General features: G+C 68.7%; 44 protein-coding genes and 4 pseudogenes (1 of these 48 running past the window's edge). 22 read left to right on the top strand and 26 right to left on the bottom strand.

What is annotated here, in order from left to right:
- The 6 genes and pseudogenes from H305_RS0130670 to H305_RS0130645 all read left to right on the top strand — a co-directional run.
- A pseudogene (locus H305_RS0130670) lies at positions 1–398 on the top strand (GAF domain-containing protein); the annotation flags it as partial.
- Between the two features lie 180 nt (positions 399–578).
- Positions 579–1022 (top strand): universal stress protein, encoded by a 444-nt coding sequence (locus H305_RS0130665; protein WP_028803819.1) that lies wholly within the window; start codon positions 579–581, stop codon positions 1020–1022.
- A gap of 313 nt (positions 1023–1335) precedes the next feature.
- Positions 1336–1758, top strand: a complete 423-nt coding sequence (locus H305_RS0130660) for an Hsp20/alpha crystallin family protein (protein WP_028803818.1) — start codon at positions 1336–1338, stop codon at positions 1756–1758.
- Between the two features lie 217 nt (positions 1759–1975).
- Positions 1976–2839, top strand: coding sequence for a CBS domain-containing protein (locus tag H305_RS0130655; RefSeq protein WP_028803817.1), 864 nt, complete (start codon positions 1976–1978; stop codon positions 2837–2839).
- A gap of 174 nt (positions 2840–3013) precedes the next feature.
- A complete protein-coding gene (locus tag H305_RS47490; protein WP_051371115.1) occupies positions 3014–4774 on the top strand; it encodes a GAF domain-containing protein in 1761 nt (586 codons plus the stop codon).
- Between the two features lie 334 nt (positions 4775–5108).
- Positions 5109–5783 carry a helix-turn-helix domain-containing protein gene (locus H305_RS0130645; RefSeq protein WP_028803816.1) on the top strand — a complete coding sequence of 225 codons (675 nt, stop codon included), beginning with the start codon at positions 5109–5111 and terminating at the stop codon, positions 5781–5783.
- 103 nt (positions 5784–5886) lie between these two features.
- Here H305_RS0130645 and H305_RS0130640 read toward each other — a convergent pair whose 3' ends face one another.
- The 3 genes from H305_RS0130640 to H305_RS0130630 all read right to left on the bottom strand — a co-directional run bounded on the left by H305_RS0130640 (position 5887) and on the right by H305_RS0130630 (position 9546).
- On the bottom strand, positions 5887–6615 hold the full coding sequence (locus H305_RS0130640) for a CBS domain-containing protein (protein ID WP_028803815.1): 729 nt from the start codon (positions 6613–6615) through the stop codon (positions 5887–5889).
- Between the two features lie 666 nt (positions 6616–7281).
- Entirely contained in the window at positions 7282–7734 is a 453-nt protein-coding gene (locus H305_RS0130635) for an OsmC family protein (protein ID WP_078629313.1), read from the bottom strand.
- A gap of 309 nt (positions 7735–8043) precedes the next feature.
- Positions 8044–9546, bottom strand: a complete 1503-nt coding sequence (locus H305_RS0130630; RefSeq protein WP_051371112.1) for an AAA family ATPase — start codon at positions 9544–9546, stop codon at positions 8044–8046.
- 712 nt (positions 9547–10258) lie between these two features.
- On the opposite strand from H305_RS0130630, the gene H305_RS0130625 reads away from it, so the two are divergent.
- Both H305_RS0130625 and H305_RS0130620 read left to right on the top strand, forming a co-directional pair.
- Complete coding sequence (locus H305_RS0130625) at positions 10259–10873, top strand: hypothetical protein (protein WP_028803812.1); 615 nt, start codon at positions 10259–10261, stop codon at positions 10871–10873.
- A 153-nt stretch (positions 10874–11026) separates the two neighbouring features.
- Positions 11027–11338: a DUF1876 domain-containing protein gene (locus tag H305_RS0130620; RefSeq protein WP_028803811.1), complete on the top strand. Its 312-nt coding sequence runs from the start codon at positions 11027–11029 to the stop codon at positions 11336–11338.
- An 86-nt stretch (positions 11339–11424) separates the two neighbouring features.
- Here H305_RS0130620 and H305_RS0130615 read toward each other — a convergent pair whose 3' ends face one another.
- Positions 11425–12105 carry a CBS domain-containing protein gene (locus tag H305_RS0130615; RefSeq protein ID WP_028803810.1) on the bottom strand — a complete coding sequence of 227 codons (681 nt, stop codon included), beginning with the start codon at positions 12103–12105 and terminating at the stop codon, positions 11425–11427.
- A 27-nt stretch (positions 12106–12132) separates the two neighbouring features.
- Positions 12133–12561 (bottom strand): cyclic nucleotide-binding domain-containing protein, encoded by a 429-nt coding sequence (locus H305_RS0130610; protein WP_028803809.1) that lies wholly within the window; start codon positions 12559–12561, stop codon positions 12133–12135.
- A 755-nt stretch (positions 12562–13316) separates the two neighbouring features.
- Here H305_RS0130610 and H305_RS0130605 point away from each other — a divergent pair.
- Positions 13317–13736, top strand: coding sequence for a CBS domain-containing protein (locus tag H305_RS0130605; protein WP_028803808.1), 420 nt, complete (start codon positions 13317–13319; stop codon positions 13734–13736).
- Positions 13737–13894: 158 nt separating this feature from the next.
- Here H305_RS0130605 and H305_RS0130600 read toward each other — a convergent pair whose 3' ends face one another.
- The 8 genes from H305_RS0130600 to H305_RS0130565 form a co-directional block, all read right to left on the bottom strand.
- Positions 13895–15274 carry a Ni/Fe hydrogenase subunit alpha gene (locus H305_RS0130600; RefSeq protein ID WP_028803807.1) on the bottom strand — a complete coding sequence of 460 codons (1380 nt, stop codon included), beginning with the start codon at positions 15272–15274 and terminating at the stop codon, positions 13895–13897.
- Entirely contained in the window at positions 15271–16059 is a 789-nt protein-coding gene (locus tag H305_RS0130595) for an oxidoreductase (RefSeq protein WP_028803806.1), read from the bottom strand. The genes H305_RS0130600 and H305_RS0130595 overlap by 4 nt, the downstream gene beginning before the upstream one ends.
- 1 nt (position 16060) lies before the next feature.
- Positions 16061–16867 carry an FAD/NAD(P)-binding protein gene (locus tag H305_RS0130590; protein WP_028803805.1) on the bottom strand — a complete coding sequence of 269 codons (807 nt, stop codon included), beginning with the start codon at positions 16865–16867 and terminating at the stop codon, positions 16061–16063.
- The gene (locus tag H305_RS0130585) at positions 16864–17340 is read right to left on the bottom strand and encodes a cyclic nucleotide-binding domain-containing protein (RefSeq protein WP_028803804.1); all 477 of its coding nucleotides are present in this window, start codon (positions 17338–17340) and stop codon (positions 16864–16866) included. Before H305_RS0130585 ends, H305_RS0130590 begins: the two co-directional genes overlap by 4 nt.
- Entirely contained in the window at positions 17337–18482 is a 1146-nt protein-coding gene (locus tag H305_RS0130580; protein ID WP_028803803.1) for a 4Fe-4S dicluster domain-containing protein, read from the bottom strand. Before H305_RS0130580 ends, H305_RS0130585 begins: the two co-directional genes overlap by 4 nt.
- A gap of 77 nt (positions 18483–18559) precedes the next feature.
- Entirely contained in the window at positions 18560–19210 is a 651-nt protein-coding gene (locus H305_RS0130575; protein WP_078629312.1) for a hydrogenase maturation protease, read from the bottom strand.
- Positions 19188–19772 carry a GNAT family N-acetyltransferase gene (locus H305_RS0130570; RefSeq protein WP_028803801.1) on the bottom strand — a complete coding sequence of 195 codons (585 nt, stop codon included), beginning with the start codon at positions 19770–19772 and terminating at the stop codon, positions 19188–19190. Before H305_RS0130570 ends, H305_RS0130575 begins: the two co-directional genes overlap by 23 nt.
- Positions 19773–20091: 319 nt before the next feature.
- Positions 20092–21363: an APC family permease gene (locus tag H305_RS0130565; protein ID WP_028803800.1), complete on the bottom strand. Its 1272-nt coding sequence runs from the start codon at positions 21361–21363 to the stop codon at positions 20092–20094.
- Between the two features lie 80 nt (positions 21364–21443).
- On the opposite strand from H305_RS0130565, the gene H305_RS0130560 reads away from it, so the two are divergent.
- On the top strand, positions 21444–22223 hold the full coding sequence (locus tag H305_RS0130560) for an ArsR family transcriptional regulator (protein ID WP_028803799.1): 780 nt from the start codon (positions 21444–21446) through the stop codon (positions 22221–22223).
- Positions 22220–22597: a VOC family protein gene (locus H305_RS0130555; protein ID WP_028803798.1), complete on the top strand. Its 378-nt coding sequence runs from the start codon at positions 22220–22222 to the stop codon at positions 22595–22597. Before H305_RS0130560 ends, H305_RS0130555 begins: the two co-directional genes overlap by 4 nt.
- 355 nt (positions 22598–22952) lie before the next feature.
- Here the strand turns inward: H305_RS0130555 and H305_RS0130550 are convergent, their stop codons facing one another.
- Positions 22953–23684, bottom strand: coding sequence for a dienelactone hydrolase family protein (locus tag H305_RS0130550; protein WP_028803797.1), 732 nt, complete (start codon positions 23682–23684; stop codon positions 22953–22955).
- Positions 23685–24123: 439 nt separating this feature from the next.
- On the opposite strand from H305_RS0130550, the gene H305_RS47485 reads away from it, so the two are divergent.
- A complete protein-coding gene (locus H305_RS47485) occupies positions 24124–25338 on the top strand; it encodes a glycoside hydrolase family 3 N-terminal domain-containing protein (protein WP_078629311.1) in 1215 nt (404 codons plus the stop codon).
- An 83-nt stretch (positions 25339–25421) separates the two neighbouring features.
- Here H305_RS47485 and H305_RS0130540 read toward each other — a convergent pair whose 3' ends face one another.
- From H305_RS0130540 to H305_RS47480, 5 genes are all read right to left on the bottom strand, one after another.
- The gene (locus tag H305_RS0130540) at positions 25422–25613 is read right to left on the bottom strand and encodes a hypothetical protein (protein WP_199791472.1); all 192 of its coding nucleotides are present in this window, start codon (positions 25611–25613) and stop codon (positions 25422–25424) included.
- A 121-nt stretch (positions 25614–25734) separates the two neighbouring features.
- Positions 25735–26490 carry an SDR family NAD(P)-dependent oxidoreductase gene (locus H305_RS0130535; protein WP_028803795.1) on the bottom strand — a complete coding sequence of 252 codons (756 nt, stop codon included), beginning with the start codon at positions 26488–26490 and terminating at the stop codon, positions 25735–25737.
- Positions 26491–26693: 203 nt separating this feature from the next.
- Complete coding sequence (locus tag H305_RS0130530; RefSeq protein WP_051371108.1) at positions 26694–29171, bottom strand: SpoIIE family protein phosphatase; 2478 nt, start codon at positions 29169–29171, stop codon at positions 26694–26696.
- Positions 29172–29345: 174 nt separating this feature from the next.
- Positions 29346–30062, bottom strand: a complete 717-nt coding sequence (locus H305_RS0130525) for a response regulator (protein ID WP_028803793.1) — start codon at positions 30060–30062, stop codon at positions 29346–29348.
- Positions 30059–34288, bottom strand: a complete 4230-nt coding sequence (locus tag H305_RS47480; protein WP_078629310.1) for a HAMP domain-containing protein — start codon at positions 34286–34288, stop codon at positions 30059–30061. The genes H305_RS0130525 and H305_RS47480 overlap by 4 nt, the downstream gene beginning before the upstream one ends.
- A gap of 216 nt (positions 34289–34504) precedes the next feature.
- Here H305_RS47480 and H305_RS47475 point away from each other — a divergent pair, with 216 nt between their 5' ends.
- The 3 genes from H305_RS47475 to H305_RS0130505 all read left to right on the top strand — a co-directional run bounded on the left by H305_RS47475 (position 34505) and on the right by H305_RS0130505 (position 38063).
- Positions 34505–36310, top strand: a complete 1806-nt coding sequence (locus H305_RS47475) for a SpoIIE family protein phosphatase (protein WP_324608122.1) — start codon at positions 34505–34507, stop codon at positions 36308–36310.
- A 430-nt stretch (positions 36311–36740) separates the two neighbouring features.
- A complete protein-coding gene (locus H305_RS0130510) occupies positions 36741–37259 on the top strand; it encodes a DUF6328 family protein (protein ID WP_028803792.1) in 519 nt (172 codons plus the stop codon).
- A 162-nt stretch (positions 37260–37421) separates the two neighbouring features.
- On the top strand, positions 37422–38063 hold the full coding sequence (locus tag H305_RS0130505) for a hypothetical protein (RefSeq protein WP_199791471.1): 642 nt from the start codon (positions 37422–37424) through the stop codon (positions 38061–38063).
- Positions 38064–38219: 156 nt separating this feature from the next.
- Here H305_RS0130505 and H305_RS0130500 read toward each other — a convergent pair whose 3' ends face one another.
- Complete coding sequence (locus H305_RS0130500) at positions 38220–38537, bottom strand: MarR family transcriptional regulator (RefSeq protein ID WP_028803790.1); 318 nt, start codon at positions 38535–38537, stop codon at positions 38220–38222.
- 177 nt (positions 38538–38714) lie between these two features.
- Here H305_RS0130500 and H305_RS47470 point away from each other — a divergent pair, with 177 nt between their 5' ends.
- A complete protein-coding gene (locus H305_RS47470; RefSeq protein WP_234021134.1) occupies positions 38715–39434 on the top strand; it encodes an anti-sigma factor antagonist in 720 nt (239 codons plus the stop codon).
- 269 nt (positions 39435–39703) lie between these two features.
- On the opposite strand, the pseudogene H305_RS55140 reads toward H305_RS47470, so the two are convergent.
- Positions 39704–39841: pseudogene (locus H305_RS55140) on the bottom strand (hemerythrin domain-containing protein); the annotation flags it as partial.
- A 74-nt stretch (positions 39842–39915) separates the two neighbouring features.
- Between H305_RS55140 and H305_RS47465 the strand changes: the two are divergent.
- The 4 genes from H305_RS47465 (at position 39916) to H305_RS47460 (ending at position 43872) form a co-directional block, all read left to right on the top strand.
- Positions 39916–41019, top strand: coding sequence for a YihY/virulence factor BrkB family protein (locus H305_RS47465; RefSeq protein WP_078629308.1), 1104 nt, complete (start codon positions 39916–39918; stop codon positions 41017–41019).
- Between the two features lie 30 nt (positions 41020–41049).
- Positions 41050–41277, top strand: coding sequence for a hypothetical protein (locus H305_RS55835; protein ID WP_158690596.1), 228 nt, complete (start codon positions 41050–41052; stop codon positions 41275–41277).
- Positions 41278–41704: 427 nt separating this feature from the next.
- Positions 41705–42658, top strand: a complete 954-nt coding sequence (locus H305_RS0130480; protein ID WP_028803789.1) for an alpha/beta hydrolase — start codon at positions 41705–41707, stop codon at positions 42656–42658.
- Between the two features lie 371 nt (positions 42659–43029).
- Positions 43030–43872 (top strand): hypothetical protein, encoded by an 843-nt coding sequence (locus H305_RS47460; RefSeq protein ID WP_051371105.1) that lies wholly within the window; start codon positions 43030–43032, stop codon positions 43870–43872.
- A 307-nt stretch (positions 43873–44179) separates the two neighbouring features.
- Here H305_RS47460 and H305_RS47455 read toward each other — a convergent pair.
- The 5 genes and pseudogenes from H305_RS47455 to H305_RS47450 all read right to left on the bottom strand — a co-directional run.
- Positions 44180–44431: pseudogene (locus tag H305_RS47455) on the bottom strand (GNAT family N-acetyltransferase); the annotation flags it as partial.
- A gap of 72 nt (positions 44432–44503) precedes the next feature.
- Complete coding sequence (locus H305_RS0130465; RefSeq protein WP_028803788.1) at positions 44504–46372, bottom strand: SpoIIE family protein phosphatase; 1869 nt, start codon at positions 46370–46372, stop codon at positions 44504–44506.
- A gap of 184 nt (positions 46373–46556) precedes the next feature.
- The gene (locus H305_RS0130460) at positions 46557–47747 is read right to left on the bottom strand and encodes an alcohol dehydrogenase catalytic domain-containing protein (protein ID WP_028803787.1); all 1191 of its coding nucleotides are present in this window, start codon (positions 47745–47747) and stop codon (positions 46557–46559) included.
- A gap of 423 nt (positions 47748–48170) precedes the next feature.
- Positions 48171–48536 carry a PP2C family protein-serine/threonine phosphatase gene (locus H305_RS53560; protein WP_028803786.1) on the bottom strand — a complete coding sequence of 122 codons (366 nt, stop codon included), beginning with the start codon at positions 48534–48536 and terminating at the stop codon, positions 48171–48173.
- Positions 48537–48872: 336 nt separating this feature from the next.
- On the bottom strand, positions 48873–51164 hold the full coding sequence (locus H305_RS47450; protein ID WP_158690595.1) for a SpoIIE family protein phosphatase: 2292 nt from the start codon (positions 51162–51164) through the stop codon (positions 48873–48875).
- 170 nt (positions 51165–51334) lie between these two features.
- On the opposite strand from H305_RS47450, the pseudogene H305_RS55130 reads away from it, so the two are divergent.
- Together H305_RS55130 and H305_RS47445 are read left to right on the top strand one after the other, a co-directional pair.
- Positions 51335–51675 (top strand): annotated as a pseudogene (locus tag H305_RS55130) (IS481 family transposase); the annotation flags it as partial.
- 328 nt (positions 51676–52003) lie between these two features.
- A protein-coding gene (locus H305_RS47445) for an ABC transporter substrate-binding protein (protein ID WP_234021127.1) crosses the window boundary here: on the top strand, positions 52004–52372 show its 5' end (the start). 1044 nt of this gene lie beyond the right edge of the window; only the first 369 of its 1413 coding nucleotides appear in the window; its start codon is at positions 52004–52006; the stop codon falls past the right edge of the window.

The following is a 52372-nucleotide window of genomic DNA, read 5'->3' as shown; positions in this document are numbered from 1 at the left end:
CTGGGGGAGTTGCAGGCACGGCTGGACGCGGCCCGTGGGACGCGCGACCGGGTGCACAGTCTCCTGGAGGCGGTGCTCGCGGTGGGGCGGGAGCTGGATCTGGAGCAGGCGCTGCACAGCGTCGTCGAGGCCGCGGCGGCGCTCGTGGACGCCGAGTACGCGGCGCTCGGTGTCATCGGCCCCGACGGCAGGAGGCTGTCGGCCTTCCACACGGTCGGCGTCAGCGACGAGCAGATCGCCCGGATCGGCGCGTATCCGGAGGGGCACGGCATCCTGGGCGAGCTGATCCGCCGTCCCGAGCCGCTGCGCCTGGAGAAGATCTCCGAGCACCCCGCCTCCTACGGCTTCCCGCCCCATCATCCTCCGATGAAACCTTCCTCGGCGTCCCGATCCGGGTGCCCTTCGGGGCTGTGGTGAGCGGGCGTGTCGCCCCTGCTCGCGGCAGGTCGGGGAAGTCGGCCGCAGCGCCGTCCCTCACGTGCTCGGAGGTGCAGCTATGGCGGTGACGCCATGCATCGCGCAGCGTGGAGATGTGGGTGGCTGTTGAGCGGAGTGAGACCCCGGAAAAGGTGGGACCGATGAGCACGAATGTCTCTGAACCCAGGGTGGTGGTCGGTGTCGACGGGTCGTCGTCCTCGTTCGCCGCCCTGCGATGGGCTGTGCGTTATGCCGGTCTCGTCGGTGGCACCGTCGAGGCCGTCGCTGTGTGGGAGCTGCCGGGACTGTACGGCTGGTCGGCGCCCGCCGTGGACATCGACATCGACGAAGAAGAAGCCCGGGATCGGATGCTGCAGGAACTGACCGAGGTGCTCGGCGCGGAGGCGACCGGGTCGGTCCGGTCCCGCGTAGTGCACGGCAACGCCCCCGACGTCCTGTTGCGGGCCGCCGAGGGAGCCGACGTCTTGGTGGTCGGGAGCCGTGGCAGGGGTGGCTTCGCCCGTGCCTTGCTCGGCTCCGTCAGCCAACACGTGTCGCAGCACGCGGTCTGTCCGGTCGTGATCGTCCCTTCGGGGCAGCGGTGAGCGTCGCAGCGTGGAGAGGGAGCGGTCATGGACCGTCGGGTTGCCGCCGGGCGCCTGCTCGGATCCGGCAGAGGCTGTGCCGTCGGCCGCTCGGCGGAAGTCGGCCCACAACCTGTCCGCGCACCCGATGACGGCAGCGGGGGCGTGCGTGCACGGGCGTCGGAGCCCGCCCCTGCGCAGCGCGGATCGCTCCATGCCGCTCGAATGGGTACTACCGGACCCAGGCATGGGCTGTTCGGCCTCAGCGGCACGGGACTCGATCGTGATGGACTTGATGTGTCGGTTTCCGCGACCACATCGAGGAGGTACCGCGATGGTCACACCGACACGCAGGCAGAGGTTCCCCTTCCCGGACATTCCGGACTGGTTCGAGACGCTTCCGGCACGGTTCGCGATGCCCACTATGGGTGACCTGTACACGGTTCGCATCGAGGCCTACATGGAGGACGAACGCTACATCGTGCGGGCGGAGCTTCCCGGTATGTCGCCGGAGGACATCGACGTCTTCGTCAACGACGGGATCCTCACGGTCCAGGCCGAGCGCACCGAGCGGGATGTGGCGAAGAGCCACAGCGAGATCCGGTACGGCGTGATGAGCCGCAGCGTGACGCTGCCGCCGGGTGCGGACGAGAACGACGTCACTGCCGACTACACCGATGGAATGCTCACTATCCGCGTGGGCATGCGCTCCGAGAGGACGGAGGGCAAGCACGTCGAGATTCAGCGTGGCCACTGAAATCGTCGGGCGGGTCCGCCATGGGCCCGCCGTCGGTTTGCGTCGACATGCGCTCTCGCACCGACCGCATTCGCGTTCCTCGGATTCGCCGCTGTGGCACCGCCACGCTCGGGCTGGGAACGTGGAGTTGCCCCACTAGGGCCGTTCGGCTCTAGGCGCGGTCGAGGAGAGCGAAAGACTGGGGCACTAGGCAACTCGAGAAGGTCCGGAGGTCGCCGTGAATGAACATGAGCACTTCTCCACGGAGGCCGAGGCCAGGCGGGAACGGCCCTCCCAGCCCTGGAGCCCCGGCGAGGCCACACGGCAGGACATGCTGCTCCGCTATCTGGGCGCCGTCGCCACGGCGGCGGCCAGACATGCGGGTTCCGCGGGGCAGGCCCGTGCCACAGAGGCGGGTGAGACCGCCCGTACCGTTTCAACGTCGCCGAGGCCGGAGCCCCCGGAGGCGCTGCTGGTGAGAGATGTGATGGACGTGCCGGCCGCGTCCCTCCGAGAAGACATGCCGTACCGCGACATCGCTCGTCTCCTGGCGCGCGAGCAGGTGGGCGCGGTGCCGGTCGTCGACGACGAGGACAAAGTGGTGGGGGTCGTCTCCGAGTCCGATCTCCTGGCGAAGGTCGCCTTCGAAGTCGGCGGTCACCGCCCCGGTCGCATTGGCTGGCTGCGCGAGCGCCGGCTGCACGGCAAGGCTCGTGGTGAGACGGCGGCCGACCTGATGACGAGCCCGGCCGTCACGGTGATGGCGGGAGCGACCGTGGCCGAGGCTGCGTGGCTCGCGGCACTGGCACGCCTGAAGAGGCTCCCGGTCACCGACCACGAGGGTCGCCTGGTCGGCGTTGTGCCGCGCAACGCGTTGCTCCAGTCGCTGATCAGAGAGGACACAGGGATTCGCGCGGAAGTCGAGGCCAAGATCGATGCCTGCTGCCCACCTGGTGACCGGAAGAGCGTGGAGGTATCCGTCCATGACGGCATCGTGGAGCTGACGGGACGGGTGCCGTCGGCGACCATGGCTCGACTGGTGTCCGAAGTCGAGGACATCGCCGATGTCGTAGAGGTCAAGAACCTGCTCATCGCCGCCTGACCCTGCGGAGTTCATCGATATCAGGTGCCCGGGGTCTTCGCCTTGGCAGGTGGGGAAATCGTGTTTCAGGAGCCCCCGGCTCCGCCGCGCCAGCTCACGCCGGGGAGGGCTATCGTAGAAATCAATCTGTCCTGGGACCGGTGCAGGTGCTCTCGGGAGGTCAGGAGTGGTGGGATGGCCAGCCCCACGGAGCCCCGGATACAACTGCCACAGCTGAAGCTCGACGAGCTGTTGGAGGAGTTGCAGGCCCGACTCGACGTGGCACGTGGCACGCGCGACCGGGTGTACGGCCTGATGACGGCCGTGTTGTCCGTCGGTCGGGAGCTGGAGCTGGAGCACGTACTGCAATCCATAGTGGAGTCCGCCGCGGCACTCGTGAAGGCCGAGTTCGCGGCGCTCGGCGTTCTCGGCCCGGACGGCAGGACGCCTTGCGCTTACCACATCGTGGGTGTGAGGCAGGAGGATGTCGACGGGGCAGGCCGCTGCGGGGAGAAGCACGCCGGCGTCGGTGACCTGGACCGTCGCCCGGAGTCGCCCTGTCCGGAGAAGACTTCTCACCGGCCGGCCTCGTACGGCTTGCCGCCCGGCGAACGGCCCGTGAAGGACGTCCTGACCGTTCCCATCAGGGTGCGTGACGAGAACTTCGGCGATCTGTATCTGGCGGACAAGCACGGTGGGGTGCTTTTCGACGAGGAGGACGAGGCTCTGCTCTCCACGCTGGCGGTGGCGGCCGGCGTGGCCATTGACAACGCGCGCCTTTACGAGGACTCCCGTCTGCGAGAGCGCTGGCTGCTGGCGAACGCCGAGATAGCCCACAGTCTGATGTCCGGCAACGGCCGAACCGACGTCCTGAACCTGATTGCTGAACACGCGCGTGGGATCACCGGTTCGGCACTGGCGGCAGTGGCTACGCCCATGGAGGACACCCATTCCCTGACAGTGGAGATTGCGATGGGAGTGGACGCGGAGGCCCACCGGGGGCTGGTGTTGTCCGTGCAGGAAAGCCTGGTGGGTCTGGCGTTCACCGCCGTGGCCCCGGTCACCAGTGACGACGTTCAGCATGATGAACGGATTTCCCCCCAACCGCCGCGCTTCGGCGGGCTTGGACCCGCCGTAGCCGCCCCGATCGGCACCGGCGGCGCCGACGTGCGGGGCGTGGTGCTTCTGGCACGGAACTCAGGCCGGCCCGTGTTCTCGGGCAAGGAGACCGAGATGCTGCAGAATTTCGCCGCGCAGGCCGCCATCGCCTTGGAGTTGGCGGAGCGGCGGCGAGACACCGAGCAGATCGCGGTGCTCCAGGACCGGGAGCGCATCGCACGGGATCTGCACCACGTGGCCATCCAGCGGCTCTTTGAGGCTGGGATGACGTTGCAGAGCGTGGGCCGGCTTGTCGATCACCCCGAGGCCGCCGAGCGAATACTGCGAGCCGTGGACGAGCTGGACGAGACGATCAAGATCATCAGGTCGGCGATCTTCGGCCTTCGGGAGCGCGACGCCGCCGGGAGCGGCCTACGAGCTCGGGTCGTGGGCGTCGTGGACGAGATGGCCCCAGTGCTGAACTTCGGCCCCAGCCTGCGGATGGAGGGCCGGATCGACACCGACGTCTCGTGCGAGATCGCTGATCACGTCGTAGCCGTGCTCTCAGAGGCACTCACCAACGTCGCCCGCCACGCCCACGCCGATCGGGCCGACGTGGTGCTGGGCACCGATGACGACGAGGTGTTCTTGTCGATCTCGGACAACGGCGTGGGCATACCGCCGGACGGCCGGCGCAGCGGGCTGCGCAATCTGTCCGAGCGGGCGCAGGAGCTGGGCGGAGCTCTCGACATCTCCGACTTCGACGGTGCAGGGACCGAACTGCGCTGGCACGTGCCTCTCGGCTCCCCGCGGGGCAGGGAACGCTCCACACGCAGCACGGATCAGCGCGAGGTATAGGCCGTCCGTATCGGCAGCAGGCCCCTGCGCCGGGCCACTCGGCCCATGTCCGGTGAGGCTCGGCGGTGCAGTCTGTAGGTGTCGTACTGCGGCATCGAGCCTCTGGAGGACGTCATGCACGGTACTTCCGCCGTCGCGGGTCCGTCGGCCCCCCCGGTTTCGACTGTGATCCGGATCCTTCGGACGGTCGCGGACGCTCCCGGTCGGACGGCGGACGACGGCTGCCGACGTGTAAGTAGACGGAGACAGATGACATCGGGCAGGACCGCAGTCGGTGAGGAGCCGTCCGAAGAGGTCGCCGACCGGGCGACGTGACGAGAGGATGTGACGGGACATGGCTGAACAGGAAGGCACCACTGTGACGACCGAGCCGCCTCGTGGCGATCTGGGCCGGCGGCTTGCCGCGCGGCGTGTCGAATTGGATCTGACCCGAGGCGAGACAGCCGCCCGAGCGGGTGTGGACCCGAGCTACCTTGCCTACTTGGAGGGGCATCCCGGAGCCGCACCCAACCGGGGAACGCTGCTCAGCCTTGCGTCCGCACTCGAGACGACGGTCTCGGCGCTCGCGGGAGGTGACGTCGACCTGCCGCCTGGTCCTGGTCTGGCCGGGCACGATCCGAAGTTCACCGAGCTGAGCAGGACCGAGTGCGGCGATCTGCTCGCTACGCACGGTGTCGGACGGCTGGGCGTGTCGAGCCCGCGGGGTCCTGTGGTCATCCCTGTCAACTACAGCGTCGTCGACGGCACGATCGTCTTCCGGACCGCCCGCGGTACGACGCCGTCGTTGGCCGTCGGCTCTCCCGTCTCCTTCGAAGTCGATCGCATCGACGATGCGTTCAGCCAGGGCTGGAGCGTGCTCGTGCGTGGCCACGCACGGTTGGTGACGGACCTCGGCGAGGAGCGTCTGCTCGCGGCTCGGGTGTACAGCACGCCGTGGGCCGGCGGGCGGCGCAACTTGTGGGTGCGGATCGAACCCTATGACGTCACCGGACGCCGTATCACCGTCTGAGCGGTCAGCACGTCGCCGTTCGTACTTCGTACGTCGCCGTTCGTACGTCGGGAGGGCCGAGGCCGGAACCTCTCCGGCCGAGGCCCGCTCGTGCGGCGAGGTCTCAGAGCTTGCGCAGCCAGTCGTCGGTGATGCCGTGGACGGTCTGTTCGGCGGGCTGCAGGTGACTGTCGTCTATGCGGTAGGAGAGGTGGTCGACGACGTCCACGACGCCGTCGAGCCCGCGCGTCATGCGGACTGCGACGGGTATGTCACTGCGTCGTTCCAGTTGGCCCGTGAGAGTGACCACACCGTCCTGCACAGTCGCTTCGACGACGTGTGGGGGCAGCCAGAGCGTGTCGAGGAAGACCTCCTGCTGCACGGCTTGCCGGATGTCGTCGTCGGCCCGCAGGAAAACCTGGAGCAGGTCTCGGCGCGTGACGATGCCGACGAGCCTGTCCTCGTGGTCCACCACAGGCAGTCGTTCGATGCGCCGCTTTGCCATGAGACGGGCGGCCTCGGCGACCGTGGCGTCGTCGCGCACGGTGACGGCGGGCGTCGACATCACCCCGCCGGCAGTCCCGGCGCGGCTCTTGGCTGCGACGCGTCGAGCAGTTGAACCGAGCAGGCGCAGACGCCCCGTCCAGCTGTACGAGGTCTGGGGATCACGCGACTGACGCAGCATGAGGTCGGTCTCGGAGACCACGCCGAGGACCTTGCCGTCCACGTCGACCACCGGCAGTCCGCTGATGCGGTGCTCATCGAGCAGGCGCACGACTTCCTTGAACGGCGTCTCGTACCGCGCGGTGACGACGTCGTCGACCATGAGAGCACGTGTCTTCGTTGTCTTCACGGCCAATTCCCTTCCACAGTTGGGCGTTCGCCAACTCCTCGTCCGGGAGTCCGAGTTCAGCTTCCGGCGACGGTCGCGCGGTCCCCATGGGCCGAACGTCCTTGGGTGAGACCGAACTGCCCCTCCTCGCACGCCGCTTGCGGTGCGACGGTGGAATGAGCCCTCCGGCTGCCCGGGGGGACGGACTGACGCAGGACGGTGGGGACGATGACACTCGCCTCGGCCGTGGGTGTCGACGTCGGGTGGCGTTCGGTTCACGGCGGTGCGAGCTGCTCGCGACGTGATTCGGACGTCGGGCTCGGACGGCGAGCCCCACGCCAGACGTTCAAGGGCCCGGCCCCGGCCACGCTCGTGCACGCCTCGGCCGGAGCGAGCCTCGTCGTCATCGGCCACCGCCAGGCCGGGCGGCCCGCTGGGGCCTTGTACCGGACCCGTCACCCAGGCCGCGATCCGTCACGTCGGCCTGTGGCCCTCGTGCCCCACGCCTGAGAGCCGTGGACCGCGCCGAGCCGTTCGCCGTGCGACCGGTCGCGGCAGGGAGACCGCAGGTCTGGAGAAGGGGTCCGTTCCTCGCCCGATCCGGGCCAGCACGTTGGGGCGGTCCTTCGACACCGGCGGCGGGTCAGCCGATGCACCAGTTGGCGACGAGGTACGGAGGAGGGCAGGTCATGCCCCCAGTTCCATGCTGATCGCAGGAAGTTCATGGAGAGTGTTGTGGACGGTGCAATGTGAGGCGACCGCGAGCAGGGCTGCCCGGCGATCCGTGGGCAACGCGGGCGGAGGGACGATCACCAACCGTATCGACCCCACGCGCGCAGGCCGGTCGGCGGCCATGGTGAACTCGGTTCGCACCCGCAGCTCTGCGTGGGGCAGACCGTGCCGCTGGAGGTATCGGCCCGCGTAGAAGGCGACGCACGTGGCCAGGGAGGCGACGAACAGTTCGACGGGGGTCGGTGCCGTGTCCGTGCCGCCGGCTTCCTTGGGCTGGTCGACCACGAGTCGATGACCTCGGACGTCCACTGCGTAGGCGTCACCGTCCATCGGGGTGACTTCCAGGCGGTGTACGTCCGCTTCCTTCGGATCCCGCACGATCGGCGATTCCGTCGGTGTGCTCCTCATGGCCGGCCTCCTTGCATCCTGTCGTCGACTTCCAGTGGAGCGCTCACGGGACGCCGGGACGGAGGGGCCGACCGGGCAGGGACGGGACCGTTCGGCCCTCCTGCGGAGAGCCGCGTTCCACACGCATCATGGGCGAAGTCGTGCCTCGCCCGATCGAACGCCTCGAAGCCCGGCGGACGCGGCCGTGGAAGCCGCAGGTGACGGTCCGCCTGCTCGTGGTCAGGTCGCTCATCTCAGGGCCCGGACCGCGCACTCGAACGGTCCCGCATCAGTGAGCTCGGGCCAGACACGGCGGCGCGGTGCAGGCCATTACTCCGGCTCCGTGCAGGGACGCCGGAAGACGCGGGCCTGGTCGTCGGCGTGTGGGCGGATGACGGCCAGTGCCTGGTCCACCGCAGCCTGCACGGAACCGCTCGTGTCGACAGTGGTGGCCGCGGGCCAGGGCGGTTCCGCGGCGGCCAGTGCCGCGGCAATGTCGAGATCCGCGTCCGACGCTCCCCGGCCGCCCATGACAAGGCGGGTCGCCGCGACCTCGTCAGGAACCTGGCAGTGGAGCGCGACGAGATCGGAGTGGGTGGACTCGGCCACGCGCAGCGCCGCCTCGCGCTGTCCCGCGTCGTGCCAGGTGGCGTCCAGGACGACGGACTCGCCCCGGGACAGCAGTGCCGACGCACGGTCGAGCAGGGTCTCGTACGTCCTGGTGGTCCATTCGGGGGAGTACAGCCCCTCACCGTAGGCCGCGGCAGCCGACTGCTCGGCCGGAATACCCGCCAGCTCCTTCCGCAGGCGGTCGCTGCTGAGGAGCGTGACCCCGAGGCGGTCCGCAAGGGCGCCCGACAGCGTCGACTTCCCGCTGCCCGGCAGGCCGCCGACGAGAGTCAGGCCGACTGCGGCGGCGCGCAAGTGGCGCAGCGTGGCCGTGATCAGGCGGTCGGCCGTCGCATCCGCTCCGGGGGCACCCTGGCGGGCCTGGAGCAGTGAGACCTTGGCCCGGACGAATGCCCGGTAAGCGACGTAGTGATGGCGCAACGAGGGGGGCGCGGGATCGCCGGAGTACTCGCTGTACGCGGCGAGGAAGAGGGTGGCGGCCTCCGGAGCACCGAGCTGTTCCAGGTCCATGGCGAGGAACGCGGCGTCGTCGAGGCCGTCGACGTACCGGAGCCGGTCGTCGAACTCCATGCAGTCCAGCACGCGTGGGCCGTCGTCGAGGCAGAAGACGTCTTCGGCGAGCAGGTCCCCATGGCCGTCGACCACCCTCCCCTGATCGATCCGCGCGTCGAACAAGGGCTCGCGGCCGGAAAGATACCGGCGCACCAGGCGCTCGATCCCGTCCAGCTCAGTCGGTGCTGTGCCGTCGTCGAACAGCGCACGGACCTGGGCGAAGCTTGCTTCCCAGCGCGACGACAGCGCATCGCGTGTGCCCTGCTCGGCGACTTTCGGGCCGCGAGGTGCCCTCGCGTGACAGGCAGCAAGGAGGCGGGCAACGGCCCGGAGGGCGTCGTCGACGGGCGCACCCTGCTGTACCAGCCGGGCGAGGCGACGCTCGGCCGGTAGGCGGCGCATCACCACGACGGGCTCGGCTTCCTCCGAATCCGGCCCCCGGAATTCGCCCAGGCCGAGATAGACATCGGGAGCGAAGCGCCGGTTGAGGGCGATCTCCCGCTCGCATGTGGTGCGGCGCGCGGCCAGCGTCCTGTGGTCGAGGAACGTCAGATCGACGGGCTTCTTCAGCTTGTACACCCTGTCCCCGATGAAGAGAAGCACAGCAGTGTGGGTCTCGATCACCTCCGCACGCCGGCTGGGTACAGTCATGAGGCACCACGGCTACGGGACAGCCCGTGTGAGCGGCGGCAGCGTGGACCGCGGGGCCCGGGACCGGTGGCATGCCGACGAGTCTGGAGCTCCGCCTGAGCGTGCTGAACGATCTGCCTCGTCAGGTGGTTCTGATCGACTTCCAACGGGACGTCGGTCTGCGTCGGAGGCAGTAGGAACCACGCGTGCGGGAGACGCAGAGGGAGACCGCCGTTCTGCGTCGTCGACGACCCCCCGCGCGGCGGCGGACTGTCGGTCGAGCCATCGAGACCGACGGTGACGGCTCGTTCCATGGCGGCTGCCTCCATCGCTTGGGGAGCTGGAAGAACGGGGAGCTCCGGCGCCGATCGGCGCTTAACAACGAGGACTACCTCATGTCTCCTCGCGGCGCATGTGATGGCGGTGAGGAGCCGATCGGCGCCTCGAGCCCGTGATGAACGACGTGACGGGCTCCCGGCGTTCGGCACCGAAGGACCGAGGCCGCCTCGGGACCTGGGCACGTCGGGAGGCACGTCGGTCCGGCGAAACGCCCGGCGGTGGCACCGCGCGCCCCGTGTCCCGTGGAATCCCGCCGCGGTCTCGGTTGCCGAAGAGCCCGGATGGCCCGTCGCCGGGGACGTTCGGCCCCATGACGGGACCCCGCCCTTGCCGGAGGGTGGTGAGTGAGTCGGATGTGGCCGGGGGACGCACCAGCAGCGGCTGGAGGCAGACCATGAGCGCACAGGATTCCCCTCAGGCGTGCGGCCCCGAGCAGCCGCGCCCGCAGGGACAGGCCACGGGCAGGAATCCGCTGAAGCGCTCGTCGGACCGGGTCGAAGCCTGGTGTTCAGGCCTGATCGCGGTGGTACTCGCCATCGGCCTGCCCATGGCCTCGCTGAGTGTCGGCCTGGCGAGCTACCGGTCCGCCATGCGCATCGTCGAGACACAGTCCGCCGAGCGCCACCAGGTCACCGCCCGAGTGACGTCGACATCCCCAACCGCCGCCGGAAGCGCAACGGACCGCAAGCAGAACGCGCGGCTCAGCTGGACTGATCAGGACGCGACACAGCGGACTGTGGTTGCCCCCATACCGCAGGACAAGACGGTGGGCTCCACCGTGAGGATCTGGGTGGACCGTGAAGGGGCAGTCCAGGATCCGCCGCTGTCCGCGTACAACGCCACGGCCACCGGTTGGCTGATGGGTGGTGTGACAGCGGTCGGCGTGTTCGCCCTCGCCGGCGCGGCTCGGAAGAGCACGCGCCGCGCGCTGGACCGGAGAAGGTACGCGCGGTGGGACGCGGAATGGGAGCGAGTCGAGCCGTTGTGGTCCACCCGGTTCCACAGCTGACGGGGCCCGCACCGACCGCGGCGACGCGGCGCCCATGGTCCACAGCGACGACAGCCGACCTGCACAAGTCTTGGCCGACGTCGCGGACGTGCCGAGTCACGAGCGGAGCCGTTCCGGAGCTCGGCGGTCCGTGACGAGGGAAGGAGCACAGTGATGGTGCACACCGAGGAATGGAAGGTTCGGCTCTATCTCTTCGAGAAAGAAGGGACGACCACGGCACGGGTGGTGTTGGACACCGGCACGAACGAATTGACCGGCCACGGTGTGGCGCACCGCAATCCCGTCGACTCTGACGTGCCGGAGATCGGCGACGAGCTGGCGGCGGGCCGTGCCCTGAACGACCTCGGACGGCAGCTGGTGGGCGTGGCCGACCGCGACATCGAAGGCATGAATCCGCCATCGGAGGGGCGCAGCGCCGGCCCGAGGACCGGCTGGCCCATGCCGGACCAGACGCCAGAAGGATGATTCCCGCACTCCGGGGAGGGGCCGGCTCGACCCCTTGCCCGAAGTGCCGCGACGGGTCGGCTGCCGACACGACGCCGACCGGGTGATCAGGTGGTGTGCCCTTCCGGCCCGCCGGTGTCGGCCGACTCGCCGGTGAGCTGAGGCTCGACGTCCACGACACCCTCGATGGCGCGCACGAGCCGCACGGCGACCGAGATGAGGGAGGTGTCGCGTATGTGCCCTCGGAGGGTGACGACCCCCTCGTGCACGGTCACGTGGATGGCGTGGCTGAACGCCGGGAAGAGGTAGGACACCACCGTGCGGCGTACCTCCTCCTCGATGTCGTCGTCCGGCCGCAAGAAGACCTTCAGCAGATCGGCGCGGCTCACGATGCCCTCGAGCATGCCCAGATCGTCGACGACGGGCAGCCGCTTGACATGCCGGACGGCCATGATCCGGGCGGCTTGCGCCAGCGTTGCGTCGGGGTGGACCGTGATGGCGGGAGTGCTCATGAGTTCCGCCGCCGTCGTGGCCCCGGCTTTGGCGACGTCGGACAGCCGCAGTCGCTGCCCGGACAGGCTCTGCTGCTCTTCGTGGAACTCCTCCTTGAACAGGAGGTCGGCTTCCGAGACGACACCGATGACCCGACCCTCGCCCTCCAGCACCGGCATGGCGCTGACCTTCCACTCCTCCATGGTCTGCACGATCTCCTTGAAGGGCGCGTCACGTCCGACAGCCACGACGGTCTGGGACATCACGTCGCTCACAATGTGCGGAGTCTCAGGCATTTCGTACCACCTCGTCTCGTGCTCCCGTCAGGGGACGTCGCCGGCGCCGTGGGGCGCGTAGAGGTCGAGTATCCGGATCCGGGCGGAGCGGAGCCGACGCGCGAGCACGCCGGACACGTACGTGCACAACTCGTGATCCAGCTGCGGGTTCCTTTCGCACATACTCCGTACCGTCGCCGCGTCGAACTCGAGAGCGCGTACAGGGCTGGTCGCCTCGGCCCCCAGATGCCAATGATGGGGAGGCACCAGCCAGGACCAGCCCACGAGCCGTCCCGGGCCGAGGGTCTCGACGACCACCCCCGGACGGCCGGGGACCCGAAGGTCGAGAGCGACCGTGCCCGTGTGGATGATCCAGAAGTGGTCGGCCGATCCGCCCTCCTCGAAGATGCGCTCACCGGCGTCGAAGGACACCTCACGCGCGAGCGCCATCAACTGATCGCGATGCTCCTTCGTCATGGCGCCGAAGACGCCGGCCCTCGCAACCACGGCAGCCTTCCCTTCCTCGACGGGGGCTTTCGCCGGCTCTCCATTGGGTCGTACTACTCCACGATCGTCGTAGACGGGTCTCGTGCAACTCCGGCGAGGAAGGGTCTGTGTCCTGCCCGGCCGCGAGGTGGTCGCGACCGCCGCCGGTCGTGGTCGTCCATCGGTGGTCCGGGGGCGCACGAACCGGGGCACCGGATTCCACGGCGGATGCGGTGACGTGGGCGCTGTGGATCGGCTCCGACCAGGTGGCGCGCCGCGCGCGTAGACGCATGCCGATGGAGACATCTGCCGACCGTCACCACGTGGTGACGGCTGGACTGCTGAGGCGTGGCGGTCGAGTCGATCCGGCAGGCTGCCAGAACCTGCTACGAAGAGGCGGGAAGGACCCTACCCGCTTCTCGCGGATCCTGATTGCGCCGGTGCGCGGACGCCAGCCGTTACCCCGCGCCTTTCCGAGGTCCTTCCCGTCACCTACAGCACATCATGTGAACGCCCGGGCCGCCAGGGCCGATCGGCCCCGGGCACGACCGTGCGCTGCCGTAGAGACATCACCGGCCGTTGTCGGACACCTCGCAAATGAGTACGGGGCACCGCGGCAGGCGCCACTCCACTCGGTGTGCGCAGGGACCGCGAAGAACCCACACTTGCTTCAGGACAACCTGTTCGGGGCGGGTCCACCTCCAGGGTCCTCCCCACGGGCGTCCCGAGGCTCGAAGGAGACGGCCATGACCATCGCGCGGGAAATCATGCACGCCGGAACCACGTGCGTGCAGGAGAACGAGACGCTGGAAGAGGCGGCGCGCCGGATGCAGGAGCTGGACGTCGGAGCTCTCCCCATCTGCGGTCCGGACGACCGGTTGCACGGGATCATTACCGACCGTGACATTGTGGTGAAGTGTCTCGCAAAGGGTAAAGACCCCAAGACCATGACGGCGGGTCACCTCGCTCAGGGCAAGCCGGTCACGATCGACGCGGAGGCCGACGCGGACCAGGTCCTCCGGGCCATGGAAGAGCACAGGATCCGCCGACTGCCCGTCGTCGACAACCATCGCCTGGTCGGCATGATCAGCGAGGCGGACCTCGCACGTAGGCTGCCGGAGAAGCAGGTGGGCCATTTCGTCGAGGCGGTCTGCGCGACGACTTGACCCGGCTGTCGCCGTCGTCCGGATACGGGCGTTCTCGCTGAGCGGCGCACGTTCTCGCGCTCGATCGTCTCGAACGAGGAAGAACTGTTGTGCGCCGCCTCGCGCGTGAACGAGGTTGTCATCCAGGTGAGTACGACGCTGTGGCCGCGCATCGCCCTTCAGCCGAGGACCGCATCGATGTCCACGTCCAGGAAATGGGCCGAGCACGAGATGCATGGGTCGTGGTTCCGGATGGCCCGTTCGCACAGGCGGGCGAGGTCAGCGTCGGACGAGACGCCCCGGGCCAGGGCGTTCTGGACGAGCAGCCGCAGATCTTCCTCGATCGCGCCCTGGTTCTGCGCGGTCGGGGGGACGAGGAGGGCGTCCGTGATCCGCCCCTCGTCGCTGAGCCGGTAGCGGTGATAGAGCAGGCCGCGTGGTGCTTCGGTCGCGCCGTGTCCCACACCTGCCCGGGGCGGCACCTCGACGTACGGCCGGGGTGGAGGTTCGTACGCGCTGATGATCCGAAGGGCCTCCTCCACGGCGTACACGACCTCCACAGCGCGGACGAGGATGCTGCGGTAGGGGTTTTTGCAGACGCCGCGCCGTGACGTCGCGCCCGTGTCGGAGACGGCCAGAGGGGGATCGCCCAGTCCCGCTTCTCTCGCGGCCTGGCGGGCTGAGGGGGAGAGCAGATGGCCGCTGATGGCGTAGCGGGCGAGGGAGCCGGTCAGGTGGCGGCGGCCGTCCAGCCGGGCGTGCAGCGCGGTGGAGTGGGGGACCTGCTGCTCTGTGACGTGTTCGGGGAAGTGGCGTAGCGGAAAGTCGTGGGGCGCCGGCGTGTGGTCGGCCGGGAGGACGGTGGGTACGCCCGACTCGATCGCGTAGGTGTCCGGCTCGGCCAGGGCCAGCAGGTCGGCGTCGCACTCGGCATGGGGGAAATCGAAGCCGGCGACCCAGCGCACGGTGTCCCAGGCGTCGTCGAGCGCCACCCGCAGGCGCTCGGCGAGGGGGCGGAGTTCCGAGCGGGCAGGGGTGCGGTGGAATCCGCCGAGACGCACGTTGACCGGATGGATCGCACGTCCGCCGAGTACCTCCATGACGGCGTTGCCCGTCTGCTTCAGACGCAGGCCGCGCTCGACGTGTTCGGGATGGGTGCGCGCCATGGCGATGAGATCCGGGTGGCCGAGGAAGTCCGGGGCGTGCAGCAGATACATGTGCAGGGTCTGGCTCTCGATCCACTCCCCGCAGTACAGCAGACGACGCAGGGCCGCGAGTTGCCCGTCCACGACGGCTCCGCACGCGTCCTCGATGGCACGGCAGGCGCTCAGCTGGTAGGCGACAGGGCAGATCCCGCAGACGCGCGAAGTGATGTCAGGAGGTTCGGTGTGCGCGCGGCCCCGGAGGAAGGCCTCGAAGAAGCGCGGGGGCTCGTAGATCTTCAGGCTGGCCTCGACGACGGTGCCGTCGATGATCCGCAGTCGCAGCGCGGCCTCACCCTCGACGCGGGCGATCGCGGGGATGCGGAGAACCCGTGATCGGGCGGCAGGCTCGGTCATGACCGGTCGTCCTCCACCGCGGTGAAGCTGGTGACGTTGAACGTGTGCAGAAACCTCGCTACGTCGTCCTCGTTCATCCCGTTGTACTGCAGGACGGGGATGAGGGCGGGCAGATTCGTTGTTCCGGCAGGTCCGAAGCAGCCGTAGCAGCCGCGCCCGTAGGTGGGGCAGAGGGCTCCGCACCCGGCGTGGGTGACGGGGCCCAGGCAGGGTGTGCCGTGGGCGACGAGGACACAGACGTTACCGCGTTGCTTGCAGGAGAAGCAGACGCTGTGGTTCGGGATACCGGGCTTGCGTTCGGCGAGGAAGGCGGTGATGACCTCCAGGAGCTGGGCGCGGTTGATGGGGCAGCCACGCAGCTCGAAGTCGACGGGCACATGAGCGGAGATCGGTGTGGAGGTGGCGAGGGTCTCGATGTAGTCGGGGCGGGCGTAGACCGTCGCCAGGTACTCCGCCACGTCGGCGTAGTTCCTCAGTGCCTGGACCCCGCCGGCCGTGGCGCAGGCACCGATGGTGACGAGGTAGCGGGACTCGGCGCGGATACGCTGGATGCGTTCCACGTGTTCGGGGGTGGAGACCGACCCCTCGACGAGCGACAGGTCGTACGGTCCGGAGGCCACATCGCTGGATGCTTCCAGGAAGTGAGCGATCTCCAGATCGTGGGCGATGCCGAGCAATTCGTCCTCGCAATCGAGAAGCGTGAGCTGACAGCCGTCGCACGAGGCGAACTTGAACACGCCGAGCCGGGGGCGGGCGTGCTCTGCGGGCGAGGTGCGATCGGTCATCTCACAGCTCCCGTACGTCGAGAAGATGCTCGGCCACGTCGTAACCGACCACGGGGCCGTCGCGGCAGAGCAGCAGGGGACCGAGCTGGCAGTGCCCGCAGTGGCCGGTGGCGCAGCGCATGTTGCGTTCCAGCGACACTCGGACACGGTCCGCGCGAACGCCCCGGTGGATCAGCTGCCGGGCTGCCGCGCGGATCATGACTTCCGGACCGCAGAGGAATGCCGTGGTGTGCGCCGGTGCGAAGTGCGCTTCGTCCAGCAGCGCGGTGACGACCCCGACCCGTCCGGTCCAGCCGCGGATGGGCAGGTCGACCGTGACCGCGCCGAACGGGTGTTTCCATCCGGGGAACTCGTCCTGGTACAGCAGATCATCGGGTGTCCGGGCCCCTGCGAGCACGTTCAGCCGTCCGTACGCATGAGGTCCGGTCAGGACGGCGTCGATCAGGGGACGCAGCGGGGCGAGTCCGATACCGCCCGCGATGACGAGCACATCGTGTCCTCGGGCGGCCGATACGTTCCAACTGGTTCCGAACGGGCCACGCACCCCGACGCTCGCGCCTTCCGGGAGACCGCACAGTGCGCGTGACACAGCACCTACCGCACGGACCGTATGGCTGAGCCGCTGCTCCTCGACCGTGCGGGACACCGAGACGGGGATCTCGCCGACGCCGAATGCGTAGACCATGGCGAACTGACCTGGCATGAATGGCTGCAGGCTCTCGCCGACGGGTTCCAGGTCGAGCGTGACGACATCGGCCGTCTCGCGGCGACGGCCCACCAGGCGGTAGGGGAGAGGGACGGTCGTCATGGCCGCGGTCCACTTGCCTGCGGTCCGTACAGGTCGAGCAACCGGGTGCGCGTGGCACGCAGCCGGTCGCCGATCGTCTCGGCGACGAGGGTGACCAGTACCAGGCCGAACGCGGGGTCTGTGGTGCACAGCTCCCGCACTTCGGCGGCGTCGAACTCCCAGGCCGACACCGGGTCTTTGGTCTCGGCCCCGAGGTGCCACTGGCGTGGCGGGCACAGCCATGACCAGCCCAGAAGGCTGCCCACCCCGATCGTCTCCACGACGGCGCGGCCGCGGCCGGGAATCTGCACGTCGAGTGCGACGCCGCCCGTTCGGATGATCCAGAAGCGGTCGGCCGTTCCGCCTTCCTCGAAGAGCCGGGTGGTCCCGGGGTAGTCGACCTCGTGTGCGAGGGTCATGAGCCGTTTGCGGTGCTCCGGGGGCAGCGCCGCGAGGATGCCCGCTGCTGGTGGCGTTGTCGCGCGCGATGTCACGGTGCCGTACCCCTGTCCGCAGCCTCCCGGTGCAGGGCGTGCGCTTCTTCCGTGAGGTCGATGCCGGTGGGACACCAGACGATGCAACGGCCGCAGCCGACGCAGCCGGAGCTGTCGAACTGGTCGTGCCAGGTGCCGAGCTTGTGGGTGAGCCACTGACGGTAGCGGCTGCGCGGAGACGCGCGGACGGGGCCGTCACGCAGGAGGGTGAAGTCCAAGTCGTAGCAGGAGTCCCAGCGACGCCAGCGCTCGGCGTGGTCGCCGGTCAGATCGGTGATGTCCTCGGTGGTGGTGCAGAAGCACGTGGGGCAGACCATGGTGCAGTTGCCACAGCTCAGGCAACGAGAGGTGACGTCGTCCCAGCGCTCGGCCTCCAGGCTGTCCCGCATGAGAGTCCGCAGATCGACCGGCGGCATCGACCGGCCCATTCGCTCGGCAGCCCGGCTCACGGCCTCGGAGGCTGCGGTGCGGGTGGCGTCGTCGGACGGCCGGCGGGGGAGCTCGGCGAGTACGTCCGCGCCCTCCTCGCTCCCGCTCCGGCAGAGGAAACGGTGCCCCCTGTGGTCCAGCACTTCCGTGAGGGCAAGGTCGTAATCGGCGTCGACGGCAGGCCCCGTGCCCATGGAGACGCAGAAACAGGTGTCGCCCGGCTCAGTGCACTCGACTGCGATCAAGAACGCTCCGGAGCGCCGGGAGCGATAGGCGGGATCTGCGTATCGGCCACCACTCATCACCCGGTCGAGGATCCGGATGGCCCGCAGGTCGCAGGGTCTCACTCCGAGGAACGCGTACGAGACGCTCTGTGGCTCGTCCTGGCAGATGGTCAGCTCTCCGCCGCTCCCACGCTCGGCAGACCACTGTCGGACGCGCTCGGGGTGCAGGAAGGACTTCCAGGACTGCGGCCCGGCACTGTGCGCGAACACAGCGACGTCGTCCCTCTCTCGGAGCCGGTATTGTCCTGCCGCCAGTTCGACGCCCCAGCCGTGAGGGAGTTCGTCCCCACTGTCCAACTCGGCAAGAACAATGGCGTGGTCGCGTACCGTGGGGCCGATCACGGTCCGGCCGCGTTGCTTCAGGACATGTACGAGTGCGTCGAGGCCGTCGGTGTCGAGGACCGCTTGGCTGTCCCCGGGGTGAGTCATTGGTGTTCCCCTCTGGACTGGCTTTCCGCCTGCTGGAAGGAAGACGCTCTGGCGGCTGTCACGTTGCTGACAGGGTGTCAGTCATCCGGGCCGAATGAATCGAGGCCCTCCGGCGTGTCTCGCCAGGGGCCGGAGGTGGACGAGGCCGCGGGGGATTCGCGCAGAGCGGCCTCGGCGTGCCGCATGAGGTCCGCCTCGATGCGTTCGGCCAGAGGCTGTACCGCCCGCGCCACTGAAGGGGTCAGCCCCGTGCCCAAGGACTGGCTTGCTCCTTCGACCGCGTACACGATGAGCCGGCGCGGACACCTCCCGAGGCTGTGGGCGAGGTGCACCGCCTCGACCAGACCGAAGCCGTGTGTGCTGTGCCGCATGGGAGCGAAGGGGGCGCCGGAGGCGGGGTCCGGGCACCAACGGTGAGTCCGCCCGGGACATGCGGGAGACGGGAAACAAGCGTCGACGACCACCGTCAGGCCGGTGCCTTCCCACAGTCCGATCAGTCTGCCGGGGTCCCCGTCGCACTCATGGAGCACGGCGCCCGGTGGCAACGGTCGAACCATGGCTCGCTCCTTCAGCAGCGCGACCACGGCCGGCCCGACGCCGTCGTCCCGTCGGAACGCATTGCCCACCCCGACGACTGCCGAACTGGTGAAAGCCGTCACGCGTCCGCCCTTCCGTCCGGCTATGTCGGCCCACGCGATGCGAGGCTCAATCTCCTCGGATGCGGGCATGCAGATGCATGTCGTGTCGGCCGTCGTCGTGCACGGCGGCGCTGCGTTTGGTGCCTTCCAGAAGGTAGCCGGACTTGGTGGCGACCCTGCACGAGGCATGATTGCGGGTCGAGTGGTCCAGCTCCAGCCGGTGGAAGCCAATCACGTCCAGGGCCCAGGCGGTGAGCGCCCGGAGGCCGTGCGAGGCCGCGCCCGCGCCGCGGGCGGCCGGGAGCACCCAGTAGGCCACGTCGGCTGTGCCGTCGTCGAAGTCCAGACCGCGCAGTGCGATCCGGCCGAGCACCCCCTCACCGGCGCGAGTGATCGCCCAGTGGCAGCCCTTCTCGCGTATCCAGTCCCGGCGATACGCGGCGAACCATTCCCGGACCTGGTCCTCGGAGCGGGGCCGACGCGTGTGCCAGCGGCGGATCTCGTCATCCTGATAAGCAGACAGGAACGCCGGCGCGTCGGATGCTTCCCAGGGGCGCAGCAGCAAGCCCCCGGTGGCGGGGAGCGTGGGTTGGGGCAGGCCGCCGAGCAAACCGGAAGCAATGACGGGCGGCGTCGACAGAGCGCGAGTCATGCACCATGATCTCCTGATGCCGGCCGCACACGCCAGCGGTCCGTCGACCGGCGCACTGGACATCGGCAGACGAGGGCCGCGGGACGTCGGTCCCGGTGTTCCCCGCCGTGGCGGATCGTACGAGGTGGCCTTGCCCGCGACTTGACCTTTCACGGCGCCGGCGTGTCAGTGTGCCGGGGAACTGCCCGGACAGCGCGGTCGGCCCGGCGCGAGTGTCCAGTGCCGTTGTCGAGGCCGGCATCAGCGCCTTCTGCTTCTTCGTCGACATGGCCGTCTGGTGGGGCACTGTTTCACGCGCGTGCTGATGCGGGTGAGCGGCTCAAGGCGCCCGGCGGGCGGTGATGCCCCTGCGTATGCCGTAAGCCGCGATGCCGGCGACGAGGACCATGGCTCCCCACGCGACGGAGGCGGCGGGCAGCGTGAAGGCCAGTACCAGGCAGCCGGCCAGGCCGACCGCGGGGACGATGCGGGGTGGACGGTTCTCGTCCCGCGTGAGTGTCCAAGCGGAGGCGTTGGCGATGGCGTAGTAGACGAGGACACCGAAGGAGGAGAAGCCGATCGCGCCGCGTACGTCGGCCGTGGCGGCGACCATCACGACCAGGGCGCCCACCAGCAGTTCGGCGCGGTGCGGCACCTGAAAGCGCGGATGAACGGCAGCCAGGACGTGGGGCAGGTGCCGGTCGCGGGCCATCGCCAGGGTGGTGCGGGAGACACCCAGGATCAGGCCGAGCAGGGAGCCGAGCGCGGCGACGGCCGCCCCGCCCCGTACGAAGGGTGCCAACCAGTCCACGCCTGCTGCCCGCACCGCGTCCGACAGCGGTGCGGCCGCCTCGCCCAGCCCGTCGGGGCCGAGCACCGTCAGGACGGCGACTGCCACGGCCGTGTACACGACCAGGGTGAGGCCGAGGGCGAGCGGGATGGCGCGGGGGATGGTGCGCGTGGGGTCGCGGACTTCTTCGCCGAGGGTGGCGATGCGGGCGTATCCGGCGAAGGCGAAGAACAGCAGGCCCGCCGCCTGCATCACGCCGGTGACGGTGGCATCGGAGCCGACACCCAGCCGGCCCGCGTCCGCTGTCGCCGAGGTGAGGCTCGCGACGACGACCGCCGCCAGCACCGCCAGCACGACCGCGACAACGAGCCGGGTCAGCCACGCGGCCTTCTGGATTCCGGCGTAGTTCACCGCGGTCAGCGCCACCACCGCGGCAGCCGCCACCGCGTGGGCGTGATGGGGCCACACGTACGAGCCGACGGTCAGCGCCATGGCCGCGCAGGAGGCGGTTTTGCCGATCACGAAGGCCCAGCCGGCCAGGTAGCCCCAGAAGTCTCCGAGGCGTTCACGGCCATAGATGTAGGTGCCGCCCGAAGCCGGATAGCGGGCTGCCAGCCGGGCGGAGGAGGTGGCGTTGCAGTACGCCACCACCGCGGCCACCGCCAGACCGGCCAGCATTCCGGAGCCGGCCGCGTGGGCGGCCGGGGCGAGCGCCGCGAAGATGCCCGCGCCGATCATCGATCCCAGTCCGATGAGGACGGCGTCGCCGAGGCCGAGCCGCCTCTGGAGCTGAGGTGACGCCGTCTGGGCGGGCTGACTCATGACGTTCCTCCGTCTTCCGGCCGGAGCGTCGGGCTCCCGAAAGCAAAGTACATCAATTCAAATTGATGTACTTTGGCTTCGTGAGGCCCTCGAATCCCGCCGCCCCGGCGTTCGTGCACCTGGCCGCCCACCCGCTCCGGTGGCAGCTGCTGACCGAGCTGGCCGCGAGCGACTACCGGGTTCGTGAGCTGGTGGAGCGGGTCGGTCAGCCGCAGAACCTGGTCTCCTACCACCTGCGGCTCCTGCGAGGCGGCGGGCTGGTCACCGCCCGCCGCAGCAGCTTCGACGCCCGCGACAGTTACTACCACCTGGATCTGGCACAGTGCGCCCGCGCGCTCGCCGACGCCGGTACCGCCTTGCACCCGGCGCTGGGTTTCGTCCCCACTCCGCCGTCGCCCTCGCCGACACAGCAGAGGCGCCCCGCCGTCCTGTTCACCTGCACGGGCAACAGTGCCCGCTCACCGATCGCCGAGGCACTGCTGCGCCACCGCGCCGACGGTCGGGTCGAGGTGACCAGCGCCGGCAGCCACCCCAGACCCCGCATCCATTCCGCCGCTGTACAACTCCTGCGGGAGCAGCACGGCATCGATATCTCGGGGCAGCGTCCACGACACCTGGACACCCTGGTCGGCCGCCGGTTCGATTACGTGATCAGCCTGTGCGACAAGGTCCGCGAGGCGTGTCCCGACTTCGGCGGCCAGCCACGGCTGGTCCACTGGAGCATCCCCGACCCCGCCGCAGCCAGTGACCCCGACCCGGTCGGCCACGCGGCATTCGTCCGCACGGCAGCGGAGATCGGCACCCGTATCCGCTACCTGCTGCCGCTGCTCATCCCCACGCCACAGGAGGTTCAGCCGTGACCACGCCCGACCAGTTTGCCGGCGTCCGCTACCTCGTCGACGACGTCCAGGCTGCCGTCGACTTCTACACCACCCACCTGGGCTTCACCCTGCGCACCAGCGCCGCTCCAGCCTTCGCCGACGTGACGCGCGGGTCGCTGCGGCTGCTGCTGTCCGGCCCGGCCAGCTCCGGCGCCCGCGCCACCCCCAGTGACCTCGGCGCCGGGGGCAACCGCATCCACCTGATCGTCGACGGCCTCGACACCGAGGTCGACCGGCTGCGCAGCGCCGGACTCGCCTTCCGCAGCGATGTGGTCTCGGGCCCCGGCGGACGTCAGATCCTGCTCGCCGACCCCGCCGGCAATCTCGTCGAACTGTTCGAACCCGCGCGCTGAGGCACAGTTGTAGAGGGGCCCCGCCCAAGCCCTCGGCGCGACGGCAACGTGACCCGTCAGGTCCACGTGACGGCTTTGCAACGGAGAGCGGACAGCGTCTCGACCCGGCACTTCACCGGCTGTGCGCAGCGCAACTTTCCTTCTCTATCCGGGAGTTGTTTCGTTGCCGCCGTCACCCGTGTCGCCGGCGTCGGTGTGGAGCGAGTACGCGGGCTCGGTGTGGGCACCCCACCGGGAGGGCTTGGAACCCATGGCGAAGTCCAGGGTTCGGCCGGAGATGATCTGGTTTGTGCGCTGACCGTGCCGATCGGGATCTTGGTCCCGATCGGCACGTCATCAACTGCGGCCGGTGGTGTCAGCCGAGATGCCGGGCAAGGAACTGAAGGGTGCTCTCCAGCTCGTGGGCCGGAACCTCGCCGTGCTTGCCCGGGTTGGCGTGCAGGGTCTTCTCGGCCGAGGCCAAGGCGTCGAACAGTGCCAGGCCTTGGTCTCGTGGCACCCGCTCATCGTCCCACTGCAGCAGGAACTGCACCGGAACGGTGATGTGCCCGGCAGGCTCGGCTGACGCCAGCGCTCCACCCAGTCCCAGTACCGCAGCGCGCACACGGGATTCGGCGGCGACGAACGGTACGCCGAGTCCACACCCCAGCGACACACCCCAGTAGCCCACGGGACCGGCGCCGACGTAGTCGAGTTGCTGAACCGCATCCAGAACCGTCTGCCATTCCGGGACGGTCTGGCGCGCCACGAGTGCCTGGAAGTCGGCCATCAACGGGGCCAGCTCCTCGCCGGCCGCCACACGCGCCTGGTTTTCGGTCACGATCCGGTCGTAGTTCTCCTCTGTGGGCCGGTCACCGTGGCCAGGCACGTCCACGGCCACCACCGCGAATCCCCATCTGGCGACCAAGGGGTGGGCCAGGGCCAGGATGTCAGGATCCTTCTTGTGCCGGCCGCCGCCGTGTCCCATCAGGATGAGGGGCCGAGTGCCGACGGCTGCTTCCGGGGTCCAGAGGACACCGGGTATCCCGCCGAGCGTGAAGAGTTGTTCGCGGACGCCGTCACCCGACGTCGCGGTGCCGAAACGCATAGCCATTCTGGCCTTTCGGGATGCCTTCTGCGGGCACTCCCCAGACCATGCGAGAGAGGGAGCCCCGACCTGTCATAGCGTTGATCGGTCTCACCTCCAAAGCTCGTAGTGGTGCACGGCGCAGTGAACCTAGCATGCAGACCCTCAACTACGCACGCATGCAATTTGGTTGACGCCTGGTGAGTGACGCGGACAGGCGACCAATGAGCCGGACGAATGGGATGCCACGAACTGAGCCCTGAGCAGTGAGCCTTCAGAAGATCTACGCCAGGTCAGCTGGTCGTTCCCAGCGGTTGCCCAGGCGACGGAGGCCGCGACGTCAGGTGAAGGTGCACTCGACCATCGTTGGAATCCCCGTGCGTTGATACCATGGAGATTGCACACCGGCCTCCCGCTCAAGATCCGAGCGGCCCGTCGCAGGCACACTCGGAGTCCCTTCATGGCATTGCACCGGTCGCTCGCCCATCCCTTCAGCACCAAGAGTCCCGTCTGGTTCGCGTCCTCGCTGGCACTGTCGCTCGCGGTGGCGGGAGTGGGGGGTGCGCAGATCTCGCAGGCCGCCATCATCGACCCGTCCGGGGCGCCCAACAACTTCGCGGCGAATACGTGTGCCGACAGGACCTTCAGGGCGATGTCAGTGCCGCAGCGTGTCGGTCAGCTCTTCATGGGATCGGTCACGCCGTCCGCTCCGGACAGCACGCGCATCGACCTCATGCGCAAGTACCACGTCGGCTCGGTGTTCCTGGCCGGCCGCAGCAGTGCCGGAACCACGGCGACCAACACCCTTGTCCAGGGTCTGCAGGCCAAGGCTGACAGCGCGGCAGGGCACCGTGTGGGCCTTCTGGTGTCGACGGACCAGGAGGGTGGACAGGTGCAGGTGCTGAGCGGGCCCGGTTTCTCGACCATCCCGAGCGCCCTGACGCAGGGAAGCTGGACGACGTCGAAGTTGCGTGGCGAAGCCGCCGTATGGGCCAAGGAGCTCAAGGCAGCCGGTGTGAATCTGAACCTGGCCCCCGTCGCGGATGTCGTACCCGAAAGCCTGGGCAGGGCCAACGCCCCGATCGGCCGGTACGACCGCGAGTTCGGATACACCGCTGCGACCGTGGCCCCCCACAGTGACGCGTTTCTCGCGGGCTCCGCCCAGTCCGGAGTGCTGGCCACGCTCAAGCACTTTCCGGGACTCGGTAACGTACGAGACAACACCGACACCACGGCCGACGTCGTGGATACCGTGACAACGCGCGAAAGTTCGAGCATCACGACGTTCGCGTCCGGGATCAAGGCCGGAGCGCCGTTCGTCATGATCTCGTCCGCCACCTACAGCAAGATCGACCCGAATCACCGGGCCGCGTTCTCGTCGACGGTGGTTCAGGGACTGCTGCGCAAGACTCTGGGCTTCAAGGGCGTGGTCGTATCGGACGATCTCGGCAACGCGGTGGCAGTCAAGGCCGTACCCGCGGGCGACCGGGCGGTGAAGTTCCTGTCAGCCGGCGGTGACTTGGTCCTCACGGTCGAACCGAACCTGATCCCGGCCATGACCAAGGCGGTACAGAGTCGCATGACACAAAGCGCGACCTTCCGCGTGCAAGTGGATGCGAGCGTCCATCGCGTCCTGAACGCCAAGCAGAAGGCAGGCTTGCTGTCCTGCGGATGACCCGGACGCTCCGGGGTCTTGGGCATCCGCTCGATGCCGTCGTCCGCCGGGGTCGTGGGGCAGGCGGGCATTCGACGACAGGCTCAGAGAGTGGTGCGATAGAACTCGGCCGCGGTGAAGGCGGCGGGGACGCCGAGTTCGGCGGCGACCGCGGTGATCGCGGCGTCAGCGATCGCGAGGTCGACCTGGCCGTCGCTGCTGAAGTGCGGTGAGATGAACGCGTCGTAGTGCGCTCGGACTTCGTCGGGGGTGTGTCCGCCGAGGAACGTCTGCATGTATCGCACCGTGGTGTCGGGGTCGTTGCGGATCACCTTCAGGGCACGGCGGTGCGCTCGGAGCGCGGTGCGGGCGTCGACCGGATCGGGAAAGCCGGGTCCCGTGTGCGGGGGCGAGGTGTCAGTACATGGCCATGCCGCCGTTGACCGCGGCGGTGGTGCCGGTCATGAAGGCACTGTTTTCGTCGGCGTAGAAGGCGACTGCTTGGGCGACGTCGGCCGGGCGGGCCAGGCGGCCCAGTGGGGTGGCTGCCACCTGCCGCTGCCTTGTGTTGTCGTCGAGCAAGTGACTGGCCATGCGGGACTCCACCGGTCCGGGCGCTACGACGTTGACTGTGATGCCCTGCGGGCCCAGTTCCTGGGCGAGGTAGCGGGCGAACTGCTCCAGTGCGGCCTTGGCCGTCCCGAGTGCGATCATGCCTTCCCGGGGCCGACGGCTGAGACCGGTGCCGAGGTAGATGATGCGTCCCCAGCCCTGTGCGGTCATGTCGGGCAGGACGGCTTTGGTGAGCGTGAACGCCGCGTGCATCTCGGCGTCGAGCTTGCCGCCCAGTTCGTCCCACGTCATGTCCCCGAACGACTTGACGGCATACGGGATGAGCGCGTTGTGCACGAGTACGTCGACGCCGCCCCACGACGCCCGCACCTGCTCGACCATGCTGTCGACGGCCGATGCTTCGCGTACGTCGGCCTGTACGGCCATGGCCTGACCGCCGGCGGCCTCGATGCCGGCCACGGCCTCCTGGGCCGCCTTGTCGTTGCTGAGGTAGTTGACCACCACGCGCATACCTCGCTCCGCCAGAACGCGTGCGGTGGCCGCACCGATTCCGCTGCCGGCCCCTGTCACCAGAGCCACTCTGCCGTCTGTACCGGTCACGGGCTCACCTCCTCGTCGTCATGGGCCGCCGCAATGACCGCCCCGAGTCGTTCGTCGTCGATGCTGGTGTGGGGCGGAGGTGAACGGGAACACCCCGCCCGCCCTGCTCCTCGTCGCGCCCCTGGCGCCGTGCCGATGCAGGCCCCCGGCCACGCCAGGTGTGGGGCACGTCGGCACGCACGCCGTGCGGCTTCGGGCACGTGTCACGGGTGTGGTGGACCGCTGCCCGGCCGGGGGAGGGAGAGTTCCGCCCAGATGACCTTGCCCTCCTCGGTGGGGCGGGTGCCCCAGCGCAGGGCGAACTGGGCGACGAGGAACAGGCCTCTGCCTCCTTCGTCACCCAGCTTGGCCCGTCGCATGTGCGGGGAGGTGCTGCTGTGGTCGGAGACGGCACATATGAGCTTGTTCTCGGTCCGGATCAGGCGCAGCTCGATGGGGGCCTGGGCGTGCCGGATGGCGTTGGTGACCAGTTCGCTGACGATCAGCTCCACGGAGAACGACAGATCATCGAGCTGCCACCGCGCCAGGCGGTCGCTGGTCCGTTTGCGGGCGTGTCCCACCGAGGCGGGATCGAAGGGAAGGCTGAAGGTGTCGACGTTCTCGGCGGCGATCGGGCGGGGCCGGGCGACGAGGAAGGCGACGTCGTCCGGCGAGCGCTCCGGCAGCAGGGCCTGCTCGATGGTGTCGCAGATTTCCTCCAGAGGCCGGTCGGGGTGGGCGAGAGCGAAGCTGATGCGTTCCAGTCCGGTGTCCGTGTCACCGTCGGCTGCCGTGAACAGGCCGTCCGTGTAGAGCGCGAGGACACAGCCCTCCGGGATGTCCACCTCGGTCGACTCGAACGGGAGGCCCCCGAGGCCCAGCGGTGGACCCACGGGGATGTCGGGGAACTCCACCGCCTTGTCCGGGTGGGCGAGGGCGGGCGGCGGGTGGCCGGCGCGGGCGACGGTGGCGCGGCGCGTGACGGGATCGTAGATGCAGTACAGGCAGGTGGCGCCGACCACGCCCTCGACGCCGGTGGGGTGTGCCGCGTCGGCCTCCTCGGCCAGGCGCTGGACGAGGTCGTCGAGGTGCGAGAGCAGCTCGGCGGGTGGCAGGTCGATGTCTGCCAGCGTGTGGACGGCGGTGCGGAGTCGTCCCATGGTCGCCGCGGCGTGGATGCCATGGCCGACGACGTCGCCGACGACCAGTCCCACCCGGGCACAGGCCAGGGGCAGGACGTCGAACCAGTCGCCGCCGACCCCCGCCTCGGTGTCGGCAGGCAGGTACCGGTACGCGGCCTCGACGGCCATGTGGGCCTGCAGCTCGTGCGGGAGGAGGCTGCGCTGCAGGGTGAGCGCGGACAGGCGCTCACGGGTGTAGCGTCGCGCGTTGTCGATGCAGACGGCGGCGCGGGCGGCGAGTTCCTCGACGAGCAGCAGGTCGTCGGAGGCGAAGGCTTCCGGGGTGCGCCAGCGCATGAGGGTGGCCACTCCCACGGTGATGCCTCGAGCGCGCAGCGGAACCACCAGGTGTGAATGGATACCAAGGGTGCACAAGAGGGTGCTGCGCATGCAGTCCTGGAGCAGCCATGGGCTGGACAGGTCCAGGACGGCGTTGAGGACGGGGTGGCCAGTGGCGAGGCAGTGCCGCTGAGGGGAGCCTTCCGGGTAGCCGACCGGTTGGCCGGGCGTGACGGCGGCTTCGGGCAGATCTTCGCGTACGGAACGATGGACCGCCCGGCGCATGTCGTCATTTCGGCCGGGGCATCGGGCGTCGGGTTCCCGGCCGTCCAGAACGTCGCCGAGCAGGTCGATGGCGACGAAGTCGGCGACCTGCGGTACCAGCACCTCGGCCAGTTCCCCGACGGTGCGGTCCAGGTCGAGCGTGCTACCGATCAGGACGCTGGCCTCGTTGAGCAGGGCCAGGCGCCGTTGTGCCAGGTGAAGGTCGGTGACGTCTACTGACTCCTCGCACACGCCCAGCGGCCGGCCCTGGTCGTCCTGCAGCCGGTAGTAGGACAGCGACCACACATGCTCATGGTCCGGATCGGAGGGAGGGCGGCCCCGGTAGTGCAGTCCGACCACGGTCTGCCCGGTGCCGAGCACCCTGCTCATGAGCTGGGTGACCGTGGTGGGGTACTGCGCGGACAGTACCTGGCTTCCCGGATACAGCTCGTCTTCACTGCGTCCCAGGTAGTCGGCGAACGGCCCGGGCAGTTCCTGCCGGGCGGCGGCGTTCGCCCAGGCCACCCGCAGGTCGGGGCCGTAGATCGTCATGCCCACCGGGGACTGCGTCGTGATGCCGTGCAGCACGGCCTGCTGTGTCTGCCAGGCTCTGAAGTCCTCGGCATCCGTCAGGAACAACAGGTATGCCGGGCCCGCGACGGTGTCAGCGAGGCGGTGGCGGACCACCGCGGTTCGCAGGAGGTGGCCGTAGCGGTGACGGAAGGTGAGGTCGCGACGACACTGCGAGGCGGGTTGCTGCGTGAGCCACGCCGTCGGCTCCTGCCCTTCGGCCTGTGCCGTCAGCGTGTCGATCGAGTGCCCGAGCACCTCCTGGGCGCCGTAGCCGAGCAATTGCTCGGCCTCCGGACTCCAGCCGGTCACCAGTCCCCGCTTGTCCAACATGACGGCGGCGGTCTCGAAGCTCCTCTGCTCGTCGCCGAGACCGACCGCCTCGGGACCACTCGATGGTGTGGTCATGGCACGTCAGCCCTCCGCCACCCCGGTCGCCGGGCGGGCCCGCCCGCTGTCTCAAGGATCGACCCGCATCGGATGGAGCACAAACGCCAGACCCCTTCCTCTGGAGCACGAACGCCAGACCCCTTCCTCCTCGACCCGGAGGTCGCCCCACCGGCCGGTGAAGGGCCCCTGCCGTCACTCGGGTCGCGGGAGCAGACTGCCGACGGCTCGTTCGAGTTCGGCCACGCGGTCGGCGAGGGTGGGGGCCTCCGAGCCCTTGGTGTCGCGCAGCAGGAGTTCGACCTGTGCCAGCTGCTCGCCTATCTCCGCCAGTCGTTCCTCGGACCATGCAGTCGTGGCGCTCGGGCCGGTCTCCGGTGCCGGCGGTCGATTCTCGCGGCGTTCGGCGGTGGGCTCGTCCGCGACCGTCCCCGTACGGTCCTTGGGGGGCGTGGCGGTCCCGGCCTCGGTGAAGAGGCGGCGCAACTGTTCGGCCTGGGCGGCTAGTTGGCGGTTCTTCCGGTACAGGTCGAGAAAGATGCTGACCTTGGTACGCAGCAGCCACGGGTCGAACGGTTTCGTGAGGAAGTCCGCAACACCGATCGAATATCCGCGGTAGGCATAGTCCGTCTCGACCTCGGCCCCGGTCAGGAGGATGACCGGCACATCTTTGGTCTGGTCCAGGCGCTTGATGTTCGCGGCCGTCTCGAAACCGTCCATGCCAGGCATGAGGACGTCGAGCAGCACAACGGCGAAGTCCTGCCGCAGCATGGCCTTCAGTGCCTCTTCACCCGAGTGGGCGCGCACCAGCTTCTGGCCGAGTGGGCTGAGCAGGGCTTCGAGAGCGATCAGGTTCTCATCGATGTCGTCGACGATGAGGATGCTGCACTTCTCGGTCGTGGGTGTGCTCATGGCCCCTGCCTCGACGGGTCTACGTCGTCTTCGGCGACGCCCTGCTCCCGCGCGGGCCGCGGATCCGCGGAGCGGCCCCGCGGGTCGAGCAGATCGCAGGCCACGGACAGCAGACGGTCCACGTCCACGGGTTTCGGAACGTACTCCGAAGCGCCCGCATCGAGGGCCTTCTCCCGGTCGCCCGGCATGGCCTTGGCGGTCAGCGCGATGATCGGCACATCGGCGAAGCGGGAGGAGCGCCGCACAGCGCCGATGGTCTCGTACCCATCCATCTCGGGCATCATGATGTCCATCAGAATCAGCGAGATGCCGGGAACACGGTCCAGCATCTCAAGACCTTCGCGTCCGTTCTCGGCGTACTTGGCCGTGATGCCCACCCGGCCCAGTACATGCATGAGCGCGAAGACGTTACGGATGTCGTCGTCCACGATGAGGACGGTGCGCCCGGCCAGCACCTTGCGCGGCCGACCGGTGATCCACTCTTTGAGCCGCGTGGCTTCCGGCCAGCTCGATATGTCCCGGCCGGTGGTCGCTGCCGCCATGCCGACGGGGAGCTCCGGCACGCTCGTCGCCTGTGCCGTCGAGGGAGCGGCGAGCGGCCCGGCCGACAGTAGGGGGACAGGTGCAGTGGTCGACGCCGCCGGGCTCGCGTGCCTCTTCAGGGGTTCGGTCATGGGCGCAGTCTCGGCGCTGTGGCTCGCGGGGACGTACAGCGTGAACCGGGAGCCGACGCCAGGTTCGCTGTCGGCGACGATCCGGCCGCCCAGCATGCCGGCGATCTCCCTGCTGATGGAGAGTCCCAGCCCGGTGCCGCCGTACTTGCGGCTGGTGGTGCCGTCGGACTGCTGGAACGCTTCGAAGATGACGGCCAGTTTCTCCCGCGGGATGCCGATGCCGGTGTCCTCGACGCGGAACGCGAGGATCGGTTCGCTCGTCGGCAGTCCCTCCCGCTCGATCTCCTGGCCCGTTGCCTGTTCGACCCGCAGTTCCACGCTGCCCGACGACGTGAACTTCACGGCGTTGGACAGCAGGTTCCGCAGAATCTGCTGGAGCCGCTGCTCGTCGGAATGCAGCTCGCTCGGCACGCCGTCCCCGATCGTGACGTCGAAGGACAGTCCGCGCTCGTTCGCGAGCGGCCGGAACATGGCATGCACATAGTTCAGCAGCTTGGTCAGCGGCAGCTTCCTGGGATGGACGTCCATCCGGCCCGCCTCAATCTTCGACAGGTCCAGGATGTCGTTGATCAGCTGGAGCAGGTCCGATCCCGACCGGTGAATGGTGGCCGCGAAGTCCACCTCCTGTTCGTTGAGATGCCCGTCGGGGTTGTCCGCCAGCAGCCGGGCCAGAATCAGCAGCGAGTTCAGCGGGGTGCGCAGTTCGTGCGACATGTTGGCCAGGAACTCCGACTTGTACTGCGACGAACTGGCCAGCAGGGCGGCCTTGTCCTCCAGCTCCGCGTTGGAGCGCCGTAGTTCCGTGGTGAGCCGCTGCGACTCCGAGAGCAGGGCCTCGGTGCGCGCGTTGGAGAGAATCGTGTTGATCGAGACGCCGATGGTGTTCACGAACTGGTCGATGAAGGCCAGATGGACCTCGTTGAACCTGCTGAACGAGGCGAGTTCGATGACTCCGAGCACCTCGCCCTCGAACAGGATCGGGAGGACGACGATGCTGGTCGGTGGCGCCGAGCCGAGCCCGGACTCGATGCTGATGTATCCCGGCGGAACCGCGTCGACGAGGATGCGCTTCTTTTCCAGAGCGGCCTGTGCGATCAGTCCCCGCACCGGCTTCCTGGTGTCTGGGTGAGTGCTGTCGTCCGGGCCTTCGGCGCTGCCGTAATGGGCGATGAACTGCAGGCCCCGGCCGGGTTCGGCACCGGCCTCCGCCAGGAAGAATGCCCCGAACTGGGCGTTGACCAGGGGGGTGAGCTCACGCAGGATCAGGTCCGCGACCTCGACCAGGTCGCGATGGCCCTGCATGAGACCGGCGATACGGGTGAGGTTCGACTCCAGCCAGTCCTTGGCCCGGGTGGTTTCGCGGAGGTTGGAGACCATCAGATTGACGTTGTTCTTCAGCTCGTTGACCTCGCCGCTGGCCTCGACCGCGATCGAGCCGGTGAGGTCGCCCTGGGCCACTGAGCTGGCGACCTCGGCGATGGCGCGTACCTGCGTGGTCAGGTTGAGGGCGAGTTCGTTGACGTTCGTCGTCAGCCGCTTCCAGGTGCCGTAGACGCCCTCGACCCGCGCCTGGCCGCCCAGTTGGCCTTCGCTGCCGACCTCGCGGGCCACGCGCGTGACCTCGGCGGAGAACGAGGACAGCGTGTCGACCATGGTGTTGATGGTCGTCTTGAGTTCGAGGATCTCACCGCGCGCGTCGACGTCGATCTTCTTGGACAGGTCGCCCTGGGCGACGGCGGTGGCCACCTGGGCGATGTTGCGGACCTGCGAGGTGAGGTTGTCCGCCATGAAGTTGACGTTGTCGGTGAGGTCCTTCCAGACTCCGGAGACGCCACCGACCTGGGCGCGCCCGCCCAGTTGTCCTTCGGTGCCGACTTCGCGGGCGACGCGTGTCACCTCGTCGGCGAACGCCCGTAGCTGGTCGACCATCGTGTTGACGGTGTCCTTGAGCTCGAGGATCTCGCCGCGGGCGTCCACCGTGATCTTTTTCGAGAGGTCACCGTCGGCGACGGCGGTGGTGACCTGGGCGATGTTGCGCACTTGGGAGGTGAGGTTGGACGCCATGAAGTTGACGTTGTCGGTGAGGTCCTTCCAGACTCCGGAGACGCCGCGGACGTGTGCCTGGCCGCCGAGTTGTCCTTCGGTGCCGACTTCGCGGGCGACGCGTGTGACCTCGTCGGCGAACGCCGACAGTTGGTCGACCATCGTGTTGATCGTCGACTTCAGTTCCAGGATCTCGCCCTTCGCCTCCACAGTGATCGTCTTACCGAGATCGCCCTGGGCGACGGCGGTGGCCACCTGGGCGATGTTACGGACCTGGGAGGTGAGGTTGGACGCCATGAAGTTGACGTTGTCGGTGAGGTCCTTCCAGACTCCGGAGACGCCGCGGACGTGTGCCTGGCCGCCGAGTTGTCCTTCGGTGCCGACTTCGCGGGCGACGCGTGTGACCTCGTCGGCGAACGCCGACAGTTGGTCGACCATCGTGTTGATCGTCGACTTCAGTTCCAGGATCTCGCCCTTCGCGTCCACCGTGATCTTCTGGCTCAGGTCGCCGGTGGCGACGGCCGTGGTGACCTGGGCGATGTTGCGGACCTGGGAGGTGAGGTTGGACGCCATGAAGTTGACGTTGTCGGTGAGGTCCCGCCAGACTCCGGAGACGTCCCCGACGTGTGCCTGGCCGCCGAGTTGTCCTTCGGTGCCGACTTCGCGGGCCACACGTGTGACCTCGTCGGCGAACGCCCGTAGCTGGTCGACCATCGTGTTGACCGTGAGCTTCAGTTCCAGAACCTCACCAGTGGCCTCCACCGTCACATGCTGGGTGAGGTCGCCGCGTGCCACCGCTGTCGTGACGACGGCGATGTCCCGGACCTGCGACGTGAGCCGGGACGCCATCGTGTTGACCGCCTCGATCACCCGGCGCCAGTCGCCGGAAAGGCCACGTACATGGGCCCGGCCGCCCAGCCGGCCTTCGGTACCGACCTCGCGCGCCACCCGCGTCACCTCGCCGGTGAACAGGGAGAGCTGGTCCACCGTGCGGTTCACGCCGCGGGCCAGACGCCGTAGATCGCCCCGAAGCTCGCGGCTGCCGTCGTGCAGGTCGACGCGCTGTGTCAGCTCCCCGACCGCCACCGCGTCCAGTACACGCGTGGCGTTCGACACCGGAGCCACCAAGGCCTCGAGGAGGGTGTTCGCGGAGTCCACGCCTGTCACCCAGGAGCCCTGCCCCGGGCTCGCCGACAGCCGCTCGTCCAGCCTGCCGTGGCGTACGACCTCGCGGCGGACCCGCTGCAGCTCGCTGACCAGATGCTCGTTACGCCCGGCGATCTGGTTGACGATGCCGGCCACCTCTGCCAGGACGCCCTCCTCCGCACCGTCGACGCGGACGGTGAAGTCACCGTCGCGCAGTGATTGCAGAGCGGTGAGCAGCGGGCGCAAGTCGCTGCTCCGCACCCATGCGCCGCCCGGGGGCGCGGGGGACGGAGCGAGTTCCCTGGCCTCGGGCGGGTCCACGGCCGTGAATCCTGCGTCGGCCGAAACCGGTTCGAGCGCCATGGCACTCCACCCCCTGTCGTCAACCTGGGCAGATACGTCACACTATAGGCGGTAAGGAAAAAATGTGATGAAGGTCTCTTTAGGACATAAATGATCGCAATGCCTCCCCCTTCGACCCTGCCCTCCGGATCGGTTCTGATCTCGCAACCTGACAGGTGCGTATCGCGGACGACGCTGCAGGCGAACCAGCGGGCGGCCTCCGAGGCGCGCGCGTTCGTGCATGCGACCCTCGCCGAGCAGGCCCCGGTGGTCGGCGCCGGATCCCAGGCGATCATGGACGAGTTCGAAGAGGTCAGAGGCGATGCCGAGCTGCTCGTCAGCGAACTGGCCACCAATGCCGTCATGCACGCCGGTACGGACATCGACGTCATCTGCTCGATGGAAGGGGGCGGGAGCCGTTCGGGCTCGCTGGAGGAGCCCGGTTCCCCGGCACCGGCGGACGACGACAACGCCTCCGTCGCCGTGATCATCGAGGTGGCCGACCGCCACCCCACACGGGCCCTGCGCACCCAGGAGGACCTGCCCGGCCGGCTGTGCCTCGGGCTGCGGATCGTGGGCGCGCTGGCCACGTCATGGGGGGTGACCTACGGCCAGGACAAGAAGTCGGTGTGGTTCCGCCTGGAGGCTGCGGCTCGGGAGCGGCGCGGGGCACCCGAGCCCACGGCGTCGCCGCGGCCCGTCCTGCGGGACTCCGGGACAGGCGCATCGGTGTCCGTCGGCGGCGGGGACGGGCTCATCGCCGAATGGCCCGACCCGGCGGGTCCCACCTTCCTCGCCGAGGGAAGCGAGCTTCTGGCGGGCCAGCTCGACGAGGATCTGGTCGCCGCACTCGCCGGACAACTGCTGGTGCCCCGGCTCGCCGACTGGTGCGGCGTATGGCTGGCCGCGGAAGGCGGCCGGCTGCGCCTGTCCCAGGTCTGGCATGCCGAAGAGTGGCGCATCGACGCGCTGCGCCGCGAGCTGGAAAGGGAACAGCCGCCCGTCGTACTCAGCAGGGCAAGCATCCCCTGGCCCTGGCCGGAGACTGCCGGGGACGCGGGTACGCGGGGCTCAGCGCTGGCGTTCCCCCTGGTCGCGGACGGTGCCTGCCAGGGCGTTCTCCTCCTCGGCAGGTCCGGGCAGCTCCGCATGACCGCCAGCCTGGAGAACGTCGTGCAGGACGTGGCGCGGCGTATCGCGCAGTCGTTGATCACCGCCCGCCGCTACACCCGGCAGAAGACGATCAGCCGGGCCCTTCAGCGCAATCAGCTGCCCGAATTCCTGGCCAGCATTCCGGGCGTCGAAACGGCGATCGTCTACGAGCCGCACGGCGAGGGTCAGACGGTCGGTGGCGACTTCTACGACCTGTTCCCGATGGGCGAGGGCCGTTGGGGCTTCCTTCTCGGCGACGTGCAGGGCAAGGACGCGGAGGCGATGTCGGTCACCGGTCTGGCGAGGTACCTGGTCAGACTGCTGGCACGCGAGGGCCACGGCGTCGAGTCGGTGCTCCGGAGGCTGAACACCGCCATGGTGGAGGAGAGCGCGGGAGCCGTCGCGAACGGCGGCGAACAGGCCCGCCCGCGGTTCTTCAGCATGCTGTACGGGGAACTGCAGCTCGGCCCGGGCGCCGAGGGTCCCCTTTGCACGATTGCCAGCGCAGGACACCCCTTGCCCCTGCGCCTTTTGACAGACGGCTCGGTCGTGGCCGCCGCGGAACCCAAGATGCTGCTCGGCATCGACAACGGCGCTGATTTCCAGTCCCGCTCCTTCAACCTCGCCCCGGGTGAGACGCTACTGTGCGTGACCGACGGCGTGACGGAGCGCCGAAGCGGTCTCCGGCAGCTGGATGACGGTGACGGCCTGTCCGCGGTGCTCCGCGAATGCACCGGGCTGGGCGCGAAAGCCGTAGCCGAACGTATCCGCCAGACGGCGCATTGCTTCGGTCCCAGCCCTGTCGAGGACGATCTCTCGATCCTGGTGTTGCAGGCGCTGCCCGTGGCGGGTGCGGAAGCGGACACAGCAAAGCAGCAACCGGGTCGCTGAGAAGCCGCTGGATGATGCAGTGCCCGCTCCCGGCATCCGGCGCACCGAGCTACACACCCCTATTCGTCAGTGCTGCCGGGATCGCGCATCGCAGATGCTCGCCCACCGAAGCACGGAACGCGATTTCCCCGGCCGGAGCTCGTCGCAGCGCTGCTCTGCCGGGGGAGCGCGCAATGGCCCGACGGTGAGGCCGCTGACAGGCGCGTACCGGCGATACACAACGCTGACCCACCCCGACTCTCCCCGCAGTCGGCAGGCCCTGCCGCCTCCCGGGCGACATCAGCAAGAACAGCTGAGACCGGCAATGCCCGCCGGCACTGGACCTCCGTGGGAATCTGAGGTGAGTGGGCGACGTAAAGGGGTACACGGGCTCACCACGGAACAGGGTTGGTCGAGGCGGAGACTCGCCTGCTCAGGGGAGGAATGAGACGTGGTGGGCCCCACACAGTCAGACGACAGCGGACGCGACGAGTCGCTCCAGGAGCGTGCCGATCGCAAGTGGAACGACCTTCTCCAGGAAATTCGCGTCGCCCAGACCGGGGTGCAGATCCTCTTCGGCTTCCTGCTGACCGTCGTGTTCCAGCCGACCTTCCGGCAGTTGTCGGATTCGGACCAGACGCTGTACATGGTCACCATCGTTCTGGGCGCCACGGCGACGGGCGCATTGGTGGCCCCGGTGTCGCTGCACCGAATCGTCTCCGGCCGCCAGATCAAACCCCGGACCGTGGCATGGGCTTCGCGGCTGACCATGCTCGGACTCGTCCTTCTCCTCGTCACCATGGCGTCGTCCCTCTTGCTCGTCCTGCGCACCGCCACGCATGACGACAGCTACGTGCCGTGGATCGTGGCCGGCGTTGTCGCCCTATACATTCTGTGGTGGTTCGTCGTCCCCACCGTCACCCGGATCCGGAGCAAGCCCGGTGTGTCAGGAGACGACACGCACCGCTGAACGGCGCCTGGAGCGATCAGACGGGCGAGGAAACGATGCTGAGGCTCGATCTGCGAACGGCAGACGCGGACAGGTAGGACATTCTGCATGGCGAAGAGCCGGGTCCAGGCCCGGGCGAGGCACCCCAGACATGAGCGTCGCGGCGAAGCCCGGCTCCCAGGCGTGGCCGCCACGCTCATCGCGCTCGCCCTGTACGTGGGCCTGCCCCAGCAACTCCTGGTCGCACCACGCTATGTGATGCCTGCTTTGGAACTTCTGCTTCTGGTGCCACTCATCGCGATCAATCCCAAGAGGCTGACCCGGCAGACGATGGCGTTCAGGTTTCTGTCGCTGGCCCTTGTCCTTGTCATCGCGGCCAGCAATCTCACCGCCCTCGGCATCCTGATCCGCGAACTGATCCACGCCGACGTGAAGGACGGCCGGTCCTTGCTGGTCGCCGCCTTGCAGGTCTGGCTCACCAACATCATCGCGTTCGGCCTGGCTTACTGGGAACTGGACCGCGGCGGCCCCGTCGCCCGCACCCAGGCGCCCCGCGGCGATCTGCCCCTGGCGGACTTCCGCTTCTCCCAGGACGAGAACAGCGACGCGGTGGAGGAAGTCGCGGACGGCGCCAGCAGCACCTCGGACTGGGTACCCACCCTCACGGACTACCTGTACATCTCCGTAACCAACTCAACCGCTTTCAGCCCGACCGACACCATGCCCCTGTCGACGCGCGCAAAGCTGCTGATGAGCCTGCAGAGTGTCGCAGCCCTCCTCACCTCGCTCCTGGTCATCGCCCGAGCCGTGAGCATCCTCCACTGAAAGCGCCGCGTGTGCCGAAACCGCGGCGGAGCCGGAGCGCCAAGGCATCAGGCCGAGGCGGACTTCTCACGCGGCGATGACGACGCCCGGTGGCATTCGTCGACCCTGGCTGCCTCGGGAGGCTGTTCCGTCGACGCAGCGCAGGACGCGCCGTTCCTACGACTGCTGAGACGTGCTGTCGTGCCGCGCAAGGAGGCGGAGCAGGTCTGCCACGTTCAGCCCGTTCTCTGCGGGATGCCTCAGGACGGTGCCAGGCTCGATGCGGTACGCGTTGGAACGTCCCTGCCGGGTGTGTGTGAGATAGCCGTCCTGCTCCAAGTCCGCGATGATCTTCTGGACCGCCCGCTCCGTGAGCCTGCAACGTGCAGCAATATCGCGGATACGCACGTTCTGGTCATCGGCAATCGCCACCAGTACGCGGGCGTAGTTGGTCAGAAACGTCCACCCTGTGTGCGGCTCAGGTACGTCACCCATCCGTACAGCATAGGGTGCAGGATTCCGGCAATCAAAAGGGTGAAAGTTTTTTCATGTATCCCTTGACGTGCGTGACGGTCCAGGGAGAATCTGGATAGCGGAAGCCGGTGGATCCCCCTGAGAGAGGCTGCCATGCCGGATCACGCTCACCCTCGGCACACCCCCGACGCTGTCACCGTGTCCAGCCTCTGGCTTGACGTGACGACGTATGCCGAGGGCGGCCGAACGGTTGTCGCGGCGCACGGCGAGATCGATGTCGACACCGAGGACACTCTCCGCCTGGGCCTACGTGAAGCGCTGGACCGCTCCATCACGGGCCTCGACCTCGATCTGAGCGCTGTTGACTTCTGCGACTGCTCCGGCCTGAGAGTCCTGACGCAGCTACGACAGCAGGCCTTGGAGCATGGCAAGACGCTCGTTCTCCAGGCCGCCAGTCCGGCGGTAGAGAGGCTGCTCACCATGACGGGTACCCGGTGCCTGTTCACCACCGCTGATTCAGAAGACAGCCGGCGGGACGGAGGCAGCGCCCTGGGCGCGCCCGAAAGTCGCCGCCCTGCCTCCTCCAACGGCAGCCAGAGAGCGACTACGGACCTGCGTACCGAAGTCGAACAACTACGGCGAGCGATGGTCACCCGGCCCGTGATCGATCTGGCCCGTGGCGTGCTGATGGCATCCTTCCATCTGAGCCCCGAGGACGCCTGGGGTGTGCTTGTCAGCGTGTCGCAGCGCACCAATACGAAGCTCTATCGGGTAGCCGAAGGCGTACTCGGCTCGGTCGACGGACACCCACTCTGCGAGCACATGCGACAGCAACTGGCCGCGGCCGTAGCGGCAGCGAGTCCTGATGGAGGCACTCAACTTCCGCCCGTGGACCGCGCCCACCCTCCAGACTCCTAGCCCCGCCGGTCAGATCCTCTGGGCGGAGCCCTGCGTGGTCCGGTACCTGGGTGACTGCGAAATGGCCCACGCGGGATGGCCTTGAACAGGTCTTTGCTGCGCATCGGCCACTGGATGAACAGACCGCGGCGTCCGAGCGCCGCCGGCCCGGGCAGTCGCGGGTAGGCGCCGGAGGTGACCGATCCTGCCCCAATCGGCGCAGGGCGTCAGCTGCCTGCGTGGGCGGCACCCCGGGTGGCGAAGAGCGCACCTGATGATGTGGCGTGGCGTCATGAGGATCTGCCGCGGTCCGCAACGAAGTCGCGGGCTCGGTCGACCAGGCCGACACCTGGTGCCAGGAGCTTGTTCACCGGAGAGGAGTCAGGGGCGGAGGGGTACGTGCGCGTGGGGGCCGTGTCCTTGGCCCGGGACTGTAGCCGTGTCCTTGGCCCGGGACTGTAGCCGTGTCCTTGGCCCGGGACTGTAGGGGTACTCGCCACTCATGGTTCGGCTACCTGATTTTGGACACAAAGATCACGAACTGCGCCCCGGCGACGCCGCGGACACGGCTTTTGGAGCTGACGACGACAGACCGCCCGCGAGGGACGCAGAACCGCGCTACGGGCCCGACGAGCAGGTCGAGCGAAACGCGCCCCACGCGCCGACCGATCTTCCGACACGGTCCTGGCGTGCGGTTTTCAGCGGCAGCCTGAAAGAGTTCAAGGAGGACGAGCTCGCCGACAGGGCCGCCGCCCTCACCTACTACGCCGTGCTTGCGCTGTTTCCGGCGCTGCTGGTGCTGGTCTCCGTCCTGGGTGTCACCGGTAAGTCCGTCACCGACAAAGTGCTCGCCAACCTCAAACGGCTCGCCCCCGGCTCGGTACGCGACATCATCACCCAGGCGGTGGAGCAGCTGCAGGGCAGTGGCGGCATCGGCTCGATCGTGGCGGTCGTCGGCCTGGTGCTCGCGGTGTGGGCGGCGTCCGGTTACGTGGGTGCGTTCATCCGTGCCGCCAATGCCGTGTACGACATGCCTGAGGGCCGCCCTGTGTGGAAGGTCCTGCCCGTGCGTGTCGGGGTCACCGTCGTGCTGATGGTCCTCGCCGTGATCAGCGCGGTGATCGTCGTGTTCACCGGCGGTCTCGCCCGCCAGGCCGGCACCGCCCTCGGCATCGGCGACACCGCGTTGACAGCGTGGTCGATCGCGAAATGGCCCGTTCTCGTCATCTTGGTCACGATCATGATCGCGATTCTGTACTGGGCCACCCCGAACGCCAAGGCGAAGGGATTCCGCTGGATCACTCCGGGCAGCGTCCTGGCCCTGGTGATCTGGATGGTCGCCTCCGCCGCCTTCGCGCTCTACGTCGCCAACTTCGCCTCCTACAACAAGATCTACGGCACCATGGCCGGCGTCGTTGTCTTTCTGGTGTGGCTGTGGATCACCAACCTGGCCATACTGCTCGGCCTGGAGTTCGACGCGGAGACCATGCGGCAGCGGGCGATCGCCGGGGGACACCCCGCGCGGGCCGAGCCGTACGTCGAGCCGCGCGACACCCGAAAGTGGGACGAGCGGGACCGCCGCCGCATGGACGACACCCAGGACTGACCTGCGCAAAAGGCGGGCGAGCGATCTTGGATGCGTCCAGCGCCCGGGAGACCGTGGCGGTCGAAAGCGCTCCACAGCGGCGCTCACCATCCGCGGGAGCTCCGTCAGGACTGGGAGCACATGACCGCCAGGATCGTCCCGTATCTGCGCTCCGTCGTCGGCGCGGACGTCGGCGACCCGCGCCTGGTCGAGATCCTCGGTCAGTTGTCCCTGCGCAGCGAGCGGTTGGCAGAGCCGTACCTCTGGGCTGATGTGTAGCGGCACGTGCAGAGCGGGACACCTGCACGCGCTGCCCCGGCGCTCCGTCGGCGCAGGAACGCTGGGCCCGCACACGCCCCGGCGGACGTGTAACAGCCCGCGACGCGTGCCCGTGACGTGATGCCCGCGCTCACGCAACGACTGTCCAATGGCAAGCGCCCTGGTATCAGGCTGCCGCCATGCCGGCTGCGTTCGCGGCCCGGCCGCCGCCGTGGCGGCGGCGCATCGCCGCCCCGCAGCCCGTCAGGGCGGTGACGAAGCATGACGCACTGATCAAGTGCGGACTCATCGCCCGGTACTGCCGGGGGCCTCCGCCTTGGAGGGGAGCAGGCAGGAGCCAGGGGGTTTCCACATGCAATATCTGTTGCCGGGCCGGAGAATCAGCTGTGAGTGAAGGGGTAACTCCGCCGCGGAAAGGGGCCAGACAGTGGGAGAGCACGTCCTTGAGCCGGAGGCTCAGGAGATCGTGGACGCGACAGCGAACCCGCCCTTCTTGTACGAGCTCGGTCCGGAGGGCGCCCGCAAGGTGCTCGATGACATCCAGGCCGCCCCGGTCGACAAGGTGCAGGTAGGTGAGGACAAGTGGATCACGGTGCCGGCAGAGGTGGGCGATGTCCGGGTCCGCCTGATCAAGCCGCTGGGCACCGAGGGCCCTTTGCCGGTGATCGTCTACATCCACGGGGGCGGATGGATCCTGGGCAACTCGGGTACGCACGACAGGCTCATCCGCGAACTGTGCGACGGCGCGAAGGCCGCGGTGGCTTTCGTCGAGTACGACCGTTCCCCGGAGGCCCGCTACCCGGTGGCGATCGAGCAGGCGTACGCGACGGCGCAGTGGGTCACCAGGAACGGGGCGGGCGAAGGTCTCGATGCGAGCCGCATGGCGGTCGCCGGTGACTCGGTCGGAGGAAACATGACGGCCGCCGTCGCGATCATGGCCAAGCAGCGGGGCGACGTGAGTTTCGTCCATCAGTCGATGTACTACCCGGTCACGGACGCCGGACAGGACACCGACAGCTACCGGGAGTTCGCCGACGGCCCCTTCCTCACGGCGAAGGCCATGGAGTGGTTCTGGGATGCCTACATCCCCGGCAACGACGACCAGCGCAACGAGATCACGGCGTCGCCGCTGCGCGCAACGCTGGATGAACTCGCCGGACTCCCGCCGGCGCTCGTGATCGTCGACGAGAACGACGTGCTGCGTGACGAAGGCGAGGCCTACGCACGCAAGCTGACCCAGGCCGGTGTTCCCACGACCAGCATCCGCTACAACGGCATCATCCACGACTTCATGATGCTCAACCCCGTACGACCGACCAACGCCACCACTGCTGCCATGGAGCAGGCCGTTCGCACCCTGCGGAAAGCCCTCAGCGGTTGAAGCGGTGCAGTCGGCTGATTCGCTCATGCTGGGTGAATTGCCGTAGCGGGACAACCCCGGCCGTGTGAGCAGTTGCGCCTCCTCGAGACCCGATCGATGAAGGTCGTCGTCCTGGGGCTCGATGGGTCGCTCTGCCCAGATGGCCCTGCCGTAGTGGCGGTTGCGGCCCGAGGCATCGATGCGAGTCGTTCCCCGAGGGTGTTCGTACGCAGTGCCGCGTACGAGGGGCCGGGGTCCTGGCCGCACAAGTCTCCGTGTCCGGGCGCGCCGCAGGAGGTGTTCCTGTGCGCCTCCTTGTGTGGCATGTCTCCCGGGGCGCACAAGGCAGGGCGCGGTGGAGGTACGGATGCGTTCAGCGAGGAGGCGTACGGATGGCCAGGTCGTGCTCGGGCGGTACCGAGGGTGTTGCGGACGGCAAGGCGCGGTTCGACGACATCTACGACCGGCCGGACCCTCGCGCGTACTTCGGGCGCCTTGCCCCGCTGGAGTACGAGATCCCGCACCACGCACAGCCGGTCTTCCGGCAGGTCGCAGCCGAACGCGCCGCGCTCGACGACGGGTGCCCCCGGAGGCCGGCGGTGCTGGACGTTTGCTGTTCGTACGGGATCAACGCCGCGCTGCTCAACCACGACATCACGCTGGGGCAGATGTACGAGCGGTACACCTCCCCTGCTTGCCGGGCGATGTCGACGGCGGAACTCGCGGCGCTGGACAAGGAGTTCTATGCGGAGCGGCGCCGACCGGACGCGGTTCCGGTGTTCGGACTGGACGTCGCGGCACCGGCAGTGCGGTACGCGGTCGAGGTGGGGCTCCTGGACGCCGCCTTCACCGACGACCTGGAACAGGGCTCACCCGGCCCTGGGCTGAGGCGCGCGCTTTCCGAGGTCGGCCTCATCACCCTGACAGGTGGAGGCAGCTATATCACCGCCCGAACGTTCGCGGCTCTGCTGGACGGTACCCGGAGGCCGGTGTGGGTCAGCGCGTTCGTGCTGCGGACGGTGTCTTACCACCCCATCGTGCGGACCTTGGCCGCGCACGGTCTCGGCACCACCGTCGACGCGTCCCGGACTTATCCGCAACGCCTCTTCGCGGACGAGCGGGAGAGGCGGTATGCGATCGCGGCGGTACGGGCGCTGGGCGGCGACCCTGCCGGGCGCGAGGAGCACGGACGTTTCCAGAGCCTGCGCTATGAGTCCCGACCCGATACGGCGTGAGGCTCTCGCACTACTGGCTCAGCCCGGACCTGCGCCACGCGGAGGGCATCCGCCCAAAAGCGCGGATCATTGGCATGTGCCGCGCGTCCACGGGGGCGATCGCGGCGCTGTCTGCCCGGCCGCTACCGGCAGCCTCGTGGCAGCGGCCGGATCCCCATACGAGCGCAATGCGCTAATGCGACTAATGCCCTGGAATAGGCAGAATACGCGATCTCGACCTGCTCTTTTTCTGTTTCAGAATCAATCAACCGCTGTGGTGGGGGAGAACAGCGCGTAGATGCTTGCGCCGACGATGGAAGCGGCGCTATCAAGCAGGGGTATCGCGAGCGATCCGGAACGGCAGACGCCGGCGAAGCGGCCCCTCGGGCACACTCGGATCGTCGAAATCGTCGGCCGGATCCCGGGTCATGCCGATCCGGCGCATCACGGCCCGAGAGCGAAGATTGTGGGCTGTTGTCGATGCAACCACCCCCGCGAACGGCATGTCGTCCGCCACCTCGTCCCAGCCGACGCGGCCGATGAACTCACCGGTCTCCCGTTTTTCGAGCGCGCACCGGCCGAGCACATCCTGGCCTTGACCGCCCGCTGTCACACTTATCTGCTACCGCAGACTCCCCAGCCGAATGACCTGTTATGCGTTGGGATTGTCCGGGGGGTGCAATGCCTCGCGGGCGTTTCGTGTGGGGTCTTGCACAAGAGCTTGTTCCTGCAGTGAGCCGGGAGCGGCTCTTTCCGGGGCGGCAGGGCTGAGGGCGTTCTGGGATGGTGGCGGCGGGTTGTGGTCGTCGGGGGTACCGGATCCGGCCGGAGGAAGGCGCAGGGCGAGCAGGGCAGTGTCGTCGCCGTGGGGGGCAAGGCGTTGCAGGAGCTCGTCGCAGAAGTCGTCGACGGTTCGGGTGTGTAGTCGCTGGACCAGGGCGGAGGCGTGGTGGCGGAGTCTGGCCATGCCGGCCTCGATGGGGAGTTCCCGGCTCTCGACGAGTCCGTCGGTGTAGAAGAGCACAGTGGCTTCGGCGGGTAGGTCGTCGTGCGCGTCCGGCCAGGTCAGGCCCAGGTGCATGGTGGCGCTCATGCCGATCAGCGGCCCGTGCCCGCCGGTGAGGAATCGGGTGTCTCCGGCGGGAGTGATCAGCAGCGGCGGGGGATGGCCGGCATTGACCCAGTGCAGCCGCCAGGGGCCTCCTTCAGGGCCTTCGACGCGGGCGAAGATCAGCGTGGCCATCGGTGCGTCGCTGGTGTGGGTGACCGCCTCGTCCAGTCTGCGCATGATCACGCTGGGTGGCTCCACGTGGGTCCAGGCGAGAGCGCGCAGCATGTTGCGCACCTCGGCCATGTGGACTGCGGCCTGCAGGTCGTGGCCCACCACGTCTCCGATGACAAGGGCCAGGACGCCGTCGGACAGCAGGAAGGCGTCGTACCAGTCGCCGCCGATCTCCATGGCGCGCTGTGCCGGTAGGTAACGGGCGGCCATCCGCAGGTGGTCGACTTGCGGCAGCGGTGCCAGTAGCTGGCGTTGCATGGTCTCCGCGACGTTGCGCTGCTCGTGGTAGAGCTGGCTGTTGTCCAGCACCAGCGCGAGTCGACGCCCGATGTCCGCGAGCAGCCGCATCTCGGTCTCGGTCGGCGGATGAGAGTCTTCGGCTCGTGCCACGGTCAGGATGCCGTAGTACCGCCGACGGGACCGGATCGGTGCGGCGATGGCCCATCGGCCGCCGAGCCGCTCGAACAAGATCCGGTGGCTGGCCGCGAGCGGCGCACCCGCATCGGTCATGTCGGTGGCATGCACCAGTACCGGCTGGTCGCCGCGGATGATCCCCGGCTGGCGCCGTGTCGCAGGCAGCGCCAGCGGCCCCATCAGTTCGCCGCAGGTGTCTGCATGGGTGGCGCTGCGCACCGCGACACGCTGCAGGATGCCGGATTGCGCGTCGATGAGGTCGATGGTCGCCCAGTGACCGAGTTCGGGTACCAGCAAAGGAAGCAGCTTCCGCGATGCGGCGGTGCCGTCCATGTTGGACATCAGCACCGATGACACCTCAGCGAGAAGATTCAATCGGCTCGTGAGCGCTTCCAGAGCGGTGGTGTGGGCGATCGCCTGCACTTCCGCGTCCCGATGCAGGCTGAAGTCGCTGAATACGATCACCATCCCCGCGGCCTTTGCTTCCGGCATGAGCGGTGTCGCCGACCAGATGATCGGCAGCAGGACGCCGTCACCGCGCAGGAAGTACTCCTCACTGCCTTCCACAGCGTCCCGGCTACCGGCCAGCGGAGACCGCATCAGGCACTGCTCACGGGGGACCCGGCTGCCGTCGGGACTGCGATGGAGCAGGTCGTGTGCGTCACGCCCCAGCATCTGTGCCGCGGGCCAGGCCAGTAGGCGCTCCGCCCACGGGTTGACGTACGTGATCAGCCCGGCCGGATCCATGGTGAAGACCCCGGCGCCGATGTCGCGTAGGACGGCACCCGCGAGGCCAGGATTTCGTTCACCATCCGAACCGGTCATGGGATACCACTCCTCGAGCTGCGCCACTGCGGCCGGCCCTGCCACCAGCAGCGGGCCGCGCCGGACGACCGTGAAGCGACCCGCGCCCAGGGGTGTTCGGCGCGGATGACCACCGGCTCTGCCGTGATCTCGTCGGTGATCAGATCGGGCGTAGCCAGGTCCGGCGCTCGACCCGCGGCGAACGTCACGGACGCATGAGGATCTTCACCGCGTCGTCCTCCTTGTGCTGGAAGATCTCGTACGCATGCGGGGCGTCTTCCAGCGGCAGGTGGTGGGTGGCGAAGTTGTCCACGCCGAGCGGATCATCATCGGTGAGCAGCGGCAGCAGGTCGTCCACCCAGCGGCGCACGTTGGCCTGCCCCATCCTGAGTTGGATCTGCTTGTCGAACATGGTCAGCAAGGGCAGCGGATCGGCCGCACCGCCGTAGACGCCGCTGACCGAGATCGTGCCGCCCCGCCGGACCAGGTCGATGGCTGTGCGCAGCGCCGCCAGCCGGTCCGTCCCGGCCTTCTCGGCGAGGCGTGCCGCCACACCGCGGGGCAAGAAGCCGGTCGCCTGCTGCGCCATCCGCCCCAGCGGACTGCCGTGCGCCTCCGCGCCCACGGCGTCGATCACGCTGTCGGGTCCACGCCCGTCGGTGCGGTCCCGGACAGCGCGTACGAGCTCCCTGGCGTTGTCGAAATCCGACAGATCGAATACCTCGACGCCTCGGTCCCGTGCCCGGCTCAACCGTGCGGCGACGAGATCGACGCCGAAGACAGCGCGGGCGCCCTGGTGCAGGGCGATACGGCAGGCCATGTCTCCGATCGGGCCGAGACCAAGGACAGCGACCGTTCCGCCGGCCGGGATGTCGGCGTACTGCACGGCCTGCCATGCGGTGGGCAGCACGTCGGACAAGTAGACGAAGCGGTCGTCGGAAGGTCCTTCAGGCACCTTGATCGGCCCGTACTGGGCCTGGGGCACTCTCAGGTACTCGGCCTGCGCGCCCGGCACCGCTCCGTACAGCTTGGTGTAGCCGAAGAGGGCCGCGCCCATACCCTGCTCGGTGACCTGAGTGGTCTCGCACTGGGTCGGCAGACCCGAGTCGCACATCCAGCAGTGCCCACAGGCGATCTGGAAGGGAACCACCACGCGGTCCCCGGGACGCAAGTCCACCACGTCCGCCCCCGTCTCCTCCACCACGCCCATAGGCTCGTGCCCGAGGATGTCGCCCGGCGTCATGAAAGGCGTGAAGATCTCGTACAAATGCAGGTCGGATCCGCACAGGCCCGTCGAGGTGATGCGGACGATTGCGTCCGTCGGCTCTTCGATCGACGGGTCCGGAACGGAGTCCACGCTCACGTGCCGCCGTCCCTGCCAGGTCACTGCCTTCATCGCGGCCGCTCCTTTCATCCGAACGGGTACCGAGCGCGAGAGGCGCCCAGCGCGGTCACGTCCCGAGTACCCACTCCACGCGGCTTGACGAGGGAGGGCGTCGCCGAGGCCGTCATACCGAACAGGGCCAGACCGCGGCGGGTCTGCCGAGGACGCCGAGCCCCGGGCAAGACTCGTCGGCGACCGGCACACAGCGACGGCGGTCTGCGCAGTCAGGCCGAACCTCAGCAGTGATCGACCACCTTGCCGCCTGCGCATGAGGCACGAAGAGCGAGCCCCGCTGCCTGATCGCTGACCGGAACCGGCCCAGCACACGCCTGCCGATCGCGTGAGCACAGCCGCCGCCATGGCCGGCTTCCGCGGCCGCCGTGTCCAGGCCACGGAACCCGTCAATCTCTGGCATCGAGGGTGACGGAGTGGTGCTCAGCTGCGGGCGGCGATGACGGTGATGTCGTCGCGTGTGTCGCCGAGGTCGTGGACGAGTTGAGCACAGAACTCCGGTAGCCGCAGGTGGAGGTGAGCGATCGCGTGCTGGCGCAGGCGGGTCATGCCGATGTCGAGGGGCTGGGTGCGGGACTCGACGAGGCCGTCGGTGTAGAGCAGAAGGGTGCAGCCTGCCGGCAAGCGGATGTGCGCGGTAGGGCGTTCGACGGTCGGGCGCGGGCCCAGAAGTATGGCGTGGGCGCCGGAGAGATAGGTGGCGGTGCCGTCGGCGGTGATGAGCAGGGGCGGAGGGTGCCCGGCAACGGACCAGGCAAGGTCCCAGGTCCGGTCTGGATGGGCCCGCAAGCGGGTGAGGATGACGGTTGTGCGTCTACGGTTCGGCGCAGGGAGGGGGCCAGAGCGAGGTCGACTTCGCCGGTGAGAACTACCACCGCCCACGTCCCTGAGCCTTCCGACACTTCGACGCTGGACCTCGGAACCAGCACGGTGGCTCCTCCTCCCGTGGAATGCCCCCATACTCCCACCCGGCGGTCTCGCGCCGCGCTCGATCCCTCCCGGTCGCACGGGCAGCGGCCGGCGGCGTGTGGAGACCTCGGCGTAGTGATCGTAGTGATCGGAACAGGCGTCCGGGTCGCGCGCATTCATCGGGGAGCGAGCGTCGGTCAGCCGTCACCGGGTGCTTCACACCGGACGGGTGGCCGACTGTGCCGCGGCGTGCTGTTGCGCCCAGACGGTCTTTCCATCGTTGCGGTAGTGGGTGCCCCAGCTGTCCGCGAGGGTGGCGACGATGAACAGCCCTCGTCCGGTCTCATCGATGGTTCGGGCGTGCTTCACGTGCGGGGCACTGGTGGACGCGTCGCTGACTTCGCAGGTCAGTGTTCCATCGAGGATCAGGCGCAGGCGAAGGGGTGCAGAGCCGTAGCGGACGGCGTTGCCGACGAGTTCGCTCGCGATGAGTTCGGTGGTGAAGGCGTCTTCGTCGCCCACGTTCCAGGTCCGGAGCTGGCGGCGTACCGCGGCCCGGGCCAGGGGCGCGGCTTCGGGCTCGGCTGGCAGGGAGTAGGTGAGGACCTGTGGTGACGGGAGAGCCTTGGTGCGTGCGAGCAGCACAAGCGCATCCTCCGACCGGTCGTCGTCCCTCAGCCCGTATGCCAGGGCGTCGCACAGGTCGCCGAGGGGGCGGTCCGCGGCCTCGTCCAGGAGGGGGCGTAGCGGGGCGGACGAGGAGAGGACCTTCTCGGCCAGTGCGGCCGTGCCGATCACCAGGGTGCTCCCCGCGGGGAGCGCGACCGTGGTGGCTGGGAAGGGTGCGTTGCCTGTACCGGCGAGCAGGGGGCCTGCCGGGACGTCGAGAGTTGCGGAGCTGCCGTCCGCATGGACCGCGACGGGCTCCGGCAGCCCAGCTCGGACGATCGTGCAGGTGAGTTCGACCGGGTCGTAGACCGCGATCAGGCATCCCGCCGTCAGCGGTTCGCGATGCAGGGGGTCGCCCTTCGGCAGGGCGGCACGTTCGGCGGCCAGGCGGGCGGCGGTGTCGTTGAGACGGGCCATCAGGTCGTCCGGCTCCAAGTCCAGCGCGACCAGGGAGTTGATCACGGTCCGCAGCTGACCCATCGTGGTGGCGGCGGCGATCCCTTGCCCGGCGACATCGCCGACGATCAGCGCCGTCCGCGCCCCGACCAGGGCGATGACATCGAACCACGCACCGCCGCCCTCGGAACCGGGAAGGTGCAGGTGCGAGAAGTCCACCGTGGAGGGCACCTCCGGCCGCTGGGGCAGCAGCCTGCGCTGGACGGTAGCCGCGATGGTCCGTTCCCGGGCGTAGCGGCGGGCGTTGTCGATGCACAGAGCCGCATGTGCGCACACATCGGTGACCAGCGCCATGTCCTCTGCCACGAAGGGCTCCTCGCCCTCCTGCCGGTAGAAACTCACCACGCCCAGGGCCTCGCCCCGCAGGGCGAGCGGAGCCACGATCAAGGAGTGCAGACCGGACTGCGTGATCGCGTCCGCCCGGGCCGGGTCCGCCCCGAGCCACATGCTGTTCTCCTCCACCGAAACCAGCCGAGGCCGTAGATCACTCAGTACCCTCGCGAAGGGAGTCCCGTAGGGCAGGTGCCGCACTTCGCCCACCGGGTACGCCGGCACCCTGCCCCGGAAGGCTGCCCGTCGAAGGGGGACATCGCGGTCGACCGGAACCAGCGGCGGCGCCTGGCCACGCACCACGTCTTCGATCACCTCCACCACCGCGACGCCCGAGAACGCCGGGACCACCGCCTTGACCAGCTCCTCGCTGACAGTGATCACATCCAGGTGTTCGCCCACCCGCTTGCGAACCGCGTCCAGCACCGACAGCCGCTGCAACGCCCGCTCGCGGGCGGTGACGTCGACCGCGGAGGCCACCAGACCCAAGACGTCACCGCGCGCGTTCTCCAGCCGCACATAACTGACGGAGTAGACAGCCTGCGTACGGCCGGAAAGCGTGGCCATGCCCCGTACCAGCCGGTCGAGCGCCGGCTGTCCACTCTCCAGGACTCTGCGTGCCGCCGCCTGTTCCTGCTCGGGCGCAGCCAGCTGATACGCCTCGGTGAAGACCCGGCCCAACAGTTGTGCGGTGGGCGCGTCGCGCAGTGCGCGTGTCGCCGTGTTCATCCGGACGATGCGCAGCTGATCGTCCAGCACATGCAGGCCCACGGGGGACTGGGTGAACATGGCCCGCAGGATCGCCACGTCCCGGCCGGAAGGAGCATCGCCCGAAGCACGCACCTCCCACACCACCGAGGACCCTCTGAGTACGGGCTTCACCAGCACAGGGGCCGCATCCTCGACGCGAGCCCGGCGCCACTGCTCATCGGCCGCAGCCTCGCCCACGAGGGCGGCCACGAACTGTCCGACCGCCTCCTCCGCACACCACCCGAACATCTCTTGCGCGGGACGATTCCACTCGATCACCCGCCCGCTCTCATCCAAGCGCATGAGGACGTCACCGTTGAGGATGGACAACACACACCTCCGCCCCATTCATGCCCCGCCCGGCGGGCAGCAGTGCTGCTGAGCCGCGAGCAGCCACCGATCGGCGCAGCGCCTCGATCTCGATGGCCTCCGGCCAGGCGGGAGGAGCCAGGTAGCGGACGCGAGGGGACAGGGGCGACGCCGGGCTGTACGACCATTCCAGCAGACCCCATGCCACGGCGCACCGCGTTGCGGCAGCAAGGGAGGACGAGGTCCGCCGACTGCGGCAGTAACGCAAGCTGGGCCCGGCCCGGTCCGGCCCGGATCGGATCGGCCCGGTCCAGGGCCTGCCCGTCTCGACGGCCCACCGGGGCCTTCCCCGGCACGCTTGAACCGTGTGGCCTTCCTGGACCGGCCCACGGGACAGGTCATCCGCCGCTACGCACGCAGCCGGCCAGGCGTACTCGTCCACCTGGACGTCAGGAAACTCGGCCGCATCCCCGACGGCGGAGGCCGGCGCGTCCACGGTAGGCGCATCGGCGAACCAGATCCGCTGCCGGACGACGGGTCCGGTCGCGCTCCTGCGGCGGACGGCAGGTTGAAGGCGTTCGCTGCACGGAGTGAGAGCGAACGCGACGTGAGCCGTCCCTTCCTCCGGGGGCGAGAGCCGCCCAGTCACCCTCCCGGATATGAACGATCAAATTCCCGGGCTCGGAGACAGCCGTCGCGACCGGCAGCGACATCAACTCCCAGGTGAGGGCGGCTGGAAAACAATGAGTGCAGTCGCTGCCGGAGGGGTTGACGGGAAGACGCATCGACGGCATCTTGAACGATCAAATTCAGCCGTTGGCAGGACCACTGCCATGAGCCGGTCGACGCAGCGTGTGCGTCTGCCGGTGAGCAACGAGGAGGACACCGTGGGGTCTTCGCGGATAGCCGTTGGCGCGGGACTGGGCCGACCGAAGCCCCCGGGCGCGAGGCCGGTGCGGCGGGCGGCCGCGGTGGTGGCGGCGCTGATGTGCGCCTCGGTGCTCAGTGGATGCGGAGGCTCGGACTCCTCCGACACGGACTCCGGAGGGCCGGAGAAGTCCCAGGACCGCGGCCCGATCGCCTTGGCCACCGGTAAGGACACCACGGGCACGTTGCAGGGCCAGCTCGAACGCTGGAACAAGCAGCACCCCGATCAGAAGGTCACTCTCGTCGAGCTCCCGGAGAGCGCCGATCAGCAGCGC

Origin of the sequence: Streptomyces sp. 142MFCol3.1 (assembly GCF_000424945.1) — a bacterium.
Taxonomy (GTDB): Bacteria; Actinomycetota; Actinomycetes; order Streptomycetales; family Streptomycetaceae; genus Streptomyces; species Streptomyces siamensis.
Note: the sequence above shows the minus strand (reverse complement) of the source record. Positions and strands in the feature narration are given on the sequence as shown.

Coding starts and splice junctions, on each gene's coding strand:
- H305_RS0130665 (WP_028803819.1), top strand. CDS start 579: ATGAGCACGAATGTCTCTGAACCCAGGGTGGTGGTCGGTGTCGACGGG.
- H305_RS0130540 (WP_199791472.1), bottom strand. CDS start 25,613: ATGCAGACGTTCCTCGGCGGACACACCCCCGACGAAGTCCGAGCGCAC.
- H305_RS0130525 (WP_028803793.1), bottom strand. CDS start 30,062: ATGAGCACACCCACGACCGAGAAGTGCAGCATCCTCATCGTCGACGAC.
- H305_RS0130645 (WP_028803816.1), top strand. CDS start 5,109: ATGGCTGAACAGGAAGGCACCACTGTGACGACCGAGCCGCCTCGTGGC.
- H305_RS0130460 (WP_028803787.1), bottom strand. CDS start 47,747: ATGAAGGCAGTGACCTGGCAGGGACGGCGGCACGTGAGCGTGGACTCC.
- H305_RS47465 (WP_078629308.1), top strand. CDS start 39,916: ATGGTTCGGCTACCTGATTTTGGACACAAAGATCACGAACTGCGCCCC.
- H305_RS0130600 (WP_028803807.1), bottom strand. CDS start 15,274: ATGACCGAGCCTGCCGCCCGATCACGGGTTCTCCGCATCCCCGCGATC.
- H305_RS0130550 (WP_028803797.1), bottom strand. CDS start 23,684: ATGCGTTTCGGCACCGCGACGTCGGGTGACGGCGTCCGCGAACAACTC.
- H305_RS0130565 (WP_028803800.1), bottom strand. CDS start 21,363: ATGAGTCAGCCCGCCCAGACGGCGTCACCTCAGCTCCAGAGGCGGCTC.
- H305_RS0130615 (WP_028803810.1), bottom strand. CDS start 12,105: ATGCCTGAGACTCCGCACATTGTGAGCGACGTGATGTCCCAGACCGTC.
- H305_RS0130660 (WP_028803818.1), top strand. CDS start 1,336: ATGGTCACACCGACACGCAGGCAGAGGTTCCCCTTCCCGGACATTCCG.
- H305_RS47460 (WP_051371105.1), top strand. CDS start 43,030: ATGGCCAGGTCGTGCTCGGGCGGTACCGAGGGTGTTGCGGACGGCAAG.
- H305_RS0130610 (WP_028803809.1), bottom strand. CDS start 12,561: ATGACGAAGGAGCATCGCGATCAGTTGATGGCGCTCGCGCGTGAGGTG.
- H305_RS0130590 (WP_028803805.1), bottom strand. CDS start 16,867: ATGACGACCGTCCCTCTCCCCTACCGCCTGGTGGGCCGTCGCCGCGAG.
- H305_RS47490 (WP_051371115.1), top strand. CDS start 3,014: ATGGCCAGCCCCACGGAGCCCCGGATACAACTGCCACAGCTGAAGCTC.
- H305_RS0130625 (WP_028803812.1), top strand. CDS start 10,259: ATGAGCGCACAGGATTCCCCTCAGGCGTGCGGCCCCGAGCAGCCGCGC.
- H305_RS0130500 (WP_028803790.1), bottom strand. CDS start 38,537: ATGGGTGACGTACCTGAGCCGCACACAGGGTGGACGTTTCTGACCAAC.
- H305_RS0130465 (WP_028803788.1), bottom strand. CDS start 46,372: ATGACCGGTTCGGATGGTGAACGAAATCCTGGCCTCGCGGGTGCCGTC.
- H305_RS0130595 (WP_028803806.1), bottom strand. CDS start 16,059: ATGACCGATCGCACCTCGCCCGCAGAGCACGCCCGCCCCCGGCTCGGC.
- H305_RS0130630 (WP_051371112.1), bottom strand. CDS start 9,546: ATGACTGTACCCAGCCGGCGTGCGGAGGTGATCGAGACCCACACTGCT.
- H305_RS0130605 (WP_028803808.1), top strand. CDS start 13,317: ATGACCATCGCGCGGGAAATCATGCACGCCGGAACCACGTGCGTGCAG.
- H305_RS47450 (WP_158690595.1), bottom strand. CDS start 51,164: ATGCGCTTGGATGAGAGCGGGCGGGTGATCGAGTGGAATCGTCCCGCG.
- H305_RS0130570 (WP_028803801.1), bottom strand. CDS start 19,772: ATGACTCGCGCTCTGTCGACGCCGCCCGTCATTGCTTCCGGTTTGCTC.
- H305_RS47485 (WP_078629311.1), top strand. CDS start 24,124: ATGGCATTGCACCGGTCGCTCGCCCATCCCTTCAGCACCAAGAGTCCC.
- H305_RS47480 (WP_078629310.1), bottom strand. CDS start 34,288: ATGGCGCTCGAACCGGTTTCGGCCGACGCAGGATTCACGGCCGTGGAC.
- H305_RS0130620 (WP_028803811.1), top strand. CDS start 11,027: ATGGTGCACACCGAGGAATGGAAGGTTCGGCTCTATCTCTTCGAGAAA.
- H305_RS0130580 (WP_028803803.1), bottom strand. CDS start 18,482: ATGACTCACCCCGGGGACAGCCAAGCGGTCCTCGACACCGACGGCCTC.
- H305_RS0130635 (WP_078629313.1), bottom strand. CDS start 7,734: ATGAGGAGCACACCGACGGAATCGCCGATCGTGCGGGATCCGAAGGAA.
- H305_RS0130530 (WP_051371108.1), bottom strand. CDS start 29,171: ATGACCACACCATCGAGTGGTCCCGAGGCGGTCGGTCTCGGCGACGAG.
- H305_RS55835 (WP_158690596.1), top strand. CDS start 41,050: ATGCGTCCAGCGCCCGGGAGACCGTGGCGGTCGAAAGCGCTCCACAGC.
- H305_RS0130575 (WP_078629312.1), bottom strand. CDS start 19,210: ATGCCCGCATCCGAGGAGATTGAGCCTCGCATCGCGTGGGCCGACATA.